The organism is Collimonas sp. GW821-FHT02H07, from assembly GCF_059421505.1.
In genome coordinates this window covers 1-57,055 of sequence record NZ_JBWKVC010000009.1, presented here as the reverse complement: position 1 = coordinate 57,055, position 57,055 = coordinate 1, and the positions used below count along the sequence as shown (strand labels likewise).

The 57,055-nt window shown below is 59.3% G+C and carries 52 protein-coding genes, 2 tRNA genes and 1 pseudogene (1 of these 55 cut by a window edge); 32 read left to right on the top strand and 23 right to left on the bottom strand.

The features are described from left to right. From AC07V8_RS15190 to AC07V8_RS15170, 5 genes are all read right to left on the bottom strand, one after another. Positions 1-256: the 5' end (the start) of a hybrid sensor histidine kinase/response regulator gene (locus AC07V8_RS15190; RefSeq protein WP_494679224.1), read on the bottom strand. Its footprint begins 2,009 nt before the window's first position; only the first 256 of its 2,265 coding nucleotides appear in the window; its start codon is at positions 254-256; its stop codon lies off the left edge, out of view. Continuing rightward, a complete protein-coding gene (locus tag AC07V8_RS15185; protein ID WP_494679225.1) occupies positions 253-945 on the bottom strand; it encodes a chemotaxis protein CheW in 693 nt (230 codons plus the stop codon). The genes AC07V8_RS15190 and AC07V8_RS15185 overlap by 4 nt, the downstream gene beginning before the upstream one ends. Positions 946-1,038: 93 nt before the next feature. Next, complete coding sequence (locus AC07V8_RS15180; protein WP_494679226.1) at positions 1,039-2,289, bottom strand: CheR family methyltransferase; 1,251 nt, start codon at positions 2,287-2,289, stop codon at positions 1,039-1,041. Continuing rightward, positions 2,289-2,747: a chemotaxis protein CheW gene (locus AC07V8_RS15175; protein ID WP_494679227.1), complete on the bottom strand. Its 459-nt coding sequence runs from the start codon at positions 2,745-2,747 to the stop codon at positions 2,289-2,291. Before AC07V8_RS15175 ends, AC07V8_RS15180 begins: the two co-directional genes overlap by 1 nt. Before the next feature lie 95 nt (positions 2,748-2,842). Next, positions 2,843-4,474, bottom strand: a complete 1,632-nt coding sequence (locus AC07V8_RS15170; protein WP_494679228.1) for a methyl-accepting chemotaxis protein — start codon at positions 4,472-4,474, stop codon at positions 2,843-2,845. 550 nt (positions 4,475-5,024) lie between these two features. Here AC07V8_RS15170 and AC07V8_RS15165 point away from each other — a divergent pair. The 5 genes from AC07V8_RS15165 (at position 5,025) to AC07V8_RS15145 (ending at position 8,596) form a co-directional block, all read left to right on the top strand. Continuing rightward, positions 5,025-6,161: a methyltransferase gene (locus AC07V8_RS15165; protein WP_494679229.1), complete on the top strand. Its 1,137-nt coding sequence runs from the start codon at positions 5,025-5,027 to the stop codon at positions 6,159-6,161. A gap of 163 nt (positions 6,162-6,324) precedes the next feature. Further along, positions 6,325-6,741 carry an OsmC family protein gene (locus AC07V8_RS15160; RefSeq protein WP_494679230.1) on the top strand — a complete coding sequence of 139 codons (417 nt, stop codon included), beginning with the start codon at positions 6,325-6,327 and terminating at the stop codon, positions 6,739-6,741. A gap of 35 nt (positions 6,742-6,776) precedes the next feature. Beyond that, entirely contained in the window at positions 6,777-7,328 is a 552-nt protein-coding gene (locus AC07V8_RS15155; RefSeq protein WP_494679231.1) for an NADPH-dependent FMN reductase, read from the top strand. A gap of 12 nt (positions 7,329-7,340) precedes the next feature. Then, entirely contained in the window at positions 7,341-8,261 is a 921-nt protein-coding gene (locus AC07V8_RS15150; RefSeq protein ID WP_494679232.1) for a DnaJ C-terminal domain-containing protein, read from the top strand. Positions 8,262-8,272: 11 nt separating this feature from the next. Then, entirely contained in the window at positions 8,273-8,596 is a 324-nt protein-coding gene (locus tag AC07V8_RS15145; RefSeq protein ID WP_494679233.1) for a chaperone modulator CbpM, read from the top strand. Positions 8,597-8,622: 26 nt separating this feature from the next. Here AC07V8_RS15145 and AC07V8_RS15140 read toward each other — a convergent pair whose 3' ends face one another. From AC07V8_RS15140 to AC07V8_RS15110, 7 genes are all read right to left on the bottom strand, one after another. After that, complete coding sequence (locus tag AC07V8_RS15140) at positions 8,623-9,588, bottom strand: 2-hydroxyacid dehydrogenase (protein ID WP_494679272.1); 966 nt, start codon at positions 9,586-9,588, stop codon at positions 8,623-8,625. Between the two features lie 20 nt (positions 9,589-9,608). Beyond that, positions 9,609-10,886, bottom strand: a complete 1,278-nt coding sequence (locus AC07V8_RS15135) for an MFS transporter (RefSeq protein WP_494679234.1) — start codon at positions 10,884-10,886, stop codon at positions 9,609-9,611. Between the two features lie 58 nt (positions 10,887-10,944). Then, a complete protein-coding gene (locus AC07V8_RS15130) occupies positions 10,945-11,910 on the bottom strand; it encodes a sugar kinase (RefSeq protein WP_494679235.1) in 966 nt (321 codons plus the stop codon). Continuing rightward, positions 11,901-12,722 (bottom strand): sugar phosphate isomerase/epimerase family protein, encoded by an 822-nt coding sequence (locus AC07V8_RS15125; protein WP_494679236.1) that lies wholly within the window; start codon positions 12,720-12,722, stop codon positions 11,901-11,903. The genes AC07V8_RS15130 and AC07V8_RS15125 overlap by 10 nt, the downstream gene beginning before the upstream one ends. Before the next feature lie 172 nt (positions 12,723-12,894). Beyond that, positions 12,895-13,944 (bottom strand): LacI family DNA-binding transcriptional regulator, encoded by a 1,050-nt coding sequence (locus tag AC07V8_RS15120; protein ID WP_494679237.1) that lies wholly within the window; start codon positions 13,942-13,944, stop codon positions 12,895-12,897. Between the two features lie 212 nt (positions 13,945-14,156). After that, complete coding sequence (locus tag AC07V8_RS15115; protein ID WP_494679238.1) at positions 14,157-15,044, bottom strand: GntR family transcriptional regulator; 888 nt, start codon at positions 15,042-15,044, stop codon at positions 14,157-14,159. Positions 15,045-15,295: 251 nt separating this feature from the next. Then, positions 15,296-15,946 (bottom strand): YceI family protein, encoded by a 651-nt coding sequence (locus AC07V8_RS15110; protein WP_494679239.1) that lies wholly within the window; start codon positions 15,944-15,946, stop codon positions 15,296-15,298. A gap of 162 nt (positions 15,947-16,108) precedes the next feature. On the opposite strand from AC07V8_RS15110, the gene AC07V8_RS15105 reads away from it, so the two are divergent. Next, complete coding sequence (locus tag AC07V8_RS15105) at positions 16,109-16,804, top strand: glutathione S-transferase family protein (RefSeq protein WP_494679240.1); 696 nt, start codon at positions 16,109-16,111, stop codon at positions 16,802-16,804. A gap of 22 nt (positions 16,805-16,826) precedes the next feature. Continuing rightward, entirely contained in the window at positions 16,827-17,264 is a 438-nt protein-coding gene (gene arfB / locus AC07V8_RS15100) for an alternative ribosome rescue aminoacyl-tRNA hydrolase ArfB (protein WP_199111012.1), read from the top strand. Between the two features lie 2 nt (positions 17,265-17,266). On the opposite strand, the gene AC07V8_RS15095 is transcribed toward arfB, so the two are convergent. Beyond that, the gene (locus AC07V8_RS15095) at positions 17,267-18,403 is read right to left on the bottom strand and encodes a metallophosphoesterase (protein WP_494679241.1); all 1,137 of its coding nucleotides are present in this window, start codon (positions 18,401-18,403) and stop codon (positions 17,267-17,269) included. 331 nt (positions 18,404-18,734) lie between these two features. Here AC07V8_RS15095 and AC07V8_RS15090 point away from each other — a divergent pair, with 331 nt between their 5' ends. Continuing rightward, positions 18,735-20,963: a patatin-like phospholipase family protein gene (locus tag AC07V8_RS15090; protein WP_494679273.1), complete on the top strand. Its 2,229-nt coding sequence runs from the start codon at positions 18,735-18,737 to the stop codon at positions 20,961-20,963. Positions 20,964-20,975: 12 nt separating this feature from the next. On the opposite strand, the gene AC07V8_RS15085 is transcribed toward AC07V8_RS15090, so the two are convergent. Both AC07V8_RS15085 and AC07V8_RS15080 read right to left on the bottom strand, forming a co-directional pair. Beyond that, positions 20,976-21,782: an alpha/beta hydrolase gene (locus AC07V8_RS15085; RefSeq protein WP_494679242.1), complete on the bottom strand. Its 807-nt coding sequence runs from the start codon at positions 21,780-21,782 to the stop codon at positions 20,976-20,978. Continuing rightward, on the bottom strand, positions 21,779-23,083 hold the full coding sequence (locus tag AC07V8_RS15080) for an MASE1 domain-containing protein (protein ID WP_494679243.1): 1,305 nt from the start codon (positions 23,081-23,083) through the stop codon (positions 21,779-21,781). The genes AC07V8_RS15085 and AC07V8_RS15080 overlap by 4 nt, the downstream gene beginning before the upstream one ends. Before the next feature lie 252 nt (positions 23,084-23,335). Between AC07V8_RS15080 and AC07V8_RS15075 the strand changes: the two genes are divergently transcribed. Further along, positions 23,336-23,962 (top strand): lytic polysaccharide monooxygenase, encoded by a 627-nt coding sequence (locus AC07V8_RS15075; RefSeq protein WP_494679244.1) that lies wholly within the window; start codon positions 23,336-23,338, stop codon positions 23,960-23,962. Positions 23,963-24,205: 243 nt separating this feature from the next. Here the strand turns inward: AC07V8_RS15075 and AC07V8_RS15070 are convergent. Continuing rightward, positions 24,206-24,290: transfer RNA gene (locus AC07V8_RS15070), tRNA-Leu, on the bottom strand. Positions 24,291-24,455: 165 nt separating this feature from the next. Here AC07V8_RS15070 and rnr point away from each other — a divergent pair. From rnr to AC07V8_RS15050, 4 genes are all read left to right on the top strand, one after another. Then, positions 24,456-26,912: a ribonuclease R gene (gene rnr / locus AC07V8_RS15065; RefSeq protein ID WP_494679245.1), complete on the top strand. Its 2,457-nt coding sequence runs from the start codon at positions 24,456-24,458 to the stop codon at positions 26,910-26,912. 66 nt (positions 26,913-26,978) lie between these two features. Next, positions 26,979-27,722: a 23S rRNA (guanosine(2251)-2'-O)-methyltransferase RlmB gene (gene rlmB / locus AC07V8_RS15060; RefSeq protein ID WP_494679246.1), complete on the top strand. Its 744-nt coding sequence runs from the start codon at positions 26,979-26,981 to the stop codon at positions 27,720-27,722. A gap of 200 nt (positions 27,723-27,922) precedes the next feature. Beyond that, entirely contained in the window at positions 27,923-28,672 is a 750-nt protein-coding gene (cysE, locus tag AC07V8_RS15055; protein ID WP_098496818.1) for a serine O-acetyltransferase, read from the top strand. A 24-nt stretch (positions 28,673-28,696) separates the two neighbouring features. Beyond that, on the top strand, positions 28,697-29,422 hold the full coding sequence (locus AC07V8_RS15050; protein WP_494679247.1) for a YceH family protein: 726 nt from the start codon (positions 28,697-28,699) through the stop codon (positions 29,420-29,422). A 41-nt stretch (positions 29,423-29,463) separates the two neighbouring features. Here the strand turns inward: AC07V8_RS15050 and AC07V8_RS15045 are convergent, their stop codons facing one another. The 3 genes from AC07V8_RS15045 to AC07V8_RS15035 are packed head-to-tail and all read right to left on the bottom strand — an operon-like array spanning position 29,464 to position 31,423. Further along, the gene (locus AC07V8_RS15045; RefSeq protein WP_494679248.1) at positions 29,464-30,264 is read right to left on the bottom strand and encodes a UDP-2,3-diacylglucosamine diphosphatase; all 801 of its coding nucleotides are present in this window, start codon (positions 30,262-30,264) and stop codon (positions 29,464-29,466) included. A gap of 29 nt (positions 30,265-30,293) precedes the next feature. After that, positions 30,294-30,785, bottom strand: a complete 492-nt coding sequence (locus tag AC07V8_RS15040; protein ID WP_494679249.1) for a peptidylprolyl isomerase — start codon at positions 30,783-30,785, stop codon at positions 30,294-30,296. Positions 30,786-30,832: 47 nt separating this feature from the next. Beyond that, on the bottom strand, positions 30,833-31,423 hold the full coding sequence (locus AC07V8_RS15035) for a peptidylprolyl isomerase (protein WP_098496822.1): 591 nt from the start codon (positions 31,421-31,423) through the stop codon (positions 30,833-30,835). A gap of 236 nt (positions 31,424-31,659) precedes the next feature. On the opposite strand from AC07V8_RS15035, the gene cysS reads away from it, so the two are divergent. The 12 genes from cysS (at position 31,660) to yjfF (ending at position 47,298) form a co-directional block, all read left to right on the top strand. Then, positions 31,660-33,081 (top strand): cysteine--tRNA ligase, encoded by a 1,422-nt coding sequence (cysS, locus tag AC07V8_RS15030; RefSeq protein WP_494679250.1) that lies wholly within the window; start codon positions 31,660-31,662, stop codon positions 33,079-33,081. Positions 33,082-33,085: 4 nt separating this feature from the next. After that, positions 33,086-33,751, top strand: a complete 666-nt coding sequence (locus AC07V8_RS15025) for a DNA-3-methyladenine glycosylase family protein (protein ID WP_494679251.1) — start codon at positions 33,086-33,088, stop codon at positions 33,749-33,751. 102 nt (positions 33,752-33,853) lie between these two features. Continuing rightward, entirely contained in the window at positions 33,854-34,828 is a 975-nt protein-coding gene (locus AC07V8_RS15020) for an acetyl-CoA carboxylase carboxyltransferase subunit alpha (protein WP_494679252.1), read from the top strand. A 2-nt stretch (positions 34,829-34,830) separates the two neighbouring features. After that, on the top strand, positions 34,831-36,258 hold the full coding sequence (gene tilS / locus AC07V8_RS15015; protein ID WP_494679253.1) for a tRNA lysidine(34) synthetase TilS: 1,428 nt from the start codon (positions 34,831-34,833) through the stop codon (positions 36,256-36,258). Positions 36,259-36,380: 122 nt separating this feature from the next. Further along, positions 36,381-37,631: an aspartate kinase gene (locus AC07V8_RS15010; protein ID WP_494679254.1), complete on the top strand. Its 1,251-nt coding sequence runs from the start codon at positions 36,381-36,383 to the stop codon at positions 37,629-37,631. 197 nt (positions 37,632-37,828) lie between these two features. Continuing rightward, positions 37,829-37,922: transfer RNA gene (locus AC07V8_RS15005), tRNA-Ser, on the top strand. 202 nt (positions 37,923-38,124) lie between these two features. Beyond that, entirely contained in the window at positions 38,125-40,734 is a 2,610-nt protein-coding gene (gene mprF, locus AC07V8_RS15000; protein WP_494679255.1) for a bifunctional lysylphosphatidylglycerol flippase/synthetase MprF, read from the top strand. Continuing rightward, on the top strand, positions 40,731-42,140 hold the full coding sequence (locus AC07V8_RS14995; RefSeq protein WP_494679256.1) for a virulence factor family protein: 1,410 nt from the start codon (positions 40,731-40,733) through the stop codon (positions 42,138-42,140). The genes mprF and AC07V8_RS14995 overlap by 4 nt, the downstream gene beginning before the upstream one ends. A 395-nt stretch (positions 42,141-42,535) precedes the next feature. Beyond that, entirely contained in the window at positions 42,536-43,504 is a 969-nt protein-coding gene (locus AC07V8_RS14990; protein ID WP_494679257.1) for an ABC transporter substrate-binding protein, read from the top strand. 100 nt (positions 43,505-43,604) lie between these two features. Then, positions 43,605-45,164, top strand: coding sequence for a sugar ABC transporter ATP-binding protein (locus AC07V8_RS14985; RefSeq protein WP_494679258.1), 1,560 nt, complete (start codon positions 43,605-43,607; stop codon positions 45,162-45,164). Further along, on the top strand, positions 45,161-46,291 hold the full coding sequence (locus AC07V8_RS14980; protein WP_494679259.1) for an ABC transporter permease: 1,131 nt from the start codon (positions 45,161-45,163) through the stop codon (positions 46,289-46,291). The genes AC07V8_RS14985 and AC07V8_RS14980 overlap by 4 nt, the downstream gene beginning before the upstream one ends. After that, positions 46,291-47,298, top strand: coding sequence for a galactofuranose ABC transporter, permease protein YjfF (yjfF, locus tag AC07V8_RS14975; protein WP_494679274.1), 1,008 nt, complete (start codon positions 46,291-46,293; stop codon positions 47,296-47,298). The genes AC07V8_RS14980 and yjfF overlap by 1 nt, the downstream gene beginning before the upstream one ends. Positions 47,299-47,427: 129 nt before the next feature. Here yjfF and AC07V8_RS14970 read toward each other — a convergent pair whose 3' ends face one another. Together AC07V8_RS14970 and AC07V8_RS14965 are read right to left on the bottom strand one after the other, a co-directional pair. Then, complete coding sequence (locus tag AC07V8_RS14970) at positions 47,428-47,856, bottom strand: hypothetical protein (protein WP_494679260.1); 429 nt, start codon at positions 47,854-47,856, stop codon at positions 47,428-47,430. Positions 47,857-47,976: 120 nt separating this feature from the next. Beyond that, on the bottom strand, positions 47,977-48,189 hold the full coding sequence (locus AC07V8_RS14965) for a DUF3460 family protein (RefSeq protein WP_494679261.1): 213 nt from the start codon (positions 48,187-48,189) through the stop codon (positions 47,977-47,979). Between the two features lie 845 nt (positions 48,190-49,034). Here AC07V8_RS14965 and AC07V8_RS14960 point away from each other — a divergent pair. The 5 genes from AC07V8_RS14960 to AC07V8_RS14940 all read left to right on the top strand — a co-directional run bounded on the left by AC07V8_RS14960 (position 49,035) and on the right by AC07V8_RS14940 (position 52,866). Then, on the top strand, positions 49,035-49,712 hold the full coding sequence (locus AC07V8_RS14960) for a CsgG/HfaB family protein (protein ID WP_494679262.1): 678 nt from the start codon (positions 49,035-49,037) through the stop codon (positions 49,710-49,712). Between the two features lie 28 nt (positions 49,713-49,740). Next, complete coding sequence (locus tag AC07V8_RS14955; RefSeq protein WP_494679263.1) at positions 49,741-50,109, top strand: DUF4810 domain-containing protein; 369 nt, start codon at positions 49,741-49,743, stop codon at positions 50,107-50,109. Between the two features lies 1 nt (position 50,110). Beyond that, positions 50,111-50,773, top strand: a complete 663-nt coding sequence (locus AC07V8_RS14950) for a DUF799 domain-containing protein (RefSeq protein WP_494679264.1) — start codon at positions 50,111-50,113, stop codon at positions 50,771-50,773. 602 nt (positions 50,774-51,375) lie between these two features. Further along, positions 51,376-51,936: a sugar O-acetyltransferase gene (locus AC07V8_RS14945; protein ID WP_494679265.1), complete on the top strand. Its 561-nt coding sequence runs from the start codon at positions 51,376-51,378 to the stop codon at positions 51,934-51,936. Positions 51,937-52,596: 660 nt separating this feature from the next. Then, positions 52,597-52,866, top strand: a complete 270-nt coding sequence (locus AC07V8_RS14940; RefSeq protein ID WP_494679266.1) for a glycoside hydrolase family 19 protein — start codon at positions 52,597-52,599, stop codon at positions 52,864-52,866. Here AC07V8_RS14940 and AC07V8_RS14935 read toward each other — a convergent pair. Then, complete coding sequence (locus tag AC07V8_RS14935) at positions 52,859-53,881, bottom strand: AraC family transcriptional regulator (protein ID WP_494679267.1); 1,023 nt, start codon at positions 53,879-53,881, stop codon at positions 52,859-52,861. The two genes, AC07V8_RS14940 and AC07V8_RS14935, sit on opposite strands and share 8 nt — an antisense overlap. A 304-nt stretch (positions 53,882-54,185) precedes the next feature. Between AC07V8_RS14935 and AC07V8_RS14930 the strand changes: the two genes are divergently transcribed. Continuing rightward, a complete protein-coding gene (locus AC07V8_RS14930; RefSeq protein ID WP_494679268.1) occupies positions 54,186-54,608 on the top strand; it encodes a transposase in 423 nt (140 codons plus the stop codon). A 117-nt stretch (positions 54,609-54,725) separates the two neighbouring features. Continuing rightward, positions 54,726-55,850, top strand: a pseudogene (locus AC07V8_RS14925) (ESPR-type extended signal peptide-containing protein); the annotation flags it as partial. Positions 55,851-55,873: 23 nt separating this feature from the next. On the opposite strand, the gene AC07V8_RS14920 reads toward AC07V8_RS14925, so the two are convergent. Continuing rightward, the coding region (locus AC07V8_RS14920; protein WP_494721473.1) for a hypothetical protein at positions 55,874-57,055 on the bottom strand (1,182 nt) is incomplete at its 5' end.

Here is a 57,055-nt window from a genome sequence, read left to right as displayed (position 1 = left end):
CGAGCTGGATCTTGCCTTGTTGCGCCGAAACGAAACAATCTTCCATCACGTGGGTGACGTCGACGCCGGCCTGGATGCCGACAATCCGCGCCGCGCCCTTGATCGAGTGGGCGGCGCGCATGCAAGCCTCCAGCTCCTGCGGCGAAGCGCTGCGTTCGATCGCCAGCAGGCCGCTGCTCATCACTTGCGCCTGGGTTTCTACCTCCAGCCGGAACAGGTCCAGCATCGAGGCATCGCGCATGTCGTCGGCGTTCATGCCAGGCTCCGATCCAGCGTGTGGAACAGCAGTTCCTGGTCCAGCAGGCCGACGCTATGGCCGTTCCATTGGATCACTGCGTAGGTGAAATGGCCGGCGGCACGGGTCAGCGTGGTCGGCACCGGTTGCTGCTCGGAGACGGCGACGCGCAAGGTGCCATGCACTTCGTCGGCAGTGAAGGCGGTGGTCTGGCCGTTGCGCCTGACGATCAGCATGCGCCGCAGCAGTTCCTGGCGCGCCGCTGTCGTGCCGTCGGCGGCGACGCCCAGCATGGCTGCCAGCGAGATGCAGGTCACCAGCGCGCCGCGGATATTGGTAATGCCGAGCACGACGGCATTTTTACGATGGGGCAGGCCATGTATGCCGCGCAATTCCGTGATTTCCTCCAGCAATGCGGTGGGTAGCGCAAGCCATTCTTCGCCGATGCGGAACAGCAGCCAGGAACTGAGATCGGCTCTTTGCTCCTGCGCCGGCTCGGCCTGTTCGCTCCAGCCGTCCGTCATCTGTTCCACCTGCAAGCGATCCAGCAGCTCGGCCGCGGCGCGCGCATGCACCGGACAATTGCGGCAATCGATATGCTGCGCCAGTTTTTCGCAGGAACCGTCGCCGCGCACGCCGATGCGGTTCCAGCAATCGTCGATCACTGGCATGGCGATATCGCCGGCAGGGCGCTTTGCGGCGTTGTTCATGACAGGCAGCGCCAATGGTAGCCGCTGCGGCTAGCGGCTGGCGTCATGGAATGGCAGCTGTGCGGCGAGTAGGGTTTCAGGGCTGGGTTCATGTCAGGACGGATTGTTTTCGGTCGAGCGCCGTGCGCGCTGCTGCAGCAGCTTGGCGCCGGCGTGGTCGCCCATGGTTTGCAGCAGGGCTGCCAGGTGCGTCATGGCATCGGCGTGGCTCGGTTCCAGGTACAAGGCCTTGCGATAGCAGTCGGCGGCTGCCTGTTTGCGGTCCGCGGCGTCATGGATGACGGCCATCAGATAGTAAGCGGCGGCCGAAGCGCCGTGCTGCCGGATGAATTGTTCGCACAGGGCGGCGGCTGCGCTCAGCTTGCCTTGGTCAGCCAGCAGCTGCGCTGCCGCCAGGCTCACTGACGATTGCGGCTGGGCGGCGCTGCCGGCGGCTGGCCTTGCCTTGGCCTGGTCGGTCCGCGTCAGCGCTGTCCTGGGCGCCCGCACCGGCGTTTGCGGAACATAGGCGGCAGCGGGCGGTGCTGCCGTCCTGGCGACTTCCAATTTCGGCGCTCCTTGCCGGAAAGCGAAGGCCATCGGCGCCTTGATCGGCGTCAGTTCATGCTGCATCATCAAGGCGCTTTCAGCCGGGCCGACGAATACCAGGCCTTCTGGCGCGAGCCGCCGGATCAGGATGGTCACCGCCTGATGCTGGGTGGCGCGATCGAAATAGATCAGCAGATTGCGGCAAAAGACGATGTCGTACGGCGCTTGCCCGGCCAGCAGGTCGGCTGCGAACAGATTGCTTTGCGCGAACCGGACCTGCTGCCGCACCGTCTCGGACAGTGCATAGCCTTGTTCATTGAGCGCAAAGTAGCGGTCGCGGAAACTCAGGTAGTCGCCGCGGAACGAATTCTTGCCGTACACCGCCTGGCGCGCCACATGCAGCGATTGCGGGCTGATGTCGATCGCATCGATCTGGAAATGCTGCGGCGGCACGCCTGCATCCAGCAGGGCCATGGCGATCGAATACGGTTCTTCGCCGGTGGAGCAGGGCAGGCTGAGGATGCGCAGCGGCTGGCTGGCGCTGATCAGGCGCGGCCAGCGCTGCTGCAGCTGGACCATTTCCTGGAACGCTTCGCGATTGCGGAAGAACCAGGTCTCCGGCACGATCACCGATTCGATCAGCTGCAGCTGCTCGGGTTCAGACATCTGCAGCAGCAGCCAGTAGGCGTCAAGATCCGCCACGCCGCAGCTGCCCTGTCGCTCCTGCAAGGCGCGTTCGAGCATGGGCCGGCCTATGGATTGGATATCCAGGCCCATGGTGCGTTTCAGCATGGTTTCGAATTTTGCCAGCGGCATTATTTCTCCACGCCCGGAAACAATTGCGCGCGCACTTCCGGCGGCAGCAGATCCTGCACCTGCACCGACTGGATCAGGCCGCGCGCATCGTCCGTGACCGGCCCCAGATAGGGGGCATCGCCATGATCCAGGCCGCTGTCGCGAAATTCCGACGGGGCGCGGCGCATGATCTCGCTGGCTTTTTCCAGCACCAGGCCTAGCAGGCGGCTATCCGGTCCCGGCGCCGGATAGTGCACCAGCACGATGCGGGTGCTGAGGCGCTGCTGCGACGGCTTGCCGATCGCCAGCCGGCTCAGGTCGATGACCGGCACCGACTGGCCGCGATAAGTGAACACGCCAGCCACCCACGGCGCCGTCGCCGGCATCTGTTTCAGCTTGACCAGCGACAGCACTACCGCGACCTGGCGGGTATCCAGTGCGTAGTGGTCCTGGCCGATTTGGAACAATAAAAAAAGCATGTGGCTGGATATCTTTTCTTGGGTACGCGTGCACAAAATGACCATGGTCGTTCGCAGCCCGGGCCCGCACGAGATGAGCCCGGCCGCGTTCTGCTTCAGGCCGGTTTCAGCTTGAAACGCGATACGCCGTTGCGCAAGCCGTTCGCAGTCAGCGTCAATTCGTCGATCGCCTGGCTGGACTGCCGCAGCGATTCGACGCTTTGCTGGGCGGCTTCGCTCAATTGGCTCAGCGCCTGGCTGATCTGTTCGGCGCCGACTGCCTGCGCCTGCACGCCTTCATGCACAGACTGGAAGCGCGGCGTCAGCGCCTGCACCTGGTGGATGATCTGCGACAGCTGGGCGCCGACGTTCTGCACGTCGGCGATGCCGCGCCGGACTTCTTCGGAAAACTTGTCCATGCCCATCACGCCGGCCGAGACCGCCGACTGGATTTCCTTGACCATCTGCTCGATGTCGTAGGTGGCGACGGCGGTCTGGTCGGCCAGGCGGCGGATTTCGATCGCCACCACGGAAAATCCGCGGCCGTATTCGCCGGCTTTTTCCGCCTCGATGGCAGCGTTCAGCGACAGCAGGTTGGTTTGACCCGCTACCTTGGTGATGGTGGTGACCACCTGGTTGATGTTGCTGGCTTTCTCGTTGAGGATGGCCAGCTTGGCGTTGACCGAGCCGGCTGCATCCATCACGTGGTGCATGGTGTCTTCCATCTGCGTCAGGCCGGCCTGGCCGGCCCCGCCCAGGCGCGCGGCTTCTTCCGCGCCGGATGAAACTTCATTCATGGTGCTCACCAGTTCGCGCGAGGTCGAATAGATTTCGCGCGAGGTGGCGCCGATCTCGGTGGTGGTGGCGGCGGTTTCGTTGGCGGTGGCCTGCTGCTGCTTGGCGGTAGCGGCGATCTCGACCACCGAGGTGGTGACCTGGATCGCTGATTTCTGCGCCTGGCCCACCAGGCCGGTCAGTTCGTCCGACATGCGGTTGAGGCCGACTTCCAGCGCCTGGAATTCGTCGTGGCGATTCAGGTTGAGGCGTTGCGACAAGTCGCCTGAACGGATCACCTCCAGTGCCGCGACCAGTTCTTCCATCGGCCGCGTGATGGCGCGCAACAGGAAGAAGCCGCAAATCAACGCCACTATCAGGGCGATCGCCAGCGCTGCCAGCAGCGTGCTCTTGGCCACAACCACGGCAGTTTCGATCTTGTCGACTGAACGCACCTCGGACTGCTGGTTGAAGTCGCGCAATACGGTGGCGGCAGTGCGGCCGCGCTGCCAGGCCGGCTCCAGCTGTTCGATCAGCAGGCTGCGCGCCTGGGCGTTCTTCTGGGTATCGTCCAGCCGCAGCACTTCCGCCATCAGGCGGACGTATCCAACGCGCGCTTGCTTGAAGGCGTCGAAATTGAGCCGGTCCTGCGCTTCGAAAATGGTTTTCTCATAGTCGGCGACCAGCTTGTCCATTTTCTCGTTATCGGCGAGCAGTGTCGCCAGATCCCGCTTGCGCTGCTCCGGCTGGATGTCGACCGTAATCGACTGCAGCACCAGCAGATAGCTTTGGAACCAGGTTGAACGGATCCCCGTGCTCAGTTCCAGGCCGGGCATGGAGTCAGTCTGGAAGCTGTTGGTTTCGTGTTCGATCGCCTGGAGTTTCACGTAACTGATGCCGGCCATGAAGCCCATCAGCAGCAGGATCACGCCAAAACTGACCAGCATCCGTTGTCGAATAGTCCATTGCTTCACGTGTCATTACTCCTGTCGTTGATTGATGTTCGCCGCATTCTCTTTTTGCGGCCGGGAGAATGTCTGGAGATTGCTCATGTAACAACTGCGCCGAAATGCTATCTTTCTAAGCGGATACAATAAACCAGGCGGATCGAATGCGGGGGAAAATTCGGCGCCGGCGAGCCTAGGCAGCGCGGGATTATTGCAGGTTTTCAGCTGCAGGTTTGTGGCAGATTGTTAAATGATTCGGGTAACAGTTACTGTGTGTGGCGTTGGCTGCGCAATCTGTCAAATCGCCATGGAGTTAACATTTGGTTCCGGCAGCGATGACTGGGAAACGTTTTAAAACCGAAGGCCGGGCCGGATGCTCTGACATTCCGGCCGAAAGAAAAGATCAGGCGCCGCGGCCAGGAGGTATACTTGCGGGAAATATCTCGCCTGCTTCGTCAGGCGAGCCTGCAGATGATGTTTTGCAAACATCGCTCCCTGCCTCCCTCCTATGCACAGATCGAGATCTCCTCATGCACCAGAATTCCACCTTGCCAGCGTTGCCGTCGCTGCCCGCCGTATGACCGCCGCCGAACAGCCGTTGATCCACTGGATCGAGAACGATCAGGAATGCTCGGCGCACTGGCGCTCGGAAAGCGGCAATCCGGCGCCGAAGCGGGTGGTGATTGCGGACGACCGCATGACTGCCGACAGCGCCTACCGCCTTGCTTGCGAAGGCACCGGCATGCTGTGGCGCGGCGATTTCCAGAACGCCAGGCAGTTGCTGCAGGCGCTGGCGCGGCGAGCCGAACCCAAGCCCAAGAGGCGTCCCAAGCTGCCGGCCTCGCCGACCGACGCCTTCAACCTGCATCGCCAGGCGCAATCGCAGCGCGCCCGTACGCTCGGCATGCTGCTGCTGCCGTTCGAGGCGGACTACAGCATCCCCTTGCGGCGCGCGCCTGACGTGCAGCAGGCCTGCAACGAAGCGTACGGCGCGGCGAAGGAACCTTTCGTCGCTTCGCTGCGTGAGTTGCTGGGCCTGATCGGCGCCCACGAGTGGCGCAAGAAAGGCGTCGAGATCCCGGCGCTGGGCGAGCGCATCCATCCGCACTACGGGGTCTACTCTCCGGTGCGCGGCGAATACATCGCACTGGTGGCTGATGCGCCGCTGCCGTCCACCAAACTGGCTTTCGACATCGGCACCGGCACCGGCGTGCTGGCGGCCTTGCTGGCCAAGCGCGGCGTGGCCAAGATCGTGGCGACCGACATGGACCCGCGCGCGCTGTCCTGCGCCAAGGAAAACCTGCTGCGCCTGAACCTGGACGGCCAGGTGAAACTGGTGCAGGCCGATCTGTTTCCCGAGGGGCGGGCGCCGCTGGTGGTCTGCAATCCGCCGTGGATTCCGGCACGCCCCAGCTCGCCGATCGAACACGCTGTATATGATCCTGAAAGCCGCATGCTGCGCGGTTTCCTGAGCGGCCTGACGCAGCATCTGGAGCCAGGCGGCGAAGGCTGGCTGATCCTGTCCGACCTGGCCGAACACCTGGCGCTGCGCAGCCGCGCCGAGCTGCTGGCGGCAATCGCTGCAGCCGGGCTGAAAGTCGTGGGGAAAATCGACGTGCGGCCGCAGCACCCGAAGGTCTCCGATGCGTCCGACCCCTTGCATGCCGCGCGCGCCGCCGAGCTGACTTCCCTGTGGCGGCTGGCGGCGGCTTGAGCATGCCGCTTCGATAACCTGGTCTCAGCGGCGCCCGATGGACGGCGCCGTCTGATTCCTGCATCGCACTTATCCTCGTCCGCCAAAACGGCTATAGTCTCTATATCAAATCCGGCCATGCAATATGGCCCGTCCGGAAATCTGAAACTGATATGGAGAATGTATGGCGTCTGTTCACCTGCAAAGCGTTACCGGCTTTGCCCAGCAAATCCAGGCCAGGACGCATCAGTTGCAAGCCGACGAGCCGCTGGACAACGGCGGCACCGATAGCGGTCCCGCCCCTTATGAATTGCTGCTGGCCGGACTGGCTGCCTGCACTTCGCTGACTTTACGCATGTACGCCGACCGCAAGCAATGGGATCTGGGCCTGATCGATGTCCGCCTGCGCTTCTCGCGCGATGAGCAGGGCCAGGAAAAGATCGATCGCACCATCGCTTTCGGCGCCCAGCTGAGCGAGGCGCAGATCGCCAGGCTGGCTGAAATCTGCGAGAAGACGCCGGTCACCAAGACCATCCGCCAGGGCACGCCGATTGCCACCGTCTTGCAGCAGACCAGGCTTGATGCACCCACACCCAGCTAACCGTTTACGCCCAGCCAACCGTTGAGGAGAAGCACATGACGAAAATCGTCGGAGTAGCAGGAAGTTTGCGCAGCGGCTCGCTGAATGCCGCCTTGTTGCGGGCGGCGGTGGAGCTGATGCCGGCCGGCGCGACGCTGGAAATCGGCACCATCAAGGGTATCCCTTTGTATGACGGCGATCTTGAACAGGCGGAAGGAATCCCGGCGGCGGTAACGCTGCTGAAAGAGCAGATCGCGGTGGCCGACGCGCTACTGTTGGTGACGCCGGAATATAATAATTCCATGCCGGGCGTGTTCAAGAATGCGCTCGACTGGCTGTCGCGGCCGCCGGCCGACAGCGCCCGTATCTTCAACGGGCGGCGGGTGGCGGTGATCGGCGCCTCGCCGGGAGGCTTCGGCACTATCCTGTCGCAGAATGCCTGGCTGCCGGTGTTGCGCACGCTAGGCATGCAGCCCTGGTTTGGCGGCCGCCTGATGGTGTCGCGCGCCGGCAAGGCGTTCAATGAGAACGGCGAACTGGTGGATGAGCAGGTGCGCGACCAGTTGCGGGAATTCAATCGGAATTTCGTTGAGTTTTTGAAAAATTGAACGAAGGATGAAATGAAATTCAAAGACTACTACAGCGCCCTGGGCGTCGAGCGGACTGCTAGCGCGGCTGAAATCAAGCAAGCGTATCGCAAGCTGGCGCACAAATACCATCCGGACGTTTCCAAGGATCCGACCGGGGAAGAAAAATTCAAGGAAATCGCTGAAGCCTATTCGACCCTGAAGGATGCTGAGAAGCGCTCCGCCTATGACCAGCTGGGCAGCCACCAGCCTGGCGAAAACGTTGAGCCGCCGCATGCCTGGCAGCAGGGTTTCAGCGATGGCGGCGCCTCCTTCGGCGATGTCGACATGGCCGACATCCTGGCGGCTTTTGCGGCATCGCGCCAGGGCGGCCGGCCGCGCCCGAGCAGGGGCGAGGACTACGAAGTCAACACGCCCATCACGCTGGAGCAGATTTACGAAGGCGGCGAAACCGATGTCCGGCTGAGCATGCCGGAGTACGACGAACACGGCAAATTGCACCGGGTGCCGCGCACCTTCCGGGTGCGCATTCCGAAAGGCGCGGAAGACGGCCAGCGCCTGCGTTTGTCAGGCAAGGGCGGGCAGGGCAGCGACGGCGGCAAGCACGGCGACCTGTATGTGATGATGAAGCTGATCCCGCACCCGCTGTACCGGGTCACCGGCAAGGACCTGTATTTCGATTTGCCGCTGGCGCCGTGGGAAGCGGTGCTGGGGGCGGTGGTCCAGGTGCCTACCCTGGGCGGCAAGGTGGAACTGAACATCCCCGCAGGCACCGCCGCCAACCGCCAGTTCCGGCTGGCCAAGCGCGGGCTGCCGTCCGCCAATGGCGAACAGGGCAATCTGTATGCGGTGGTCAGGATAGAAGTGCCGAAGGCCCCTACGGCGCGCGAGCGCGAACTGTTTGAGCAACTCGCCGCGGAATCGGCTTTCGACCCACGTCAGCATTTGCATTGAGGAGAGCGGGAATGACTAGTCTGTTGGTAGAAGCGGTCTGGCTGAACGACGCCGATGCCTGCTCGCTGGACGAGCTGGCCGAGTATTCCGGACTCAGCCATGCCGAGCTGGCGGAGCTGGTGGCGCTGGGCGCCATCGAGCCGGACCGCGACCCGGCGGCCGGATATGTATTCCGGTCGCAGACCATTGTGGTGGCCAGGACCGCGCGCCGCCTGCGCGACGATTTTGAGCTCGACACCCAGGGCCTGGCGATGGCGCTTAACCTGCTGCAACGGATCCAGGCGCTGGAAGCGCGGCTGGCAGCGGCGGACGCCCGTTTGCCGCATCCGGTCTGAGCGTTAGTGCCAGCCTATGGGCCTTCTCAGGCCCGATTCGCCACGTTCGGCGTCGGTTTTCCGCTTAATGCATCCAGCAGGTTCTGCGCCGCGCACAGCGCCATGCGCTGGCGCGTTTCATGCGTGGCGGAGCCGATATGCGGCAGCGCGACCACATTCGGCAAGCTCAGCAAGCGTGAATCCGCGGGCAGCGGTTCGCGCTCGAACACATCCAGTCCGGCGGCGCGCAGGCGGCCGCTTTCCAGCGCCTCGATCAGCGCTGTTTCATCGATGATGCTGCCGCGCGAGATATTCACGAGAATCGCGCTGGAACGCATTTGCGCCAGCTCAGCCTTGCCTATCATGCCGCGGGTCTGCGGCGTCAGCGGCGCCGTGATGCAGATGAAGTCGGCATTCTGCAACAACTGGCCGAGCGGACAGAAGCGCGCCGCATAGGCGGCTTCAGCGGCAGGATCGGGGCTGCGGTTGTTGTATAAAACCTGCATGCCGAAACCCAGCGACGCGCGCCGGGCAATGGCGCCGCCGATGCGGCCCATGCCGACGATGCCCAGGGTTTTGCCCTGGACATCGGTGCCGAAGCAATCTTCGCCTATGCTGTGGGTCCAGCGCCCTTGCTTCACGTAGTCGGCCATTTCCACTACCCGCCTGGCGGCGGCCAGTATCAGCGCAAAGCCGGTATCCGCCGTGGTCTCCGTCAAGACATCGGGCGTGTTCAGCAGCACGATGCCGCGCCGTCGCAGGTCGGCCGGGTCGAACTGGTCGACGCCGACGGAAATGGTCGAGATCGCCTTTAGCTGCGGCGCGTGGTCGAGGATTTCGGCATCGATCTTGAGGCTGGCGCCGATCAGGCCGACGGCATCCTTGACGGCCGCCATGAAGGCGGCACGGTTGCCGGCGTCGACGCCGTCGAATTGCACCACTTGGTAGTCCTGCCGCAGCATCGCCAATACATCGTCGGCGACCTTTTTGTAGAGTACGATTTTCGCTTGCATCATTGTTCCTGATCGATTGCTCATTGCGTGACCGGCTGCGCCAGCGGCAGGGCTTGCGCTTCCGGCTTGACTGAAATGGTCAGCACCACCGCAGCGAGCAAGCCGCCGGCCATGAACAGATAAGAGGCGAACGGGCTGCCGGTAGCGCCGTTCAGGTAGCCGACCACGTAGGAGCCGAGGAAAGAACCGAGCGCGCCCATGCTGTTGATCAGCGCCATGGCGCCGCCGGCGACATTCTTCGGCAGCAGCTCGGGAACGATGGCGAAGAACGGTCCGTAAGGGGCGTACATGGCGGCGCCGGCAATCACCAGCAAACTGTAGGACAGCCAGAAATTGCTGCTGCCCAGCAGGTAGGAACCGAGGAATGCCAGGGCGGCTATCAGCAGCGCCGGCCAGACAAACAACTTGCGGTTCTGCATCTTGTCGGAAGCCCAGGATGTCAGCAGCATGGCGATCACCGCCGCCAGGTAGGGCAGGGAAGAGAGCCAGCCGGTTTCCACCATGCTGATGTTGGCGGCGTTCTTCAGGATGGACGGCAGCCACAGCACGAAGCCGTAGACGCCGATGCTCCAGCAAAAATACTGCGCGCACAGCTTGATCACCGCCGGCGACTTGAAGGCTTCGGCATAGTTGCGCATCGGCTTCATGCCGGCCTGCTCCAGATCAAGCGCCGCCTTGAGGTCTGCCTTTTCCTGCGGCTTCAGCCAGGTCGATTCAGCCGGCTTGTCCTGCACCACGAACCACCAGATGCAGGCCCACACAATCGCCGGCGCCCCTTCGGCGATCATCATGTGACGCCAGCCGAAGCTGTTGACCAGGTAGCCGGACAGCACCGACATCCACAGCACCGTGACCGGATTGCCCAGGATCAGGAAGGTGTTGGCGCGCGAGCGTTCGGTCTTGGTAAACCAGTTGCTGATGTAGATCAGCATGGCCGGCATCACCGCCGCTTCCACCACGCCCAGCGAAAAGCGGATCACCATCAGCATCGGGATATTGCTGATCACGCCGGTCAGGGCGGCGCAGCTGCCCCACAGCACCAGGCTCCAGAAGATCATCTTCTTGACGCTGCGCCGCTCCGCATAGATGGCGCCGGGGATCTGGAAGAAGAAATAGCCGAGGAAGAACAGGGCGCCGATCAGCGACGAAGTGCTTTGCGTGATGCCGAGATCGTGGTTGATGCCGGCAGCGCTGGCGAAGCCGAAATTGGCGCGGTCCAGGTAAGCCAGGCTGTAAGTGATGAAGACGATGGGAATGATGAACCACCACCGCCGCATCGCCAGTTTTCTTGTTTCCATTGCTTGTCTCCTCGTTTTGATGATCCGCTCTTCAGGTCTGCTGCCAGCCTGTTGTTTTTTAGCGGTGTTGTTTTAGTGGACCGTTACAGTCCACTAGCTGTTTTCGTGTCGGCAATCCCTCGCTGTCGCCGCTGACCTGGATCGCCATCGCGCCGATCAGGTTGCCGCGGGTTGCCGCAAAATGCGCGTCGCGTCCCTCCAGCAAGGCACTGATGACGCCGACGGCAAAGCCGTCGCCGGCGCCCACGGTGTCGACCACCTTGGCGACCGGCGCGGCAGGGATGGTGGCTTCCAGGCGCGCCGTGCGCAGGTAGGCGCCGGCGCTGCCGAGCTTGACGATGACGCCGCTGGCGCCGCGTGCAAGGTAGAAGCCAGCGATGTCATGCGGGCTGGCCAGGCCGGTCAGGATGCGGCCTTCTTCCAGGCCCGGCAGCACCCAGTCGGCATAGGAGGCCAGTGCATTGAGCCGGTCCGCCATGATTTCCCGCGAACGCCACAGGGTGGGGCGCAGATTGGGATCGAAGCTGATGCTTTTGCCGGCGGCGCGCATCTCGCCGGCGATGTGGAAGGCCAGTTCCAGCGACGAGGCGGAAATGGCCGGCGCTACGCCGGACAAATGCAGATGGCGCGCCGCCTGGAAGTATTCCGAGCGGTAGTCGGCGATCGACAGCTGGCTGGCGGCGGATCCTTGGCGGAAGTATTCGATTTCCGGGTCGCTGCCGTCGTCGTTGCGCGATTTGAGCTGAAATGCAGTGGGATAGCGTTCATCGATGGTGACGGCTGCGCTGTCGATGCCCTCGCTGGCTAGGGTCTCCAGCACGAAGCGGCCGAAGGAATCGCGCCCGACCCGGCTCACCCAGCCGACCCGGAATCCCAGCCGCGCCAGGCCGGTGGCGACATTCAGCTCCGCTCCCGCGGCACGCTTGACAAAGCTTTTTGCCTTGGCCAGATCGCCGCTTTCGCTGGCGACAAACATCGCCATGGCTTCGCCGTAGGTGACGACGTCAAGGGATTTTACTGGCATGTGCTTGCTCCGCAAGAAAGGGATGCCGCCGCCGCACGCAGTTGCCGGACATGGTGCGCCTGGACTGCCGGATCGGCGGGCAGGGGATATTCGATTGCGCGCGGCAGGGCGCCGGGAAGCCGGCTCAGGCAAGCGCGCCAGTCGATGCTGCCTTCGTCAAGCGCTACCGCAAAGCGCCGCATGCCGCTGCCTTGCACGTCCTTGCAATGAATATAGCGCACGTGCGGCGCCAGCGCCTGGACTGCAGCGACAGGATCCTCGCCGGCCCAGCGCCAGTTGCCGATATCGAAAGTCATTGCCACCGCGATGGCCGGGGAGTTGGCGCTGCAGGCAGCAAAAAAACTGGCGAATTCGTTTATGCGGCAACCGCTTTTCTGCTGGCCGTTTTCCAGCAACAGCGTTACCGGCGATTGATTGAGCGTGCACTGCAGGGCAGCCGCGTCGACGCGGCCGGCATAATCGTGCATTTGCAGCTTGAGCGTGGCAGCGCCGAGGATTTCCGCTTCATGTAGACGCGACGCCAATAGCGTCAGATCGAGCTCGCCGCCTGGGCGGAACAGGGATTCCGGCGCGGAATACAGCGCTTGCAAGCCATGCGCGCCAAAGAGGTTTTTTAAACCGGCAAGCTGCAGCGCGATTTCCGCCTCCGAGCCGAGGAACAGTTCGCGGCGGACTTCGAGTCCGTCGGCGCCGGCATTTGCCGCCAGCGGCAGGATCGCCGCATGGCCTTGTTTCTGCACAAAATCGACACCATAGGCGGACGCCACGATGAAGATGCCTGACGGTGGTTGGGTTGATTGCGTTGCTTGCAAATCTGTCTCCTGGATAACGTTCTGCTTCGCATTTCTGGGATGCGATTATGTTATGGAACCGGTTCCATAAAAGATTTAAAAATTTGCCCGATGCGCAATGTCAGGCAGTTGGGCGGTATTTGTGAAGCTATTTATGGAACCGGTTCCAAAGTAATCCATAAAAAATCGGCCGTCAAGCCTCCGTTACACTTTTCAGCAGGGTGGAGCCGCGTATCTTCAATTCGCCCGGAAAGGCTTGCATGCGCGCCGGGCTGGCGATGCCGTCGATGCGCTGCACCAGAAAGTCCAGCGCGGCATGGCCGATGTCGAAAGTCGGCTGGCGAATGCCGGTGATGCCGCTGCCGGCCAGCGCCGCCCAGCTGGGGTCGTCAAAACCCAGCAAGCCGATATCCTCGGGCCAGCGCGCGCCAAGCTGCTGCAGGCCGAGCGCCACGTTCAGCAGCATGCGGCCGTTGCCGGCAAAAATCGCGGTGCGCTTCTTGCTTTTCAAGGCTTTCTGCAGGGCACGGGCAAGGCCGGCGGTGTCCGCCATGTCGAGTTCCGAGGTGGTGGCCGAATAGCCCTTGCCGGCTGCCGCCACCACCTGGCGCAGCGCCTGCTCGCGCTCGCTGCGGCTGCTGATCTGGCCGATCGGTTCGGTAAAAAAATGAATCGATTGAAATCCCTGCTGCAGCAAGTGCTGTGTCGCCAGGGTGGCGGCTTGCAGGTTGTCCAGGCCGACCATGTCGCACTGCAGGCGGACGGCGCGGCGGTCAATGATGACCAGCGGCAGGCCGGTGTTGCTGATGGATGCCAGGTCTTCCTCCGGCAAGCCGATCGGATTGATCACCAGGCCTTCGACACGGTAGTTGGTCAGCAAATCCAGGTAGCGCTTTTCCAGCTCCAGCTGGTTGTCCGAATTGCACACCATCAGCATGAATCCCCGTTTTTGACAGGCCGCTTCGACGCCGCGCATGACCTCGACCGAGTAGGGGTTGCTGATGTCGGCGACCACCATGCCGACCATGCGCGTGCGGCCGCGCTTGAGTCCGCGCGCCATCTGGTTGGGGCGGAAGCCGAGCGTGCTGATGGCCTGCTGGATGCGTAGCCGCAATGCGTCGGAAAGGCTGTCGAATTCGCCGTTGAGGTAGCGCGAAACGCTGGTTTTACCTACTTTGGCTTCGCGCGCAACATCGGTGATGGTTGGCGTGCGCAGCGTATCGGGGTTGGGCGTAGGGGGCATGGGCGAGCCAGTCAAAATGGTGGGTCAGGAAATGCGTTCCTGCGCATTATTCCATGCCTGTCTTCTGGCGGAGCAGAATCTTTGCGGGCCGCTCAGTCAATGGCAGGTCCGCCACGGGCTGCGTTGCGTTGCAATGGAATGCCTTTCAGGTAGCCGGTCTGGTCCGCAAGGCAATCGCCCTCGTCGGTTCTTTTACGTCTATAAATGCACCGTTATTTCATGTCCCGAGCGACGGTTAAATGACGCCGCATCAAGGCGGATGCCCATTCCCTGTTGTCGTTTTCCAGCGCTTCGATGATTTGCAAATGCTCTTTGCAGGAATCGATCTGGCGCGGCGCCCGGTAATGCGCGATACGGTCATCGAGCCGCCTTAACTGGTTTTGCTGCTGTATTGCCTGAAGCAGGAAGCGATTGTTGGAGAAGCGGGCCAGCATTTCGTGAAACGCTGCATTGACGGCAAAAAAGGCGGTGGCGGAATCATCGGCTTCCGCCTGGTGCAGCAGCTTCTCATGCGCCAGGCGGCTGTTCCGCAACTGCTCGGCATCGGCCTTGAAACTGTTTTCCAGCAGGCCGGCGCATTCCACGGCGATACGGAACTGATAGCTCTCGCTCATCAGTTCTTGCGTGCTGACGATGGGCGGGAAGCTCCAGCCCTGGCCGCGCCTTTTCTCGATCAGGCCATCTGCCGCCATGCGCACCAGCGTCCCTCTGAGCAGGCTGCGCGACACCGCGTATTGCTCCAGGAAGTCGGTTTCCGTCATGGTGTCGGCCAGCAGATTGTGCCGGCGGTCGCGGATCATCTGCTGGTACAGGGCGTCGCCGCTGACGCCGGCGACAAGCCGGTCCGGGACCGGTTTCGGACTGATGCCGGTGCTGACGAAATAACCGCTGTTGACGTGGTAATCCAGCAATTCCTGCTGCGCCACCAGACGCAGTGCGGCTTTGATCGGCGTGCGGGAGACGTCGAAATGGCTGGCCAGGCTCTCTTCGGTCAGGTGGGTTCCGGCCGGGAATTCACCAGCAGCGATTTGCTGGATCAAGCGATTGGCCAGATCGAGTTGCAATGGACTGGGGCGGCTGGGGTATGTGGGTTTGCGCATTCTCTCGCCGCAGAGTAGTTGATAAAAATATATTTCAATGAATGTTAATTGATTAATATCATATGAGTAAACCTCTCGGCAAGTGACAAAGGCGGGTGGTTGGAATAAGGGGTTTCTTAAAAATATCCTTTTATTGAATTTATAAAAATATCAATACAACATGAAGAACTTGTCTGTTGGTTAATTTTTTTGAGCGAGATGCGCGTGAGCATTCGTCAAGCAGATATCGACTGCGCCGGCCAGGGGGCGTTTCAATATTCCTTGATCGCTTCTACGCTGATGTGCAGCGTGACGGCATCGCTGACAAACGGCACATAGCGTCCCAGTTTGTAGTCGCTGCGCAGGATATTGGCGGAGCCGTTGGCGCCGCAGGCTTGCTTGCCATAGATAAGCATGAAGCGGCAGTTGAAATTGCTGATCTGCAGCGTGACGGGATGGCTGATGCCCTTGATGGTCAGGTCGCCGTCTACCTGCGTCAGCTGCGGTCCTTCAAAGTGCAGGGCGGAAGATTTGAAGCTGATCTTCGGATAATTGGCGCTGTCGAAGAATTCGCCGGAACGCATGATCTGGTTGAAGCCGTCGCTGCCGGTGCTGACCGATGCAGCGTCGATGTCGATTTCGATGCTGCCGCTCTGGCTGTCGCGGTCAAGCTCGATCGTGCCGGTAGTGATATCGAAGCGGCTGCGCTGCATCGACAAGCCCCAGTGGCTGTACTCGAAGTAGGTATAAGTGTGTTCGCTATCGATCTGATAGCGTTCGGCGGCGCTGCTGGCGTTGCCGCCAAGCGCCAGCAGCAATAGCGCAGCGCGCAGCAGCAAGCTGGCTGTCCTTGTCGCTGCATGGGGACTGGTGCTGAATGGTTTCATCTTCTTGGGTAAATGGGCGGCTGCAATAGCCATCATGCCTTAGCCGGCATGGTTATGCCATAGCCGCACGGGTATTCTTTCCTGGAAACATATAAAATCCCATTCCGCACTGTCATGCAAGCTCGCCTGCATGCCAGTCGGATCCCGTGCACCTATTTACGTTTAACCATAACAATTCAAAACGGAGTGTTTGCCACCATGTATGAGCTGTATATCGCCAATAAAAATTATTCGTCGTGGTCATTGCGTCCATGGGTGCTGATGCGTGCTCTGGGGCTGGGATTCAAGGAACACCTGGTGCCGTTTTCCGACGATGGCATTGGCGCCAACTGGGACGCCTTCCGCAGTTTTTCACCGACCGGCAAAGTGCCGGCCCTGAAAGACGGCGCAACCGCGGTCTGGGATTCGCTGGCCATAGTCGAATACCTGGCCGAGCGCCATGCCGGCGTCTGGCCAGCCGATGCGCAAGCCAGGACCTGGGCCCGTTGCGCCGCCGCCGAGATGCATTCCGGCTTTGGCGCCTTGCGCGAATACTGCACCATGAACTGCGGCATCCGGGTCAGGCTGGCGCAGGTGCCTGCGGCGTTGGCGCGCGATATTGCCCGGCTGGATGAATTGTGGAGCGAGGGTCTGCAGCGCTTCGGCGGTCCCTTCCTGGCCGGCGCCGGCTTCAGCGCCGTCGATGCGTTCTTTGCACCGGTCGCCTTCCGGGTGCAGACTTACGGCTTGCAACTGAGCCCGGCGGCGCAAGCCTACGCCGCGCAATTGCTGAACCTGCCGGCCATGCAGCAATGGCAGGCGGAGGCCCTGACCGAAACCTGGCGCGAGCCGGGCCATGAAGCGGAAGCCGCGGCGGCTGGCAGCTTGCTGGAGGATCTGCGCAGCCAGGGGTGACATTGCCCCTATAATGATGCGCATGTTTCCTCCTAACGACGACAAGCTGCTGCGCATTACCGACTCGCTCGCCATCCCGCTGAGCGAGATCGAGATCAGCGCCGTCCGCGCCCAGGGGCCGGGCGGCCAGAATGTCAACAAGGTGTCTTCCGCCATCCATCTGCGTTTCGATATCCCGGCATCGTCGCTCTCCGAGTTCTACAAGGAAAAGCTGCTGGCCCTGAACGACCAGCGCATCACCAAGGACGGCGTGCTGATCCTCAAGGCGCAGCAATCGCGCAGCCAGGAAAAGAACAAGAGCGAGGCCATGCTCAGGCTGCAGGAACTGTTGCTGAGCGTGACCGTGATCCAGAAAAAAAGGCGGCCCACCGCGCCCAGCCGCAGTTCTCAGCTGAAGCGCGTCGACAGCAAGACGCGGCGCGGCAAGGATAAAGCCATGCGTGGCAAGGTTGTGCTTTAGTTTTACGCCAGGACCAGCCGCAGGCGGGTAATTTCAGATGGTGCGAAAAGACGCTTGGGCGGCCCCCAGTAGCCGGTGCCGCGGCTGGTGTACACCCACAGATTGCGCAAGCGGTTCAAGCCTGCCGTGTACGGTTGCTGCAAAGGCACGAACAGGTTCCAGGGAAAGAACTGGCCGCCATGGGTATGGCCGGACAGCTGCAGATCGAAGCCGGCGTCGGCCGCCGCCGTGGCGGAGCGTGGCTGGTGCGCCAGCAGCAGCTTGACGGCGACATGCTGCGGACTTCCTGCCAGCGCCGCGCGCGGATCGCTGCGCTCGGCTTCATCGAAATGGTGGGCGCTATAGTCGGTAACCCCGGCCACCAGCAACGAAGCCCCCTGATGCTTGAGGACCACGTGCTCGTTCATCAAGACCGTCAATCCCAACCGGCGCACCTCGGCCACCCATTCCGGCGCGTTCGAGTAATACTCATGATTGCCGGTGACAAAATAAGTTCCGTGGCGCGATTGCAAGTTGGCCAGCGGCGCTGTGTGCGGCGCCAGTTCCTGCACGCTGCCATCCACCAGGTCGCCGGTAATGGCGATCAGGTCCGCTTTCAGGCTGTTGACCTTGTTGACGATGGCATCCAGGTAGCCGCGCTTGATGGTCGGGCCGACATGGATATCGCTGATCTGCGCGATGGTGAAGCCTTGCAAGGCGGGCGGCAGGCCGCTAATGGGGATATCGATGTCCACCACGGCGGCCAGCCGGCGCGCATTGACATAGCCGACCAGGCTGGAAACCGTGGCAAGCAGCAATACCGCCAGCGCAGTCCAGGCCGGCAGGCGCGCATCGTGCAGGCCGAACCAGGGCAATGCCAGCAAGCACAGTTCGCGCAGCAGGGTGCTGACCAGCAGCGATGAAAATACGCCCATGGCCAGCATGCCGGCCCATGCCAGCCGGTCGGACAGCGGTTGCCGTTTGATGACGCGGCCCAGCATGCCGGCCGGAATCAGCAAGAACGATAACAGCAGCCACAGACCGAGCAGGGTTTGCAGCAGAGGCATTGCGGCCAGCGAGGGCATCAGCAGCCAGCCGATCAGGGCGTGCAAGCCGCCCAGCAAAAACAGGACGATCAAGATAGCGGAGCGGGATGGCATGTGGAAACCCGTGAAAAGAGAGTCGGAGTGTGATTGGCGGCAAAGCGGGCGCCGCGCTTCTTACCCATATCAGGGCGCACGCCACGGCTTCAAGAGCGCGCGCCCTGGATAAAACATCGGATGTAGTGGCAGTGCCAAGGGCTTATTCAAATATAATCGTGCGGATCATTGTTTAACAATACCGATATCAGGTGTTTTCCTGCCAGTCATGCCCCTTTTGAAGCGAAATATTGTGAATTTCCGTCCGTTACGCAGCATCTGCGTCTATTTCGGCTGCCTGCTGCTGGGCCTTGCCCATGCCGGCGCTGCAAGCGCGGCGCCCGAGCTGGGAATGGATGCTATTAAAAAAGCAAGCGACAATCCTCAAGCCCGGCCGCGCATCGGCCTGGTGCTGTCCGGCGGCGGCGCCCGCGGCTATGCCCATCTGGGCGTGTTGCAGGCGCTGGAGAAAATGCATATCCCCATCGATTATGTCGCCGCCACCAGCATGGGCGCGGTAGTCGGCGGGCTGTATGCGAGCGGGCTGTCGGTTGATGAGCTGGGCCATATCCTCTCTGGCACCAACCTTAGCGATATCGCCTTTGACCGCAATGAGCGGGCCGACCTGCCGCAGTCGCAGCGCGAAGATGACTATCAATATCCGATCGGCCTGTCTGCCGGCTATGGCGACGGCAAGCTGAAACTGCCTAGGGGCCTGGTGCAAGGAAATAATCTGCTGGCGTTGCTGCAGAACTGGACCCCGCAGCTGCCGGCCAATATTTCCTTTGACAAGCTGCCGACGCCTTTCCGCGCGGTGGCGACCGATCTCGGCAGCGGCGAGGAAGTGATCCTCAGCCAAGGCTCCTTGCCGCGCGCAATCCGCGCCAGCATGGCGGTGCCGGGCTTGTTCGCGCCGCTCAAGCTGGACGGACGGACGCTGGTGGACGGCGGCCTGGTGCGCAACCTGCCGGTCGATCAGGCGCGCGAAATGGGGGCCGACATCATCATCGCCGTCAATATCGCCGCCGACCTGCAAGATCCGACCACGCTGGAATCGCCCACCGCGGTGGCGCAGCAGATGGTGACCATCCTGATCCGCCAGAACGTCAAGCGGCAGATCGATTCGCTCAAGAAGGACGACATCTTGATTGAGCCGGACATGGGCGACCTGGGCTTTGCCGATTTTTCACGCGGCAACGACGGCGTCAAGGCCGGCTACGACGCCGCCGAGCGGCAGCGCGCCAAGCTGGCGCCGCTGGCCTTGCCGCCGCAGCAATGGAAGGCCTATCTGGCCGCTCGCAACGGCGGGCCGGTACTGGCACAGAACACGCGCATCGACGCCATAGAAATCAACAGCAACGGGCGGGTGCCGGCAGCGGTGGTGCGGCGTTCGCTGAATGTCAAGGAAGGCGACTTCTACAACCCGATCGCGCTCAACAAGGATATGGCGAGCTTGTCGACCAACGGCGATTTCAAGAGCGTCACGCAGGAACTCGTGACCGAAAATGGCCGCAATGTGCTGAAGGTGGACGCCGACGATAAATCCTGGGGACCGCACTTCCTGTTGTTCGGCCTGGGCGTCTCCAATAGTTTCAATGGCCGCGGCGACTTCAATCTGCAGGTGGGGCATCGCCTGCCATGGATGACCGAAAGCGGCCTGGAGTGGCGCAACGACCTTGTACTGGGCAGCAAACAAGCCAGCCTGCATACCGAATTGCGGCAGCCGATCTGGAACACGGTCGGACTGTATGTGGCGCCTTATGCCGAGTACGCGCGCCGGCACATCGACCTGTATTCGGACGAGGGCACGGTCACTTCCAGCACCGTACCGGTGACAGCCTACCGGATAGACACCACCAAGGTAGGGGTCGATCTTGGCATGCCGATCGGCCGGCTCGGGGAGTTGCGCACGGGTGTCTATTATCAGTGGCTGGAGGGGAGGCCTACCTACAATTGGCCAATGGAATTCATCGATATCGCGCCGGAGCTGATATTCGACAGCTTTCGCGTAAAGCAGCCGGTGGTGCGTACGCAACTCACTGTCGACCAGCTCGACGACCCGCTGTTCCCGCGCAAGGGCTACTATCTTTCCGCGGTCAGCAATGTGGCTTTCGGCGGCGCCGCCAACAGTTACAGCGATGCCCAGGGCAAGGCGCTGTGGGCGGTCAGCCGCGGCGGCAACACGCTCAACCTGGCGCTGGAAGCGGCTGGCACTTACGGCAACGAGCAGAACGGCGCCGGCGCCAATGGCGGACTGGGATTCACGCTGGGCGGATTCCAGCATTTGTCTGCTTACGCACCCGATCAATTTTCCGGCAACTATCTGTTATATGGGCGCCTGACCTATTTGCGCGACATGCCTGGGCTGGATTTGCCTGGCTTGCGCAGTACGGTGCTGGGCACCAGCCTGGAGGTGGGCGATGTCTGGCAGAGCAAGGATGCTTTTGCCACAGGGCCGTTCAAGAAGAGCGCCAGCATGTTCTTGGGCGGCAACAGCTTCCTCGGACCTCTGTATTTTGGTGCGGCGATTGCTCCGCGCGGCGTCTGGAACCTGTATCTGCAGCTGGGACGGGTTTTCTAGGGATATGACGCGCTAAGCGTCAAGCTTGTCGGCGCCGCGCATTCGCCGCGCCGGCGCCGGCGGATAGCCGAAGAATTCCAGCACGCTGTTGGTGACCAGGTCGCGGTCGTTGTCGACGCAAATCATGTGGTAGCTGTTCTCCAGCACCACCACCCGCACATCCGGCAACGCCGCCCGCAGGAATTCGGCCGATTTCAGGCTGGTCAGTTCATCTTCGCGCGCATGCACCACCAGCGTCGGGCAGGAAATATCGCGGGCGCCGGCCAGCACCAGGCGGCGCAGGCGGTCGACCTGGCGGATGCAGGCCAGCGGCACCCAGCGATAGTGGAAATTGTCGCCGCGCGCGAACTTGGCCTTGACGATCGCCCGCACCGTGGCGTTCTTGATGCCGAAGGGCTCGTCTTCTTCCACTTTCATTTTGCCGGGCATGCCGGGGATGCAGTACACCAGGTGCCGCAGCTGGCGATACCATGGGGTCGACCAGCCATCGATGAAGACCGGCGGCGCCAGCGTCACCAGCTTGCCCTTGGCATGCCGCACGCGCTCGCACAAAGCCAGCGCCAGCAGCGAACCCAGGCACATGCCGAGCACATGGAAAGTGTCGTACTGCGGCGCCAGTTCCTGATACGCGGCGGTGACCGTGTCGAGCCAGTCTTCCATGCGCACGTCCACCAGATCCTCCGGCTGGCCGCCATGGCCGGGCAAGGTGACGGCATGGGTTTCCACTCCCGCACGCTGCAACACCTTGTGCATGGAGCCCAGATCGAATTGGGTGCCGCCCAGGCCGTGAATCAGCAGGGCGCCGGTACGAACGCTCATAGGGCGGAATGCCCCTGGCGCGGTTGCGGTTCGTCTTCCCGGATATGCAGGCGCCAGGCGCCTGCCACCATGGCGACCGATTCGTCGGCATCCAGCAGCACCGCGCTCATGTCGGTCATCTCGGTGGTGTGTCCGGCCGGCAGCAGCAGGCGAAAACGCAAATCGGGACGGACATCGTCGTCCATGTCGTCCAGCCAGCGGCTGCGCAGCTGCTGGCGATCGTCGGGGTGGACATGCGCCAGCACCTGGTCGAGCTCGCTGAAGGCATTTGCCGGCAGGCCCAGCAATCCTTGCAGATCGCCGTTCCAGCACAGCTTCCTGCTATGCGGATCCATGCTGTAGACCAGCTGGCGGCTGACGGTCAGCGCCAGTTCGACGTCGCTTTTCCATTGCGCGGCGTCTTCGTGCAATTGCTCGCGGGTGGTCTTGAGGGCGCTGATCAGCAGGCAGAGCAGGGCGGCCACGGCCAGGTAGAGCTGGGCTTCCAGCAGCGAATGCTTGGAATAGGTATCGGCGAAGGCGGCAAACGGCCCCTCGCCCTGCACCGTATTCAAGAGCGCAAAGAAGGCCAGCATGGCGACTGCCAGCGAGCCGCCGCGGCCGCCCCACAGCAGGGTTACCACGGCGGCGAAAAACAGCGGCACATAGGTCAGCGCAAAATTGACGCCGGCCGAAAAATTGCTCAGGCTGTGGCCATCGAAAATCAGGTAGGCAGTCACGCCGAGTGCAATGAAAGCCGCCAGCCCCAGCAGGAAATCGCTGCGGTCCATGCCGCCCGAACGCATGGCGTGGAAACGCGACCAGCCTGCCAGCACCGGCGTGACGATCAGGATCCCGACCAGGTCGGACGCCGCCCAGATGCACGCGGTCGGCCAGAACGGCACGTCTTTCACGATCAGGAACCAGGCCGCGCCGATCGCTGCGCTGACGGTGCTGCAGGCGACGCCGGCAATCAGCAGGCCGCGCACGAAATACAGGCCTTCCATCGGCAATTGCGTCATCCGCACCAGCGCCACGGCAATCGCGGCGACGCCGATTTCATCGAGGGCGAACAGCGTTACGCGCAACAGGTCGCGATTTTCAATCCAGCCCAGCAGCAGTTGCGCCAGCACGAAACCGATGATCACCGGCAGCCAGCGCGCCGTCCTGGTCAGCATGAACGCGGCCACCGTGACGCCGGCCGGCAGCCAGATATAGCCGGTAGCGGCGATCGGCCCGTTGAGCTGATGCGAGGTGTAGCCCATGACCAGATACAGCAAGCCCCATAGCAGGGCGATGACAGATTGGTTGGTCAGTTTCACTATAGATGTCCTTGTCGGTTTGCGGCTTCGTCCCTCTGCGCGCTTGCCAGGCGGTGCTTGAGGTGCTGCACATTATAGGATAAGTCTGATAATTATTAGACTGGCATTGAGCATCCTGGAGCGTCCGGGTCAATTGACAGGCAACTGTAAATGTTGCCAGTTACGCAGCTCCGTCCTTGGCCGCAGAATCGACCTGCCCGCCGCAGCGATGCGGCTATGCATTCGTTCACTGCAGACTCGTTAGGAGAAATAATGAAACGCATATCGTCCCGTCTGACTTTAATGCTGGCACTGGCGGCGCCGCTGGCGGCCCAGGCGCACGGCTACATCGATGCCCCTAAATCGCGCGCTTTCATGTGCAAGACGCAAGAGAATTCGGCTTGCGGCGCGATTCAGTATGAACCGCAAAGCGTGGAAGGTCCGAAGGGTTTTCCCGCAGCCGGTCCGGCCGACGGTACGATCGCGGCTGGCGGCCTGGCGCAGTTTTCCGAACTGAATGTGCAAACGCCGACGCGCTGGAAGAAAGTGGCGTTGAAGACCGGCGCTCTCGATTTCAACTGGTACTTCACCGCCGGCCACATGACGCAGGATTGGCGCTACTACATGACCAAGCAGGGCTGGGATCCGAGCCAGAAGCTGAGCCGGGACGCTTTTGATTTGCAGCCGTTTTGCGTCGTCAAGGGCGGTTTCGCGCCACCCAGCAACAGCCATGCCGCGCATCGTTGCACCATTCCGGCCAACCGCAGCGGTTATCACGTGATCCTGAGCACCTGGAATATCGCCGATACCGGCAATGCTTTCTATCAGGTCATCGATGCCCAGATCCAAGCGGGAACGACGGTGAATCCGCAGAAAGTGATGATCAATCCCTTCAAGTGAAATGATCCGGGGCGGGACTGACATCCCGCCCGGCAAAATGCCTATTCGATAGGCGTAGCGACCCGGCCGTTGTCACAGGCTGGGTTTTGTTGCGTCTGGAATTATTGAAGCTGGTAATATGCAGCGTGATGCAGCGTGTCACGTCCTCGCCGGATCGTCGTAATGCGCGTACTGCAGGGAAAAGTGCTGTTGCTGGAATCTTGCGGAGAGCCAGACCCCGAAAAGGGTCTGGTCTATGGTATATGGTGCCCACGGAGGGACTCGAACCCCCACACCTTGCGGCACATGGACCTGAACCATGCGCGTCTACCAATTCCGCCACGTGGGCTTGAGAGAGCGAGATTATAAGCTAATGCGAGAATATGTCAACTACCATTTGAAAGAAGATAGAGCAGGGCCGCAAAAGCGGAAGATATAAGCTGCTTGGTTAGGAGAATGCCGCAATCCTCCGTTACACTAAGCGTTGATGAATAACAACCAGTTGAAGAGCCTTTTGAGCCAATATTCCTACACAATTCCCAGCCGGGAGGAAATTCTCGGCCTTCTGCGGACCTCCTCCGAACCGCAAAACGCCGCCGCTCTGGCTGCCGCACTAAGTGTCAAACCCGATGAAATGGAAGGTTTGACGCGCCGCCTGAATGCCATGGAACGCGACGGACAGATCAAGCCTGACCGCGCCGGCATCTACAAACTGACCAATTCCCCCGGTTTTATCGAAGGCCGCGTCAGCAGTCATCGCGACGGTTTCGGTTTCCTGATTCCCGACGAGGGCGGCGACGACGTCTTCCTGCCCGAAAAGGAAATGCAGAAAGTGCTGCATGGCGACCGCGTTCAGGCGCGCATCGTCGGCACCGATCGCCGCGGCCGTCCTGAAGGGACGATTGTCGAAGTGGTGGAGCGCGCCAATACCCACGTCATCGGCCGTCTGCTGAATGAAAACGGGGTGTGGGTGATTGCGCCCGAAGACAAGCGCATCGGCCAGGACATCATCCTGGCAGGCTCGCCGGGCAAGGCCAAGGCCGGGCAGGTGGTGAGCGTGCAACTGACCGAACAGCCTTCGCGGTTTACCCAGCCGGTCGGCAAGATTGTCGAAATCCTCGGCGATATCGACGATCCGGGCATGGAAATCGAAATCGCAGTACGCAAGTACGGCGTGCCGCACGAATTTTCCGAAGCCGCAAAAAAACTGGCCGCCAAGCTGCCGGGCGAAGTGCGTGCCGCCGACCTGGCCGACCGCGTCGATTTGCGCGATGTGCCGCTGGTCACCATCGATGGCGAAGATGCGCGCGATTTCGACGATGCCGTCTATTGCGAACCGGTCAAGATCGGCCGCGCCAACGGTTATCGCCTGATCGTGGCGATTGCCGACGTCAGCCATTACGTCAAGCCGAACGATGCGCTGGACGTGGACGCGCTGGAGCGCAGCACCTCGGTGTATTTCCCGCGCCGCGTGATTCCGATGCTGCCGGAAAAACTGTCCAACGGCCTGTGCTCGCTCAATCCTGATGTCGACCGCCTGACCCTGGTGTGCGATGCCGTGATCAGCGCCAAGGGCGAGATCAAGGCTTACCAGTTTTATCCGGCGGTGATTCATTCCGCCGCCCGCCTGACCTATACCGAAGTGGCGGCGATCCTGGGCAACACCAAGGGTCCCGAAGCGGCCAAGCGTCCCGGCCTGGTGCCGCACCTGCTGCATCTGTACGAAGTGTTCCATGCGCTGCTGCAGGCGCGGCAGGCGCGCGGCGCCATCGATTTCGAGACCACCGAAACCTACATCGTCTGCAATGCCGCCGGCAAGATCGAAAAGATCCTGCCGCGCACCCGCAACGATGCGCACAAGGTGATCGAAGAATGCATGCTGGCGGCCAACGTTTGCGCTGCCGACCTGATGGAGCGTCACAAGCATCCGGGTCTGTTCCGCATTCATGCCCATCCGACCAAGGAAAAGCTGACGATCCTGCGCACCTTCCTGAAACAGGTCGGCCTCAATCTGGCTGGCGGCGATACGCCTTCGGCTTCGGATTACGCCGAGCTGATGCCGAAGATCAAGGCGCGGCCGGATGCGATCCTGCTGCAGACCATGATGCTGCGCTCCATGCAGCAAGCGGTCTACAGCCCGGAAAACATCGGCCACTTCGGCTTGTCGTATGAATCGTATGCGCATTTCACCAGCCCGATCCGGCGCTATCCCGACCTGCTCACGCACCGGACCATCAAGGCCATCCTGCAAGGCAAGCGCTACGATCCGAAAGGGCTCGACACCAGCGCGCTGAACACCATGCTGTCGCCGGCCGGCCGCAAGAAGCAGGCGGAAGACAAGGCGGCAGGCAAGAAGAAAAACGAAGGCAGCCTGGCGATCTGGGAAGCGCTCGGCGTGCACTGTTCGGCTAATGAGCGGCGCGCCGATGAGGCTTCACGCGATGTCGAAGCCTGGCTCAAGTGCTATTTCATCCGCGACAAGCTGGGCGAGGAATTCACAGGCGTGATTTCCGGCGTCGCCACCTTCGGCATCTTTGTCCAGCTGGATGCCTTGTATATCGAAGGCTTGGTGCACGTTACCGAACTCGGCGCCGATTATTTCCAGTACGACGAAGCGCGTCACGAATTGCGCGGCGAGCGCACCGGCATCCGTTACCAGCTGACCGACCGCGTCACGGTGCAGGTCAGCCGGGTCGACCTGGACGCCCGCAAGATCGACCTGCGCCTGGTCAACGAGCCGGGCATCAAGACAGTGCTCAAGAACGAAGCGCGGCGCGCCGACAATGAGCAAGGCCGCGGCGCCAAGCCCAAGGCTGGCGGCAAGGCTGCGCCGCAGAAAACCGCGAGGGTAACGACGGCCGCCAAGACCACACCAGCCGGCAAGGCAGGCAAAGCCAAGAAGGCCAACGGTCCTGCAGAGAAGGCGCGGGCGCCGAAGGGTTTCACGAAATCCAGCAAGCGCAAGCGCTAGATTGCTTTAAACAGTTAGCAGTCAGATTGAACCAGATAGATCCAGATAGATTCAGATAGATAGAATATGAAAAGTAAAATGATTTTCGGCTTTCACGCCGTCACCGCGCGTTTGCGCCATGAAGCGTCGTCGGTGGAAGAGATTTACGTGGATGCCAGCCGCGTCGACCGCCGCATGCAGGATTTGCTGCAGACAGCGAAAGCCGTGGGCGTGCGCGTCATCCCGGTGGATGACCAGCGCTTGTCGAATATTGTCGGCACCCGCCGTCACCAGGGCGTGGTGGCCAAGGCCGGCGAACTGTCGCTGGCGCGTAACCTGGATGAATTGCTGGATGCGATCGTCGGTCCGCCGCTGCTGCTGATCCTCGACGGCATCACCGATCCGCACAATCTCGGCGCCTGCCTGCGGGTTGCCGACGGCGCCGGCGCCCACGCCGTGATCGCTCCGAAAGACCGTGCTGTGGGCCTCAATGCCACGGCCGCCAAGGTCGCCAGCGGCGCCGCTGAAACAGTCCCTTATATTACCGTCACCAACCTGGCGCGCACTTTGCGAGAGTTGAAAGAACGTGAAATCTGGCTGATCGGCACCGATGAGGATGGCGAAAAGGGCTTGTATGAAGCCGATTTCTCGACCCCGGCTGCGATCGTGATGGGCTCCGAAGGCGAGGGCATGCGCCGCCTGACGCGTGAAACCTGCGATGTGCTGGTCAATGTGCCGATGTTCGGTTCGGTCGAAAGCCTGAACGTCTCGGTCGCGTCCGGCGTCTGCCTGTACGAAGCGCGCCGCCAGCGCATGGTCAAGGGTTGTTGATTCTGCTTCCGCACTACCTGTGCTGAGCCGGTCCGCCATGCGCTGGCGGACCGGCGCCTGGCACCTTTCCGGCCGCAGCTCGATTGCTGCTCAGTTGCTATTCAGTTGCTATTTTTGCGGCCGTTCCCGAAGTTCCGCGATAAAAGACGGCCGGCGTAATTTGGAATAACATTACGCCTCCGCATTCATTCGATATCCCTATGTTCAGCAACATTCGTGAAGACATTGCCAACATCATGGCACGCGATCCCGCCGCCCGCACCCAGTGGGAAGTGCTGACCTGCTATCCGGGGCTGCACGCCATCATCCTGCACCGCTGGGCGCACCATTGCTGGCACAACGGCTTCAAATGGCCGGGGCGCTTCATTTCGCATATCGCGCGCATTTTCACCGGGATTGAAATTCATCCTGGCGCCACTATCGGCCGCCGGGTCTTCATCGACCATGGCTTCGGCGTGGTGATCGGCGAAACCGCCGAAGTCGGCGACGACTGCACCATCTACCAGGGCGTCACCCTGGGCGGCACCTCGCTCAACAAGGGCGCCAAGCGCCATCCAACCCTGGCGCGCGGCGCCATCATCGGCGCCGGCGCGAAGGTGCTGGGCGGCTTCACCGTCGGCGAGGGCGCCAAGGTCGGCTCCAATGCCGTGGTGGTCAAGGAAGTGCCGCCGGGCGCAACGGCTGTCGGCAACCCGGCCCGCATCGTGCAGAAGGAAAGCGGCAGCGGCAAGGACGAAGCGGCGGCGCGCATGTTCGCGGCCTACGGCGTTACGCCGAACGGCGACGATCCCTTGTCGAAGGCGCTGCATGGCCTGATCGACAACGCCGCTGCGCAGGAGCACCAGATCGACCGCATCATCGCGCTGCTGAAGAAATCGGGCATCGCTTGCGAGAGCTTGCCCGAGCTGGAAAAATTTGATCCGGACCAGCTCAACAAGCTGGTTGAATAGGTCCGTGCACCAGGAGAACTGTCAATGAATCAAGACGACAACGGCATTGCCGGCGGCGAGCAGCCGCAAGCGGATGCTGTCCGCGCAGACGATTTTCTCGATCCCTTTGAAATCCGCGTACTCGCGGTGCTGGCCGAGAAAGAGGCGCTGACGCCGGATAACTATCCCTTGTCGCTGAACACGCTGACCAACGGCTGCAACCAGCTGTCCAGCCGCGATCCGGTGATGTCGATCAGCGAGTCCAGCGTGCTGGATATTCTGCAGCGCCTGATGCAGCGCAAGCTGGTGGTCGAGGTCAGGCAGGCCGGCGCCAGGGTCTCCAAGTACGAGCACCGGATGCGCATCAAATGGGTGCTGGAGCAAGACAAGCTGGCGGTATTGACGACCCTGATGCTGCGTGGCATCCAGACTGCCGGCGAGTTGCGCAGCCGCTGCGGCCGGCTGCATGAGTTCGCCAGCGTGGGCGAGGTGGAAACCGCCTTGCAGTTCCTGGTCGATAAATATCCGCCGCTGGTGGCGCGCCTGGCGAAAGCGCCGGGCACCAAGGAGCCGCGTTATGCGCACCTGCTGGCCGGCGAGGAAGCGCTTGAACAGCAGGCCATCGCGGATGCGATGTCGGGCAGCGCTTCCGTGGTCACGGGCGGCAGCCAGGACAGGATCGCCCAGCTTGAGGAAGAAGTGTCGGGCTTGCGGCGGCAAATGGATGATTTGAGCGCGCAGTTTGCGGAGTTCAAGCGGCAATTCGATTGATTGGCGGGGTCGCCTAGACGGGGTCGCTTAGAGCGGGCGGTCTAGGCCGGATCGTCTGGAATTTCCTGACCGTCATGGCCAAAGCGCCGGATCGTGCCGGCTGCATCGATGGCAATCCAGCCGCCGCGCTGCGCCTTGACGTCATATTCCCAGTCCGGCAGCACATAGCGTGTGCGGATGGCGTTATCCTGCTGCATCTGATGGCGAGCCGGCCTGTGCGTATGGCCGTGAATCAGCGTGCTGGCGGCGGTGGCGTCAAACAAGGCATTCACTGCCTCGGCGTTGACGTCCATGATTTCCATTGTTTTATGGCGCTGCTCTTCCTGGCTTTCCTTGCGCACGCCGGCGATGATCGCCTTGCGTTGCGCCAGCGGCAAGGCCAGGAATTGCGCTTGCCATTGTGGTTGCCGCACCTGCGCCCGGAACGCCATGTAGGCGAGGTCGTCGGTGCATTGGGCGTCGCCGTGGGCAATCGCCAGGCGCCGGCCCGCCACCTCAATCACTGAGGGGTCCGGCAGCATGGTCAGGCCGGCGGCCTGTGCGAAGCCTTCGCCCACCAGGAAATCGCGGTTGCCTGCGATCCAGAAAACCTCGACGCCGCTGGCGCTGACTTGCCGGATCGCGGCGGCGATTTCGCTGTTGTAGGGCGTTTCCAGGTCGTCGTCGCCAGCCCAATACTCGAACAGGTCGCCCAGCAGATACAGTTGCTGCACTTGCATCGCCCTGGCTTGCAGGAAATCCAGGAAGGCTTGCGTGGTGCGTGGATGCGCCGCCTGCAAATGCAGGTCGGAGATAAACAGTGCAACGGTAGCGGCTGGCTGGTTCGAGTCTGTGGCTGTCATGAAAGGGCCTGGGCTTGGAATAAGCGCTATTAAGCGACTACTTCAGCTTTTTCGATAATGACATCGGTTTCCGGCACATCGGCAAACATGCCGCTGCGCGTGGTCTTGACTTTTTCGATGGCATCGACAATGTCCTTGCCTTCAACGACTTTGCCGAAAACGCAATAGCCCCAGCCGTCCTGGCCAGGGTAGTCGAGGAAGCTGTTGTTCTTGACGTTGATGAAGAACTGCGCCGAAGCGGAATGGGGCGCCGAAGTACGCGCCATGGCCAGGGTATAAGGCTCGTTCTTGAGGCCGTTCTTGGCTTCGTTTTCGACTGGGTCGTTAGTCGGCTTTTGTTTCATGCCTGGCTCGAAGCCGCCGCCTTGCACCATGAAACCGGGAATCACGCGGTGGAAAATCGTGCCGTTGTAATGGCCGGCGTTGACATAGGCCAGGAAGTTTTCGACGCTCTTCGGTGCTTTTTCAGCGTCCAGTTCGATCTTGATCTTGCCGTGGTTGGTGGTGAGGATGACAGCCATGGTATTTCCTATTAATGGTTGGTGTGTGGGTTGATGGAGAATGAATATTATTTGGTGACGGTGGCGGATTCGATGATCACCGGCGTGGTCGGCACGTCCTGGTAGGCGGTCTTCACTTTCTTGATCTTGTCGACCACGTTCATGCCCTTGATGACCTGGCCGAATACCGCATAGCCCCAGCCGTCGCGGCCAGGATAGTTGAGGAATTCATTGTTGTTGACATTGATGAAGAACTGCGCGCCGGCCGACTGCGGGTCGGCGGTGCGCGCCATGGCGACGCTGTAAGGAACGTTCTTGAGGCCGTTCTTGGCTTCGTTCTCGACCTTGTTGGGAGCCGGTTTCTCGACCATGTCCTTGCTCATGCCGCCGCCCTGGATCATGAAGCTGTCGATCACGCGGTGGAAAATCGTGCCGTTATAATGGCCGCTGTTGACGTAACCCAGAAAGTTCTTGACTGTCTTCGGCGCTTTTTCCGGATTCAGTTCGATGACGATGTCGCCCATGTTGGTTTTCAACAGAACATGCGGCTTGTCGGCAGCGCTGGCAAGCGACGGGCTAGCTGCAAAAGTGACGGCTGTTAAGGCCGACGCCAATGCCAAGGTGAACTTGCGACGGGACAAACCAAGAGGTGCGGTCATAAAAATCCTTCATGTAAGGGTGCCGTTTTCGTATTCCATGTGCTGCATTTTCGCTTTTCAGTAATGATATACTGCGGCGAAAAGCAACATTTTATCAAACTAAACACTGCAAAAGAGTTTTGACGGCCTTGTTGTATTGGCGTCGCGCATGGAAAGTGCGTGGATGCGTGGAACGGCGTGCAATATTTCTGTGCTTATTTCCTTGCCTTATTTCTGTACCTGAGCCGTAACTTCCCATGAGCGACCTGAAAATATATAACACGCTGGCGCGTGAGAAGCAGCCGTTTTCTCCGATCGAAGAGGGCAAAGTCCGCATGTACGTATGCGGCATGACGGTCTACGACTATTGCCATCTTGGCCACGGCCGCGTGATGGTGGTGTTCGACATGGTGCAGCGCTGGTTGCGGCAGTCGGGCTTTGACGTCACTTATGTACGCAATATCACCGATATCGACGACAAGATCATCAAGCGCGCAGTGGAAAACGGCGAGACCATCTCGCAGCTGACCGGCCGTTTCATCCAGGCCATGGATGAAGACGCGGCGGCGCTGGGCGTGCAGAAGCCGGATCACGAGCCGCGCGCCACAGCATTCGTGCCGCAGATGCTGGCATTGATCGAAAAACTGGAACACAAAGGCCTGGCCTATCAGGGCAGCGACGGCGACGTCAATTATTCGGTGCGCGACTTCAGCGGCTACGGCAAGCTGTCGGGCAAGTCGCTGGATGACTTGCGCGCCGGCGAGCGGGTCGACGTCAACGTCGGCAAGCGCGATCCGCTCGATTTCGTGCTGTGGAAGGCCGCCAAGGCCAGCGAGCCTGAAGAAGTCAAGTGGACCTCGCGCTGGGGCCAGGGGCGGCCGGGCTGGCACATAGAATGCTCTGCAATGGCCGAGCAATTGCTGGGCGAGCAGTTCGATATTCATGGCGGCGGCCAGGACCTGCAGTTCCCGCATCATGAAAATGAAATCGCGCAATCGGAAGGCGCGCACGGCCACCAGTTCGTCAATTACTGGATGCACAACGGCTTTGTCCGCATCGACAATGAAAAGATGTCCAAGTCGCTAGGAAATTTTTTCACGATCCGCGACGTCCTGAAAAAATACGATGCCGAAGTGGTGCGCTTTTTCATCCTGCGCGCACACTACCGCAGCCCGCTGAATTATGCCGATACCAACCTGGACGACGCCAAGCAAAGCCTGACCCGTCTCTACACCGCCTTGAAAGAAGTGGCGGCGGACGACCTGCCGCTGGACTGGAGCGAGGCGCATGCGCAGCGCCTGGCTGCCGCCATGAATGACGACTTCAACACGCCGATGGCGATTTCCGGCTTGTTCGACCTGGCCAATGAAGTCAACAAGAGTAAATCCGCCGCCGCCGCCCGTCAGCTGAAAAAGCTGGCCGGCGCACTCGGCCTGTTGCAGCGCGCACCGGAAGATTTTTTGAAGGGCCGTGCACTCTTGGGCAGCGAAGTTGACGGAAATGGCATTGCGCAAGCGGCGTTGTCGGAGCAAGATATCCTACTCAAAATTCAAGCTCGTCAAGCAGCAAAAATAGCCAGGGATTTTTCCGCGGCAGACCAGATCCGCAAGGATTTGCTGGCCGAAGGCATTTTGCTGGAAGATAAGCCCGGCGGTCTAACCGAATGGCGAAGGGCGTAAACGTATGCAAAAAACGATAGCTGTCGACTCCTCTTTTTTTGTGCCTTCGTACTGGGAAGATGCGAAAAGCGAGTTGATGAAGCGTGACCGTATCATGCGTAAGCTGATTCCGCAGTTTGGCGATCTGCACCTGGTCGGCCGCGGCGAAGCGTTTACCACGCTGGCGCGCTCGGTAGTCGGCCAGCAGATCACGGTCAAGGCAGCGGAGCAGGTTTGGCAAAAACTTCTGCAGGTCTGCCCCAAGACTACCCCGGCCCAGGTTTTGAAAGCCGGCCCCGAACAATTGGCAGCTTGCGGTTTATCGAAACGTAAAGCAGACTATATTCTTGACCTGGCCGATCATTTCAAGGCAAAACGGGTCGATGCCGAGCAATGGCAGGAAATGGAAGACGAGGCCGTGATTGCTGATCTGACGCAAATCCGCGGCATCGGACGCTGGACAGCGGAGATGTTTTTGATATTTAATTTGCTCCGGCCCAATATCTTGCCCCTGGATGATCCGGGCTTGCTCAAAGGCATCAGTGTCAATTATTTTTCAGGCGAGCCGGTTTCGCGCAGCGATGCGCGCGAAGTGTCGGCCAATTGGGAGCCCTGGCGTACTGTGGCAACATGGTACTTGTGGCGTAGTCTGGATCCTGTATCGACAGAATATCAAGTCACTACTGAGTAAATAGGCAACTAATCGGACCAAGTCATGGCCGGGCTATAACTTATTCTGATTCTGATTTGACCGACAACAAATCGGCAATGACGAATTAATAAAGGGAACAATATGAGCAAAACAACATTTCTAGGTTTCGAGCAACCGATCGCCGAGCTGGACGCCAAGATCGAAGAGCTGCGTTTCGTCCAGGACGATTCGGCTGTGGATATTTCGGAAGAAATCGACCGCCTGTCCAAGAAAAGCCAGCAGCTGACCAAGGATATCTACGCCAAGCTGACGCCATGGCAGGTATCGCAGATTTCGCGCCACCCGCAACGCCCTTACACCATGGATTACGTGAATGAAATTTTCACGGACTTCCATGAGCTGCACGGCGACCGCACTTATGCCGATGACCTGTCTATCGTTGGCGGCCTGGCCCGCTTCAACGGCCAGTCTTGCATGGTGATCGGCCATCAGAAGGGACGCGACACCAAGGAGCGCGCCTTGCGCAACTTCGGCATGCCGAAACCGGAAGGCTATCGCAAGGCCCTGCGCCTGATGAAGGTCGCGGAAAAATTCGGTTTGCCGATTTTTACTTTTGTCGATACTCCCGGCGCTTTCCCCGGCATCGATGCCGAAGAACGCGGCCAGTCGGAGGCGATCGGCCACAATCTGTACGCCATGGCGGAACTGAAAGTGCCGCTGATCGCCACTATCATCGGTGAAGGCGGTTCCGGCGGCGCGCTGGCGATTGCCGTCGGCGATGCGGTGCTGATGCTGCAGTACTCAACCTATTCGGTGATTTCGCCGGAAGGCTGCGCCTCCATCCTGTGGAAGACCGCCGAGCGCGCAGCCGATGCCGCCGACGCGCTGGGCCTGACGGCGCACCGCCTGAAAGCGGTCGGCCTGATCGACAAGATCGTCAGCGAACCGCTGGGCGGCGCCCATCGCGATCCGAAGCAGATGGCTTCGCTGCTGAAGCGCGCGCTGGCCGACACCTTGCGCCAGTTCCAGGGCGTCAAGACCAAGGATTTGCTGAATGCGCGCCATGAAAAGCTGATGAGCTACGGTAAATTCAAGGAAGTACTGGCTACAGAATAGGCGTGTCAAATCCTCACTCACCAAGTATCGATGCGTACTTAGAAAATACACTGGCGGCGCTGGCCGCCGCCGCTGTTTCGCAGGCGTCGGCGCCGGCCCGGTTGGCGATCGCTTATAGCGGTGGCCTCGATTCCACAGTCTTGCTGCATGCGGCGGCGCGCTATGCCGCCAGCCATGGCGTCAAGCTGCTGGCGTTTCATATCCATCACGGCATCAGTCCCAATGCGGATCACTGGCAAGTCCATTGCGCCGAGACCTGCGCGCGGCTGGACGTTGAGTTCCATGCGCAGCGTATCGAATTGCGCGACACTGAAAAAAGCGGCGTGGAAGAAGCTGCACGCAACAGCCGCTATGCAGCGCTGGGCGACTTGTGCCGCCTGCATCAGGTGCCGCTGCTGCTGACCGCGCATCATCTGGACGACCAGGCCGAGACTGTACTGCTGCAATTGCTGCGCGGCTCCGGCGCGGCCGGCCTGTCGGGCATGGACAGCTGGAATGCGGCGCCCAGCCTGCTCGGCGACGCCAGCTTGCTGATGGTGCGCCCGCTGCTGAAAGTATCGCGCGCGGCGATGGAGCAGTATGCCGCGGCCCAACAGCTGACTTACGTCGAAGACGAATCCAATCACGATCCGCGCTACGCCCGCAATGCCTTGCGCCAGCAGGTGATGCCGGTGCTGGCGCAATATTTCCCTGGCTTCCAGGAGCGCTTCTCGCGCAGCGCCGGCCATATGCAGACCACGCAAAAACTGCTGGTTGCGCTGGCGGCGCAAGATATGGCGCTGTGTGCCGACGGCGCCTGTCTCAACATGGATCAGCTGCGCCTGCTCAATCCGGAGCGGATCGATAACCTGCTGCGCTACTGGTTCGGCCGGCATCATCTGCGCATGCCCTCCAGCGCCTGGCTGAGCGAAATGCGGCAGCAGCTGCTGGAAGCGAAAGCCGATGCCCAGCTGTGCGTGACCCATCCGGATTGCCATATCCGGCGCCATCGCAACCGCGTGTTCCTGACGCCGCGCGACGATGTCGACCGTTCCGACATCGCGCCGCAGGATTTCCGCTGGAACGGGGAAGCCGAAATCGCCTTTCCGCTGTTCGGCGGCGTCATGCATTTCGCGCCGGCGGAGCAGGGCGTCGGCGCTGACTGGCTACGCCAGCAAGCTTTGCAGATCCAGTTCCGCAGCGGCGGCGAAAAGCTCAAGCTGGCGTTCAACCGGCCCACCAAAAGCGTGAAATATCACTACCAGGCCTTTGATGTGCCGCCTTGGGAGCGCGAGCGGCTGCCGCTGGTGCGCAGCGGCAAGCAGCTGGTGTTTGCGGCCGGCATCGGCTTCGATTGCCACGTGCTGGCGACTGAAGCCGGTCCGCGCATCGCACTGCGCTGGCAATCGGATATGTTGCCGCTGAGTCAAGATATTCAATTTGACGCATAAGCGTTATCTGTATTTTCTAGCCAGTAATCCACTTGTCATAATCAGCTGTTGCGGGTACATTAAAGGGTTGATTTTTTATTTTTCTTGCACTAAGTCCGCTTCCCGCACCCAAAACACACCCTATGGCTTTAATCGTCCACAAATACGGCGGCACTTCGATGGGCTCGACCGAGCGCATCAAGAATGTCGCCAAGCGCGTCGCCAAATGGCATGACGCCGGCCACCAAATCGTCGTGGTGCCTTCCGCGATGTCCGGTGAAACCAACCGCCTCCTGGGCCTGGCAAAGGAAATCAGCGCCCAGCCCGATCCGCGCGAACTCGACATGCTGGCCTCCACCGGCGAGCAGGCTTCGGTAGCCCTGCTGGCGATGGCCTTGCAAGCGATCGGCAAGCAAGCCGTGTCCTACGCCGGCTGGCAAGTCGCGATCAAGACCGATTCGGCTCATACAAAGGCGCGCATCCGTTCGATTGACGACACCAAGGTGCGGCAAGACCTGGATGCCGGCAAAGTCGTGATCATCACCGGTTTCCAGGGCGTCGACGAGCACGGCAACATCACCACCCTGGGCCGTGGCGGTTCCGACACTTCCGCGGTAGCGGTGGCGGCTGCGCTGCAGGCGGCGGAATGCCTGATTTACACCGACGTCGACGGCGTCTACACCACCGATCCGCGCGTGGTCTCCGATGCGCGCCGCCTGAAGACGGTGACCTTTGAAGAAATGCTGGAGATGGCATCGCTGGGTTCTAAAGTGCTGCAGATTCGCTCGGTCGAATTCGCCGGCAACTACAAGATGCCGACCCGTGTGCTGTCGTCGCTGACCGACCCATTAATGCCGCTGGAAGAAGAAGCAGTTTCCGGCACCCTGATTTCGTTTGAGGAAGATACTAAGATGGAACAAGCCACCATTACCGGCATCGCGTTTAATCGCGACGAGACCAAGATTACCGTGCTCGGCGTCCCTGACCGTCCTGGCATCGCCTACCAGATCCTGGGCGCTGTCGCAGATGCCAATATCGAAGTCGACATGATCATCCAGAACCAGTCGGTCGATGGCAAGACTGACTTCACCTTTACCGTGCCGCGCGGCGAATACACCAAGGCCATGGATGTGCTCAACGAGAAGGTCAAGACCCATGTCGGCGCAGCCAGCATCACCGGCGACGCCAAGGTGTCCAAGGTGTCGGTGGTTGGCGTCGGCATGCGCAGCCATGTCGGCATCGCTTCGCAAATGTTCCGTACCTTGTCGGAAGAGGGCATCAATATCCAGATGATCTCGACTTCCGAAATCAAGATCTCGGTGCTGATCGACGAGAAGTACATGGAGCTGGCGGTACGCGCCCTGCACAAGGCTTTTGGCCTGGAAAGCGCCTGATTCGGCGCAAATCTCTCAAAACCGCGGTCCCGCTGCGCTGATTCGGCCCGGGACCGGGCGGCGCAGAAGGTTTTCAGAGGGTTTTCAAAAAATTTTCAAAAAAAACTGTTAATTTGGCATAGCGTTATTGACCGATGCCCTATGAAAAGTTATTATTCGTGTCCTTAACGCGGCGTTGCAAAAAGCCGTTTAAGCTTGGAGGCGTGGCCGAGTGGTCGAAGGCACTTCCCTGCTAAGGAAGCATACGGGCTTAAACCTGTATCGTGGGTTCGACTCCCACCGCCTCCTCCAAGAACATGTTGCGGTTCATTCCGGAACGTACAAAAAGCCGCTCCCAGCCTTGTGCTGGAGCGGTTTTTTTGTTTCCGCCCGCATGTTCTTTGCCAGTTTATTACTTGCCGTGACGAACCTTGCTTTGTAAACTGGCTCTTACCAGGTGGTTAAGCAACTTCCGCTTTCCGTGCCCGAGGCGCGGCGGGTACATTAAGGTTACATGGCAAGTCATTCTTCCCCGTCAAAAACAGACAAGACAATTGCCGGCGTGAATCCCGCCGCCGCGCAAAAGACCGGCATCAGCTGGCGCGCATGGGCCACGGTGCTGCTGGTGCTGATTCTCGGCGCGCTGGTGTTCAAGTCGCTGTATGCCTTGCTGGCGGATGTGCATTACCGCAGCATTGTCCACGCGGTCAGGCATACCCCTGTGAGCAATCTGCTGCTGGCGGTGCTGGCGACCGCCGTCAGTTACCTGTCGCTGGCCGGCTACGATGTCTCCAGCTTGCGCTATGTCGGCGCCAAGGTGAAAGGGACCACCATCGGCCTTACTTCATTCATTGCTTACGCGCTTGGCAACACGGTCGGCCTTGGCGTGCTGACCGGCGGCACGGTGCGCATGCGCCTGTACACGGCGAGCGGCGTCGAAGCATCCCAGGTGGCGCAGGCGGTCGCCTTCAATGCCAGCGCCTTCGGCCTGGGCATGAGCACCTTCGGCGCTCTCGGTCTTTTGTGGGGCGCGCCGCAGATCGAGGCGCTGGCGCATATTCCGAGCTGGCTGCTGCGTGCGCTGGCGAGCCTGCTGCTGCTTGGCGTGGCTGGGTTCATGGTCTTGTGCAAAGTGCGCCGCGAGCTGCTGTTGTTCGGGCGCTGGAACCTGCGCTTGCCGGAAGTCGGGTTGGCGCTGCGCCAGCTGCTGATTTCGGCCGTCGATCTGAGCGCGGCCGCGGCCACCTTATGGTTCCTGCTGCCGAGCGGCGTCATTGATCTGCCGACCTTCGTCGCTTTTTACGCTATCGCCATGGCGCTTGGCGTGATCAGCCATGTGCCGGGCGGTGTCGGCGTGTTCGAGGCGGTGATCCTGCTGGCTTGCGCCAATCACGCGCCGACCAGCGCCATCGCCGCGGCCTTGCTGCTCTACCGCAGCATCTATTTTCTCTTGCCCTTGCTGCTGGCGACGATCCTGCTCGCCGCGATTGAAATACGCGCCGGCAGCGGCGCACCGGTGGCGCGCGCGGCGGTGCGTCTGTCGCCCTGGCTGCTGACCGCGCTGACCCTGGTCACCGGCACCATGCTGCTGATATCCGGCGTGACGCCGGCCACCCGCCATGCCGAGGAATTGCTGCGGCTGCACGTGCCGCTGTTCGTGGTGGAAGCCTCGCACCTGATCGGCAGCGTGGCCGGGCTGGCGATGCTGTTCCTGGCGCGCGGCCTGCTGCACAGGCTCGATGCGGCGTGGTGGGCGTCGCTGGTGCTGACCATCATTGCCGGCATCCTGGCGCTGCCCAAAGGGATCGCGGTGAACGAATTCATTGTGCTGTTCCTGCTGGCATCGCTGCTGGTGATTTCGCGCAAGCAGTTTGACCGCCGTTCCTCGCTGTTTTCCCAGACCTTCGAACCCGGCTGGCTGATTGCGGTTGCCTGCGTGCTGGCCGCATGTGGCTGGATACTGCTGTTCGCCTATCGCGACATCGATTTTGCCGACCGCATGTGGTGGCAATTTGCTTTTGACGACTACGCGCCGCGCTCGCTGCGCACCCTGATGGTGGTGGCGATCATGGCGCTCGGCCTCGGTTTGTGGCAGCTGTTCCGCCGTTCCACCGGCGTCGCCGAGCGCCCTGGCGAGGAGGAGCTGCAGCGCGCCGCCGCGATCCTGCGCAAGCAGCCGGCGGCGGACGCCTGCCTGGCGCTGATGGGCGATAAAAGCCTGCTGTTTTCAGCCTCTGGCAACAGCTTCATCATGTACGCCAAGCACAACCGCTCCTGGGTGGCGCTGTCCGATCCGGTCGGCGAGCAGCAGGAATGGTCGGAGCTGATCTGGCGCTTTATCGAACTGGCCGACGGCTACGGCGGCCGCGCCGCCTTCTACAAAGTGCGGCCGCAATCCTTGCCGCTGTATCTCGATGCCGGCCTGCGGGTCTATAAGCTGGGCGAAGAAGCCTATGTGCCGCTGGACCAGTTCAGCCTGCAAGGACCGCGCCGCGCCAATCTGCGGCATGGCGTCAACCGCGCCGAGCGCGAAGGCTTGCGCTTCGAAATCGTCGCGCCGGCGCAGCTGCCGTCCGTGATGGCTGAACTGAAGACGGTCTCGGATGCCTGGCTGGCCGATCAGGACACGCGCGAAAAGGGGTTTTCGCTGGGCGGCTTTGACCAGGCTTATATCCTGCGCCAGCCGGTCGCGGTGATTCGCCGCGCACAAAAGATCATCGCCTTCGCCAGCCTCATGTGTCCGGATGTGTCGCGGGTCGAGGCCGCCATCGACCTCATGCGGCAACTGCCGGATGCGCCGCCCGGCACCATGGATTTTCTGTTCTCCAGCCTGATGCTGCATTTCAAGGAGCAGGGTTTCCAGCGTTTCGGGCTGGGCATGGCGCCGATGTCGGGCATGAAAGACCATCAGCTGGCTTCGCGCTGGCAACGCTTCGGCCGCATCCTGTTCATGCATGGCGGGCGCTTTTACAATTTCCGCGGCCTGCGCAATTTCAAGGACAAGTTCGATCCGGTGTGGGAAGCGCGCTACCTGGTGAGCAAGGGCGGCCTGGCGCCGATTTTCACATTTACCGATACTGCCGCACTGATCAGCGGCGGTCTCAAGGGGGCGGTCAGCAAATGAAAAAAGTATCAGCGGTGTGGGCGGTCTGCCTGGCGGGCGCTGTGTTGGCCGGCAGCGCCGTCGCGGCCGAGGAATCGCACCAGCGCCTGAGCCACGGTCGTTTCAAGAGTATCGACATCTATAAGCCGAGCGGTGCCGTGAACGGTGTCGTGCTGTTGCTGTCCGGTGATGCGGGCTGGGACAAGAGCGCGGCCGAAAAGGCGAAGGCGCTGGCGGCACAAGGCGCTTTGGTGGCGGGGATCAGCACGCCGCAGCTGTTTGCCAGCCTCAACGCCGATGGCGGCGACTGCGCCTTTCCCGACGGCGATCTGGAAAACCTGAGCCGCTTCGTGCAAGCCTATGAAAAGGTGCCGGGATATTTTCCGCCGCTGCTGGTGGGCCAGGGCGCCGGCGCCGCCTTGTCGTACGCCATGCTGGCGCAGGCGCCCGCGAACACTTTCAGCGGCGCCCTGACGCTGGGATTCTGTCCGGCCCTGGCCTTGCGCAAGCCGCTATGCAAAGGCGAGGGCGTCCATTTCAAGGCGCGCGCCAAAGGCGAAGGTGTCGAGTTGCTGCCGGTCTCGAAATTACCTGCTGCATGGCGTGTCCTGCAAAATACGCAGGCGCCGAATGACGGACTATGCAGCGCCGGCGTTACCCAGGCGTTTGTCGCCGGCGTTGCAGGCGCCACGCTGATCAATGCCGACGGCGCCGGACAAAACCAGGCGGCGCTGGCTGCCGCCTACGCCAGCATGGCGGCCAGGCAGCCGCTGGCGCTGCCAGCGCCGCCGGCCGCAGTGTCGGACCTGCCGGTGATCGAGGTCGCCGCCGCCGTTCAATCACAGCCGTTGCGAGATGCCGACACCATGGCGATCCTGATCAGCGGCGACGGCGGCTGGGCCGGCATCGATCGCGATGTCGCGGCTGCGCTTGCCAAGCGCGGCGTGCCGGTAGTCGGCGTCGATTCCCTGCGCTATTTCTGGAGCGCCCGCACGCCGGCCTCGACCGCCAGAGATGTCGAGCGCCTGGCGCAGTTCTATATGGCGCGCTGGAAGAAAACCAAGGTACTGCTGATCGGCTATTCGCAAGGAGCCGACGTTTTGCCTTTTGTGGTCAACCGGCTGTCGCCGGCAATGCGCTCATCGGTTCCGCTGGTCGCCATGATGGGCCTGGGGAAAAAAGCCGATTTCCAGTTTCATATGACCAACTGGGTCAGCTCCAGCAACGACGGCCTGCCGATAGCGCCGGAAGTCGCCAGGTTGCCGGCAGGTTTGGGGATGTGCATCTACGGCAGCGAAGAGACGGACACTTCCTGCCCCGGCCTGGATGCCGGCCATGTCAAGTTGTTGAAGCTCACCGGCGGCCATCATTTCGACGGCAACTACGAACGCCTGGCCGGCTTGATTCTTGATGCGGTGCGCAAATAGCCGAACCCTAGTATTTGTATCGTGAATATCAGGTATCACAACAATCAAGCAGACGGATATGTTGCGCCGCGATATGATGCACCTGTCTCCTCCAACACCTCATAAGGTTTGGATTCAGCCCGCAACGAAAGTTAGCGGGCTTTTTTTTGTCCGAACCAGGGCGCCGGACTGCCGGTAGTCCTCGGCACATGCCGTGGAACAGATACCGAAATGCGTATCTGAGCGGCGAAAAATTTCATTGGATAGTCTCCCGCTTCCCTCCTAGTATGGTGCGCGCACATCCCCCAAAATCTTTTATATGATAAAAAAATAATACCGGAGGGATGGCTTTGTCGCGCCGGTCAGGCCAGCGATCTGCGTTGCGAAAAATGCCGATAAATTAACGGAGACAAGCAATGAAAATGACACGCAGAACGGTACTGAACGCGGCTCTTTGCCTGGGATTGGGCTTTGGAATTGCCGCCAGCGCTGATGCCGAAAAGGCCTTGGTGCTGGGATTTTCGCAGGTAGGCGCAGAGAGCGAATGGCGTACCGCGAATACCGTATCGATCAAGGATGCGGCGAAACAGGCCGGTGTCACCCTGAAGTTCGCCGACGCCCAGCAAAAGCAGGAAAACCAGGTGAAGGCGATCCGTTCCTTCATTGCGCAAAAAGTCGACGTGATCGCCTTTTCCCCGGTGGTCGAGTCCGGCTGGGATACCGTGCTGGGCGAAGCGAAAGCCGCCAAGATCCCGGTAATCCTGACCGACCGCGCGGTCGACGCCAAGGACAAGTCGCTGTATGTGACGTTCATCGGTTCCGATTTCGTTGAAGAAGGCCGCCGCGCCGGCCGCTGGCTGCTGGAGCGCGCCAAGAGCATGCCTGCCGGCGATATCAATATCGTCGAGCTGCAGGGCACGGTCGGCTCGGCGCCGGCGATCGACCGCAAGACCGGTTTCGCCGAGACCATCGCCGCCAATCCGCATCTGAAGGTCATCCGCTCGCAATCCGGCGACTTCACCCGCGCCAAGGGCAAGGAAGTGATGGAAGCCTTCCTCAAGACCGACGGCAAGAAAATCAATGTGCTGTACGCCCACAACGACGACATGGCGATAGGCGCGATCCAGGCCATCGAAGAAGCCGGCCTGAAACCCGGCAAGGATATCCTGGTGATCTCGGTGGATGGCGTCAAAGGTGCATTTGAAGCGATGATGGCCGGCAAACTCAACGTCACGGTAGAGTGCAGTCCCTTGCTCGGACCGCAGCTGATGAAGGTGGCGAAGCAGGTGGTCGCCGGCGAGACGGTGCCCAAGCGCATTACGACCGAGGAGAGCGTGTTCCCCGCAGAAGTCGCCGCCAAGGAATTCCCGAACCGCAAATACTGAAGACCGATCCGGATGGCGATGCGATTTCCGCATCGCCACGTTTATCGTGATGGTGCGCCGGACGCGCCATCTTGCATGAGAACCTGGGGATCGCAGGCGGATGACTAAAACGGCAACAAACACTACCGGCGAGGCGCTGGCCAGCGACGCCCCAACCCTGGCCCTGAGCGGCATATGCAAGGCATTCGGCGGCGTGACGGCGCTCAACGATGTGGCCTTGCGGTTGTACCCGGGTGAAGTCCACACCTTGATGGGGCAGAACGGCGCAGGCAAATCGACGCTCATCAAGGTATTGACCGGCGTCTACGCGCCTGACAGCGGCCGCATGCTCTTGCATGGCCAGCCGGTGCAGCCGCGCTCGACGCTGGAGGCGCAGGGCCTGGGTATCAGCACCGTGTACCAGGAAGTCAATCTCTGCCCGAACCTGTCGGTGGCTGAAAACATTTTTATCGGCCGCTATCCGAAAAAATACGGTGCGATCGACTGGAAATCCATGCAGCTGCAGGCGCAGCGCCTGCTGAGCGAACTCCACGTCAGGATCGATGTGGCGGCGCCGCTTTCCAGGTTTCCCCTGGCGATTCAGCAAATGGTGGCGATTTCGCGCGCCTTGAGCATCTCAGCCAAAGTGCTGATCCTGGATGAGCCTACCTCCAGCCTCGACGACGCCGAGGTCAAGCTGCTGTTCGAGGTTTTGCGCAAGCTGCGCGGACAGGGCATGGCCATCCTGTTCGTGACCCATTTCCTGGAACAGACCTACGAAATCTCTGACCGCATCACAGTGTTGCGCAACGGCGTGCGCGAGGGCGAATACCTCGCCAGCCAGCTCAGCCGGCTGGATCTGGTGAACAAGATGGTCGGCATGCAAGCCTCATCGCTGCCCAATGCGGACGCCAGCAGCGAGCGCGCTGAAGCAGCGGCTGGGGACGGTCGGCACGCAGTGCTACAGGCCAGGGGAGTGGGGCGGAACGGCATACTGGCGCCGCTGGATCTCGATTTGCGCGGCGGCGAGGTGCTCGGCCTGTGCGGCTTGCTCGGTTCCGGGAGAACCGAAACGGCGCGCCTGCTGTTCGGCGCCGACAAGCCCGACAGCGGGACGATACAGGTACAAGGGAAAACCGAAAAATTCCATTCGCCGCGCGATGCGATCGCTGCCGGCATCGGCTTTTGCTCGGAAGACCGAAAAAAGGAAGGCGCGATACTGGAACTGTCGGTCCGGGAAAACATCATCCTGGCCTTGCAGGCAAGGGCCGGCTTGCTGCGCGTGATTCCGTACAAGCGGCAGCAGTCGCTGGCCAGCGACTACATCAAATGGCTGGGCATCAAAACCCCGGATATGGAAACCCCGATCAGCGCACTGTCCGGCGGCAACCAGCAGAAAGCCTTGCTGGCGCGCTGGCTGGCTACCGATCCCGCCATGCTGATTCTCGACGAACCTACCCGTGGCATTGATGTGCGCGCCAAGCAGGAAATCATGGACCATGTAATTGCTCTGTGCCACAAGGGCATGGCGATTCTGTTCATCTCATCCGAAATTTCCGAAGTGCTGCGGGTCAGCGACCGCATGCTGGTGCTGCGCGACCGCAAGGCTTGCGGCGAGTACCGGCGCGGCGAGCTGGACGACGATTCGGTGCTGCAGGTGATTGCGGGGGAATGCGGATGAGCATTCCATTGAACCCGGATGCCGGCAAAGAAGCCGGGCAGGCGGCGTCCCCATCTTACACTCCCATGGAACAGTTATCTGGTTTTGTGCGGCATCCTCTGTTCCGGCCGATGGCGGCCCTGGCCCTGCTGCTGGCCGTGGATTTCTTTGTGATCCCGGGGTTTTTCCGGCTGGAGTGGAAAGACGGCCATCTCTACGGCAGCCTGATCGATATCGTCAACCGCGCCGCGCCCTTGATACTGACCGCGCTCGGCATGACCCTGGTGATTGCGACGCGCGGCATCGATATCTCGGTCGGCGCGGTCGTTGCGATCTCCGGCACTGTCGCCGCCTTGCTGATCGGCGGTACGCTGCAGATGCATGGCGGCGTGCCGGAATACGCCAGCCGCATACCGATGGCATGGGCGATCGCGGCGGCCTTGGGCGCGGCGCTGCTGTGCGGCGTCTGGAACGGCTTCCTGGTTTCTTCCCTGGGCCTGCAGCCGATCATCGCCACCTTGATACTGATGGTTGGCGGGCGCGGCCTGGCCCAGCTGCTGACCGACGGCCAGATCATCACCGTCTACTACAAACCGTTTTTCTATATCGGCAGCGGCTATCTGCTCGGCTTGCCGTTTTCCTTGTTCATCGCCCTTGGTGTTTTTCTGGTGGTGGCTTTTCTCATGCGAAAAACGGCGCTGGGCCTGTTCATCCAGGCTGTCGGCATCAATCCGGTGGCGTCGCGGCTGGCCGGCATCCGCACCGCGGCGCTGATCTTATTCGTCTACATGTTTTGCAGCGCCTGTGCCGGTGTCGCCGGGTTGATGATCAGTTCCAATATCAAGAGCGCGGACGCCAACAACGCCGGCCTGCTGATGGAACTGGACGCCATCCTGGCGGTGACCCTCGGCGGTACTTCTTTGAGCGGCGGCAAGTTCAGCCTGGCCGGCAGCGTCGTCGGCGCATTGATCATCCAGGCGCTGACCTATACGATCTATTCGATGGGCGTGCCGCCGGAAGTCAATATGGTGGTCAAGGCGGTCGTGGTGTTTGCGGTATGCCTGTCGCAGTCGAAGGAATTCCGCCATCTGATGCCGCGCTTGCCTGGCGGCGCTTCCCGGATGCGCCGTTCAGCCGGGGACAAATGATGAAAATATTCCGCACGCTGCTGGCGTCTCCCTATTTCACATCCATGGTGACGGTGGTTTTACTGCTGCTGACGTTCGGCCTCGGTTCTGTCGCCTATACCGGCTTCTTTTCCTTGCAGGTGGTGCTCAACCTGCTGATCGACAACGCCTTCCTGCTGGTGATCGCGATAGGCATGACTTTTGTGATCTTGTCGGGCGGGATCGACCTCTCGGTCGGCTCGGTGCTGGCGCTGACCACCATGATCTCGGCTTACCTGCTGCAATACTGGCACTGGCCGCCGCTGCTGGTGATTGCCTGCGTGCTCCTGATCGGCGGCGGCTTCGGCGCCTTCATGGGAGCGCTGATCCATTTTTTCAAGCTGCAGGCATTCATCGTCACGCTGGCGGGAATGTTTCTGGCGCGCGGCCTGTGCTACCTGATCAGCATCAATTCCATCACCATCGACCAACCCTTGTATGTGACGCTGTCGCAGGCCAGGATCGGCGTGTTTGGCGCCTTCGTCTCGCCTAGCGTGCTGATCGCCATGACGATGCTGGCGCTGGCCATCTATCTCGCGCACTACACCCGTTTCGGGCGCGCCGTCTATGCCATCGGCGGCAATGAACAATCGGCCTTGCTGATGGGCTTGGCGGTAGGGCGCACCAAGGTGCTGGTTTACGCCTTCAGCGGCTTCTGCGCGGCGCTGGCCGGCGTTCTGTTTTCATTCTATATGCTGTCCGGCTACGGCCTGCATGCGCAAGGCACCGAGCTGGATGCGATCGCCGCGGTGGTGATCGGCGGCACCTTGCTGACCGGCGGCTACGGCTACGTCGCCGGCACCCTGAGCGGCGTGCTGATCCTGGGCCTGATCCAGACCTTGATCGCCTTCGACGGCACACTCAGCTCCTGGTGGACCAAAATCGTGATCGGCGCGCTGCTGTTTGTTTTTTGCATGGCGCAACGCCTGATGTCTCTGGGCGCGACGCACAGCGTTGCCCAGCCTCCATCAGCTATGCCCGTACGCTAATCAGCTTATCTGCAATTCCGGTGCTTATCGGGGTAGCTGTGAGCAATCAGCCATTGTCCGCCGCCTCATGTTCTGACTCTGGCGGCAACAATAATGACAACTGCGGCAAGCGGTAACGAACATCTCAGCCTATTGGTAGTCTGGGACAAATCGCTGGAGGGTGGTGCGGAAGGAACTGTCTTCCGTTTGAATGCGGTAGAAATAGGTTTTATCGGCCTTGAGGTCTTGAGTTAACGCGTTCAGCGAGCGGGTATTGAGTCCGTCGGTCGGCGTGGCGCCGAAAACATGCTCGCCTGGCGCGAGCATGAATTCTATTTTTTCACCCGGGTTTAGCGAGGCGGCCTTTTTACCGTCGATGTACAGGTGCTGATACGCGCCTGCGCCAGAGACGCCGGCATCTCTCACAAATATCGCGCGAGCGTTATTCGCAAGCGGCAATGCGTCGGCACGGAATACGCGCTCCATCGGCACAGAACGTGCATTGTTGATCGGAGCTGGCGACATGGCGCAACCGCCAGCTGAAACGATCATGGCGAATGCGAACAGTACATTTTTCATTTTTGTCCCAGGCATTTGATTGTCAAAAGGAAATCAGTAGCATAGCGGATACGGCAAGATAGCACTGGCAAGGCGTAGCAAATCGATGCCTGTCTTTGAAAATTGTCCTTATATGCCGAGTCAGCTGTAGTAGTAAGGCTTGGTCGGCACAGCATCCTCGCTGGCCCTTTTTTGTTCGTCCAGGTTAACCTCGCGATCCCAGAGTATGTGCCAGCCCCGGCTTTGTTCGTCGACCACCTCTGGGTGCTCCGCCAGAAAATTGTTCAGGAATTGCGTGATCTCCGAGACATAGCCGTCATGACCCACTGTGTAATCTTTTCGTTTGATAAACATATGGCCTCCGGTCCTGATAATTTTTGGACTGCCCGGCGCGCCTTGAGTTTCCAGGCATTTCAATAACTAAAGCGATATGCCTTCTGCGCGCCTTAATCGAGCATTCTGAATGTCGTCGACATCGATAGTGGTAGTTCCGCTGAATTACCGCGGTTGGAGGACGCTCTGGGAAATCCCTTCTCAGACGTGCTCCCGTTATTGCGGCTTGGATTCGGTGCGTAGGGCTGCGGAGGATGCCTTTGCCACGGCCTAAGGTGTATTTTTCTCGGGGCAACTAAGCTATCGATGAAGGTCGCGAGAACTTCGCTCGCTCCCTCGGCTTGTACAACATGCGCTTTTAAAGTTGCAAACAGACTGAGCGTTGTTATAGCACCACCTCAATCAGTGAATTGTTTAGCTGAAAAGAAAACAATTGCAAAATCCGTCCCTTTTTTTTGATATGACAATCATTAACATATCGTTTTTGGCTAGAGTCGGGCTGCGATAGAGCGCATAAAAATGGAACAAGAAGGTTTCTCGGATTTCTGGCATTTCCGTCTGATGAATATGTGTAATCCATGCGGTAGTTTTCAGGTAGCTACCCCCCAATTAAGAAAATTGTCCTTCTTGAAAAAATAATTTACTTACCAGATTATGAAAACAAAATTTGCTTTGACAATGACATTGTTAACGCTAGCAGCACGCTGACTGGCAATAATGGCTTCTTACGTTCGATTCCGTTCTTGCTTAAATCAGATGGCAATACACAGACTTTAGTAGGGCAGCTAAATAAGCAATAGTGTTTCTTGATTTTGCAAAATTGCTGAAATTTTTTTGATGGAAATTTTTGTTTTTGGGATTAACTCATGAAAAAAACTAGAACAATTCCGATGTTGAGTATGGTTGCTTTGTTTTGTGCTTTGGGAGGTTGTGCGACCGAAACGTCAAACTCTCTGCCAGTACAGAAAGTCGAAAGTGCTGGCAAACCATACGCAGGTGCACGCACACTAATTGCGGTCGGTAAATTCGACAATCGCTCCAGCTATATGCGCGGTATTTTTTCCGATGGCGTGGATCGCCTTGGTGGGCAAGCCAAGACTATTCTGATCAGCCATCTTCAACAAACTAACCGCTTCAATGTCTTGGATCGAGACAATATGGAGGAGATGAAACAGGAAGCTGCAATTCAAAAACAAGCTCAGACCCTAAAGGGTGCTGATTATGTTGTGACGGGCGATGTCACTGAATTCGGTCGCAAAGAAGTTGGTGACCAGCAGCTGTTTGGCATCCTGGGACGCGGAAAGGTTCAGACAGCCTACGCAAAGGTGAGTTTGAATATTGTGAATATCAAGACTTCCGAAGTCGTGTTTTCTACTCAAGGGGCCGGCGAATATAACCTATCCAACCGCGAAATAATTGGTTTTGGCGGCACTGCCAATTACGATTCCACATTGAACGGAAAGGTGCTTGATTTGGCGATGCGGGAAGCAATCAACAATCTGGTATCTGCTATCGATTCAGGCGCTTGGCAACCTGGAAAATAAGAACGACTAAGAGAGGCTGTTCGAGAAGATGAAGACACTAGGAATAGGGAATGTTGGAGCATTGACGCTATTGAGTTGCATTGCGCTGACCGGTTGTCATACAGCACCAAAGCAACTCTATCAATGGGAAGGCTATCAGCCGCAAGTATACGAATACTTCAAAGGCCAAAAAGGTGTGGAGGAACAAATCAGTACGCTTGAACAGGATTTGCAGAAAATCCGCGCGACGGGAAACATGCCTCCTCCTGGGTATCATGCTCACCTTGGTATGCTATATGCGAGCATTGGAAAAAGCGATCAAGTAATACAGGAATTCGAGACTGAGAAAACGTTATTCCCGGAATCATCTGCTTACATGGATTTTTTGATGAAAAAATCAAAAAAACAAGAGAAATAATATGCTAAAGAAAATTTCCAGATCGCTCCTTTGTTTATCTTTGATCTTCCTTGCTGCAGGTTGTGCGACGCGTGCTAAACATGTTGTTGACTATACGGCGTTTAAACAAAGTCGTCCTAAATCAATTTTGATTTTGCCACCCATGAATACGTCTCCCGACGTTAATGCGACCTATGGCATGTTGTCGCAAATGACGTATCCGTTGGGTGAAGCTGGTTATTACGTATTGCCGGTAGCGTTAGTCGACGAAACGCTCAAACAAAATGGCATGACTAACGCTGCAGATATACAAACTATAGCCCCAGCCAAGTTAAATGAGATCTTCGGAGCCGATGCGGCGTTGTATGTGACCGTTAGCAAGTACGGTTCAATTTATGCAGTTCTCAGCAGCGCCGTGGTCGTGACTGCCGATGCCAAGCTTGTCGACTTGAAGACAGGTGGAACGTTATGGTCTGGGACGGCTAGCGCGTCGAGCAGTGAAGGAGGAAACAGTGGTGGTGGATTGATAGCGATGCTGGTTACTGCGGCAGTAAATCAAATCGCAAATAATCTTTCTGATAAAAGTCATGTTATTGCAGGAATAACTAGTCAACGCTTGCTGTCTGCCCATCAGCCAAATGGCATACTGTATGGTCCGCATTCACCGAGATACGGTACCGACTGATCTAACCTCACTGGCAGTGTGGAAATTTAATGAGATAGTCAATGCCCGCGCCGAAAGGTTAGCGGGCTTTTTGTCGATGGGGTGGAAAATCCCCTTATTTCACCCTCGGTAATGGCTCTGTCATCATCGCTTTTCTACGTGGACGGGCTGCCGGATCGCCGTGAGCTAATTGTCGACGTGGCTGGGTGCCAGGAGCGCGTGAGCCGACATGGCCTATTCCAAAGAAGACTTTGACCCGGTGATCGTCAATTTGGTCTCGCATTTTTCCGAGCTGGCAGTGTTGTACCAGGTGGGGGATCCGCCGGGTGTTGACCGACTAGTGTGCACAAAAACATTGAACAGGACATTGTGCAGTTCGTGCGCAGCGATTTTTAGCGTAATAAATTTCTCGGGTAAAGATAAAAATATCAAATTGAGCAATTGAGCGGAACCGGCCAAAAACGGTCTCTGGTCTTTAACATAAATTGGATATTATTTCGGTAAAATGAATGCGGCGGTATTGATTCCAGCCCCTTTCGCTTTGCAGCGATACTCAATAAATCTCAGCGCAGTGCATCGTATGCGGAAACGCTCGCTCAACAGTAAACTAAGGAAATTAAGGAATGCCGAATGACGATCGCACTACGATAATTTACCGCAGGACGCCGGAATCAGCGGCCATGTTGGCAAACATCAAACGAGCGATGACGATCACCGCTACACTTAACCGTTTGACGTTCAACGATGCGGACGAAATTAGGACCTTGTTCAGCGAACTTATCGGTAAAAAGGTAGACGAGAGTTTTTTACTGATCCCTCCTTTTTATACTACCGGCGGGGACGAAATCCGCGTCGGGAAAAATGTCTTCGTAAATCAGAACTGCACTTTCTATGACCTTGGCGGCCTCGATATCGCAGATGACGTGATGATCGGGCCGAACGTAAGTATCATCACGACGGGGCATCCCCTTGAACCCTCGCAGCGACGCGCCACCACAATCGGAAAGCCCATCGTGATTGAGAAAAACGTGTGGATCGCAGCCGGCGCGACCATCATTGGCGGCGTAACAGTCGGCGAGAATTCAGTCGTCGCGGCAGGTTCGGTAGTTACCAAGGACGTTCCCCCGAATACTCTTGTCGGAGGAAATCCGGCGCGAGTCATTCGTTCGATTGGCGACGACTGACTGAACGTCTGCAAGGGCGCGAGACCCGACTTCCACGAATGACGCAACTCGGCTGTGGACTCAACCGGGGGATGCAACAGATTGATGAAATCCTTTGGCCGGCCGCTGCTCAGCTCTAATATGACGATCATACTCCCGACGATGAGCGTCATTATGCAATCTGGTCGCAAAAGTTCACGATCATTTGCGCAACCTCATCCGGAGCTTCCCTGTGCGGAAATGTCGACGTGTTCGATCACAGATCTTCGATAAGCTCCGGAGAAAAACGACTCTTTTCCTTTGGAACTGTCTGGGTGATTGCAAGTATCCGATGGCCTTGAGTAGCGCCAGCAGCATTGGCAGCGCAGATCCGAGCGCCACGCATTACTTGACCAGCCGGATCCGGGTATCGATCGATGATGAGGGGGAATTGGGGATGAACATTCCAATGGTATCGCACGTGCGACGGACTGGACGGCCCCGATCAATGCTGCGATGGCCGAGTTCGGCATCAGCACGCCGGCAAGGTGTGCGGCTTTCAACGTACAGATCGGCCACGAAAGTGCCGGGTTGTCTCGCTTGTCCGAATCGTTTGATTATTCGGTGTAAGGACTGATTGCCAACTTTGGCAAGCGGATTGCGGCGCAAGCGCTTGCTCTCGGTCGTCAGCCAGGAGAAAAGATGGTGCCGCTAGAACGCCAGATCCGGATCGCCAACATCGTCTACGCCAATCGCTACGGTAATGGCGATGTCGCTTCCGGCGACGGCTGGCGCTTTCGTGGCGGCGGCCTGAAGCAAATCACGTTTCGTGCAAACTACGCCGCGTGCGCGGCGGCGCTGGGTGTTGATTGCGTGGCTGCCCCGCAACGGCTTACCACGGACAGGACACTGGCGGCCCGCTCGGCGGGATGGTTCTGGCATTCGATTGGTTATTTTCTATGCCTTATGTAATGTCAGGCATTTGACGATAGGCAAATGGCGTGCGCCCAGTCCACCGATGAAATGCGCGAGTGAATGCACTTTGTTCGGAATAGCCCAGTAGCAGTGCAATTTCAGCCATTTGTAAGCGAGGGTCGAGCAAATAGTGCTTGGCTAGATGGCGACGGGTTTCCTCGCGCAGTGTACGGAAATTTACTCCGTTTTCATCCAGACGACGTTGCATGGTGCGTGATGAAATGTGTAATTCATTGGCTACGCGCTCTAATTCCGGTTCGCCTTCGCGAATCAGGCGTGCAATGCATAGGCGCACAGCTTGTTCGAAGTCGTCTGATTGGGGAAGTTCAGCCAACATTGATGCGGCTTGTTTTTCCAATACTCGCAGAAGGGCTGCATCTGGCTGACGTAGTGGGAGAATCAATCGTGCTAGAGGGAAGCGTACGGTTGTCGTCGGTTGTTCGAAAAGTACCGGACAGGCAAACCAATCTCGATAAGGCTTGATATCTGATGGCGCACGATTGACGAAGCCAATCTCGATCAGAGTTCCACGCAGACCAGTGATATCACGAGCAAATTGTATTAGCCCAGTGATCGCACACTCGTCCACAAGCGGCCCGGGACGTCCAAGATTCACTCCCCATTCAAGCAGAACCTCGCCATTTTGCATGGTTACGGTAAGCGGATTCGTGTCGTAGAGCAGGCGTTGATAGTGCTGCATGCGCGTCAGCGCCGCAGCTAGGTGCGGACAGGCCAGCAATATATAGCCCATGACGCCCATATGTGCCGGAGTAATGGTTTGACCCAAGTGTAAGCCGAGCAGGGGGTCGTCCAAATGATCAGCGGCGCGGTCCAGCAGCGCCCCCCATCGGGCTATTGGATATCGCAGCAAACCGCGGTCGGCAGGTTCAGGCGACTCTTCTCCGAGCAAGACTTCCGCATCTACACCTTGTTTTTCAAGATATTCATAAAGCAGACGTACGTAGGTGCTAGGGACAACACCTCGGGCAGGTGGGGACTTGGATTTTGACATGGCATTAATTGTTAAATATTTACAGAGCCGAGTCATCTGTTCACCGACTTGCTAATTCAAAAATACTTGTCAATAAGAAGGTAGTTTCCGGGTGGAAATTTACCGGAAAATATTTCTTTTTGACGTAATTAGTGTAGCTCCGACAGATCTCAAAGCTAGGGCTTTTTATCGTGGCACAAATTGTTAAATTTTTGGCGCCGCGCGTCAAGGCAAAACCGCGTTTGTCGACTTAAGATTTTGCCATCACATAGTCTTTCAATCGGAACGTGATTTTTGTCGGATAAATGAAATATTGGAATTAATTATGAACATCCGAGACGATCAATGGGAAAAATTAGAGCCTCTGCTGCTATGTAAAAAAGGCGACGGAGGAAGTTGTGCTCGCAACAATCGCCTTTTTATCGAAGCCGTGCTTTGGCACATTTCCAGTCGATGTAATTGGGTTGAGCTGCCGTCCAAATTTGGCAAATGGAATACCAGCTATATGCGTTTCAAACGTTGGAATGAAGCCGGTGTTTGGCATCAATTGGCAATGGATTTATGTGACGTCCCGGAACTTTATGAAATGATAAAAAAGATCGCTGCGTATGGAGATCAACAGTTCCTTCGGAGACGGTTGAGGGTTAGCAGGAAAGATGCGCGAGAATTTTATAGCGAATCCATTAGAAAAATAGAAGTCGGGCGCAATACAGGGCTGAACGAAGAGCAATCAATTTTTGTTGGTTGATAGTTCTGAGGGGGCATCAAGTAGCGTAAGGCAATCAGTTGGCATTTGGATGATCACTGTATTCGCTAGGGTGTGAAATAGAAATTTAGGCGTCTAAGATAACAATCGGGGTGGGGCATGAATAAAATATATCGCGTGATCTGGCAAAAAACTACTGGCCAACTGTGCGTCGTTAGCGAGTCCGCAAAAAGCAAGGGAAAGGATAAGAGCAAAACCAGCGCTACGAAAGTTGCCGGAAAGGTAGCAACGTCACTATTGACGATTGCAGGATTGCTCGCGGCGCAGCCGGTAAACGCATCGCTTACCGGATCTGACAATGGGATCAGCACCAATGCCTCCGGTGGCACTAACAGCAGCGGCTCCGCTGGAGGCTTGGGAGCAAACGCATCAGCAAATTCCATTGCGTTTGTGGGGGACGGCGATTGCAATCGTTTGACCAATATAACTACAGCTGGAATATACGGCGGTGGTACCGGCGCCACCGGTGGTATTTATGATTTCGGAGTGCAAACTTCGCAGACTAGTTACGACGGTCCTTACAACGTCGGTACCAACCAGCCTTCTGGATATACCGGGTTTTCTTCGATAAATCGCGGTAACGTGACGCAAAGCGCCAACGGCGTGACCCAGACCCAAGCTTGGGGCTTGAATTCCACGGCGATTGGCTGCGACTCGAAGGCTAACGGTTTCGGCTCGACGGCGATGGGCTGGGGGGCGACGGCAAATGGCGCGGGAGCGGTCGCGTTCGGGATTTATAGCAAAGCGACCGGGCAGGGTTCATTCGCAGTAGGAACGGGGGCCAGTGCATCGGCTACGGATACCGCAGCAATTGGCACTTTGTCCAATGCGTCCGCGATCGGGGCGCTAGCAATCGGTGCCAATACGGTGGCCTCAGGTACTGCAGCAGTCGCGTTGGGCAATGCCGCCAGTGCGACCCAGGCAAATGCGCTGGCGATCGGCAACGGTGCAAAAGTTACGTCGGCGGTGGGCGCGGGTTCTACTGCGCTTGGCAATGGTGCTACGGTAGGAGCAACCGAATCAACGAATCAGGCAGTAAGCGCAGCAGTCGGATCAGCAGCCTATGCTTACGGATCGGGAGCTGGATCTTGGGCCGGTGACGGTACTTCGGCCGCCGGGGTTGTCTCCATTGGCTCTGCTGGGGGCGAGATGCGACTTGTAAATGTAGCGCCTGGACGGATAAATGCCACCAGCACCGATGCTGTAAACGGTAGCCAATTGTTCACCATGGGATCGTCGGTGAATAGTCAGATTGTTTCACTGTCGACCTCGACTTCGACCGGCCTGAGCACGACTAACAGCAACGTGACATCGCTGTCGACTTCGGCTTCGACGGGTATCAGCACGGCGCAAAGCGGTGTAAATTCGCTGTCCACTGGTCTGAGTACAACGAATAGCAATGTGAGTTCGTTGTCGACCGGCTTGAGCTCCACCAACAGCAACGTGACATCGCTGTCGACTTCGGCTTCGACCGGTATCAGCACGGCACAAAGCGGTGTGAATTCGCTATCCACAGGTCTGAGTACAACGAACAGCAATGTGGGTTCGCTATCGACTGGCTTAAGTTCAACCAACAGCAACGTGACCTCGCTGTCTACCTCGACTTCGACCGGTATCAGCACGGCACAAAGCGGTGTGAATTCGCTATCCACTGGCCTGAGTACAACGAATAGCAATGTGGGTTCGCTGTCGACCGGCTTGAGCTCCACCAACAGCAACGTGACTTCGCTGTCAACCTCAACCTCGACCGGCATCAGCACGAACGCCAGCAACATTGGCTCGTTGTCGACTGGCCTGAGTACGACGAATAGTAATGTAGGGTCGCTGTCGACTTCGACCTCGACCGGTATCAGCACAGCACAAAGCGGCGTGAATTCGCTGTCCACCGGTCTGAGCACCACGAACAGCAATGTTGGCTCCCTGTCGACAGGGCTGAGCACAACCAACAGCAGCGTGTCATCGCTGTCAACCTCAACTTCAACCGGCATCAGCACGAACGCCAGCAACATTGGTTCGTTGTCGACTGGCCTGAACACAACCAACAGCAGCATGTCATCGCTGTCAACCTCGACTTCGACTGGCATCAGCACGAACGCCAGCAACATTGGTTCGCTGTCAACAGGTCTGAGCACGACCAACAGCAACGTGACGTCGTTGTCGACTTCGACCTCGACGGGCATCAGCACGGCGCAAAGTGGTGTGAACTCACTGTCCACTGGCCTGAGTACAACGAATAGCAATGTGGGTTCGCTGTCGACATCGACCTCGACCGGCATCAGCACCAACGCCAGCAACATCGGTTCGTTGTCGACTGGGCTGAGCACGACCAATAGCAACGTGACTTCGCTGTCGACTTCGACCTCGACCGGCATCAGCACGGCGCAAAGTGGTGTGAACTCACTGTCCACTGGCCTGAGTACAACGAATAG

Coding starts and splice junctions, on each gene's coding strand:
- AC07V8_RS14980 (WP_494679259.1), top strand. CDS start 45,161: ATGAGCATTCCATTGAACCCGGATGCCGGCAAAGAAGCCGGGCAGGCG.
- AC07V8_RS14985 (WP_494679258.1), top strand. CDS start 43,605: ATGACTAAAACGGCAACAAACACTACCGGCGAGGCGCTGGCCAGCGAC.
- AC07V8_RS15085 (WP_494679242.1), bottom strand. CDS start 21,782: ATGAGCGTTCGTACCGGCGCCCTGCTGATTCACGGCCTGGGCGGCACC.
- AC07V8_RS15180 (WP_494679226.1), bottom strand. CDS start 2,289: ATGCCGCTGGCAAAATTCGAAACCATGCTGAAACGCACCATGGGCCTG.
- AC07V8_RS15025 (WP_494679251.1), top strand. CDS start 33,086: ATGCAAAAAACGATAGCTGTCGACTCCTCTTTTTTTGTGCCTTCGTAC.
- mprF (WP_494679255.1), top strand. CDS start 38,125: ATGGCAAGTCATTCTTCCCCGTCAAAAACAGACAAGACAATTGCCGGC.
- AC07V8_RS15075 (WP_494679244.1), top strand. CDS start 23,336: ATGAAACGCATATCGTCCCGTCTGACTTTAATGCTGGCACTGGCGGCG.
- cysE (WP_098496818.1), top strand. CDS start 27,923: ATGTTCAGCAACATTCGTGAAGACATTGCCAACATCATGGCACGCGAT.
- AC07V8_RS14940 (WP_494679266.1), top strand. CDS start 52,597: ATGGTGCCGCTAGAACGCCAGATCCGGATCGCCAACATCGTCTACGCC.
- AC07V8_RS15140 (WP_494679272.1), bottom strand. CDS start 9,588: ATGCAAGCGAAAATCGTACTCTACAAAAAGGTCGCCGACGATGTATTG.
- AC07V8_RS14995 (WP_494679256.1), top strand. CDS start 40,731: ATGAAAAAAGTATCAGCGGTGTGGGCGGTCTGCCTGGCGGGCGCTGTG.
- AC07V8_RS14950 (WP_494679264.1), top strand. CDS start 50,111: ATGCTAAAGAAAATTTCCAGATCGCTCCTTTGTTTATCTTTGATCTTC.
- AC07V8_RS14960 (WP_494679262.1), top strand. CDS start 49,035: ATGAAAAAAACTAGAACAATTCCGATGTTGAGTATGGTTGCTTTGTTT.
- AC07V8_RS15130 (WP_494679235.1), bottom strand. CDS start 11,910: ATGCCAGTAAAATCCCTTGACGTCGTCACCTACGGCGAAGCCATGGCG.
- AC07V8_RS15120 (WP_494679237.1), bottom strand. CDS start 13,944: ATGCCCCCTACGCCCAACCCCGATACGCTGCGCACGCCAACCATCACC.
- AC07V8_RS14965 (WP_494679261.1), bottom strand. CDS start 48,189: ATGTTTATCAAACGAAAAGATTACACAGTGGGTCATGACGGCTATGTC.
- cysS (WP_494679250.1), top strand. CDS start 31,660: ATGAGCGACCTGAAAATATATAACACGCTGGCGCGTGAGAAGCAGCCG.
- AC07V8_RS15160 (WP_494679230.1), top strand. CDS start 6,325: ATGGCGTCTGTTCACCTGCAAAGCGTTACCGGCTTTGCCCAGCAAATC.
- AC07V8_RS15110 (WP_494679239.1), bottom strand. CDS start 15,946: ATGATGGCTATTGCAGCCGCCCATTTACCCAAGAAGATGAAACCATTC.
- AC07V8_RS15155 (WP_494679231.1), top strand. CDS start 6,777: ATGACGAAAATCGTCGGAGTAGCAGGAAGTTTGCGCAGCGGCTCGCTG.
- AC07V8_RS15145 (WP_494679233.1), top strand. CDS start 8,273: ATGACTAGTCTGTTGGTAGAAGCGGTCTGGCTGAACGACGCCGATGCC.
- yjfF (WP_494679274.1), top strand. CDS start 46,291: ATGAAAATATTCCGCACGCTGCTGGCGTCTCCCTATTTCACATCCATG.
- AC07V8_RS15135 (WP_494679234.1), bottom strand. CDS start 10,886: ATGGAAACAAGAAAACTGGCGATGCGGCGGTGGTGGTTCATCATTCCC.
- AC07V8_RS15115 (WP_494679238.1), bottom strand. CDS start 15,044: ATGCGCAAACCCACATACCCCAGCCGCCCCAGTCCATTGCAACTCGAT.
- AC07V8_RS15010 (WP_494679254.1), top strand. CDS start 36,381: ATGGCTTTAATCGTCCACAAATACGGCGGCACTTCGATGGGCTCGACC.
- AC07V8_RS15050 (WP_494679247.1), top strand. CDS start 28,697: ATGAATCAAGACGACAACGGCATTGCCGGCGGCGAGCAGCCGCAAGCG.
- AC07V8_RS15040 (WP_494679249.1), bottom strand. CDS start 30,785: ATGGCTGTCATCCTCACCACCAACCACGGCAAGATCAAGATCGAACTG.
- AC07V8_RS15035 (WP_098496822.1), bottom strand. CDS start 31,423: ATGACCGCACCTCTTGGTTTGTCCCGTCGCAAGTTCACCTTGGCATTG.
- AC07V8_RS14930 (WP_494679268.1), top strand. CDS start 54,186: ATGAACATCCGAGACGATCAATGGGAAAAATTAGAGCCTCTGCTGCTA.
- AC07V8_RS15150 (WP_494679232.1), top strand. CDS start 7,341: ATGAAATTCAAAGACTACTACAGCGCCCTGGGCGTCGAGCGGACTGCT.
- arfB (WP_199111012.1), top strand. CDS start 16,827: ATGTTTCCTCCTAACGACGACAAGCTGCTGCGCATTACCGACTCGCTC.
- AC07V8_RS14970 (WP_494679260.1), bottom strand. CDS start 47,856: ATGAAAAATGTACTGTTCGCATTCGCCATGATCGTTTCAGCTGGCGGT.
- AC07V8_RS15175 (WP_494679227.1), bottom strand. CDS start 2,747: ATGCTTTTTTTATTGTTCCAAATCGGCCAGGACCACTACGCACTGGAT.
- AC07V8_RS15165 (WP_494679229.1), top strand. CDS start 5,025: ATGACCGCCGCCGAACAGCCGTTGATCCACTGGATCGAGAACGATCAG.
- AC07V8_RS15095 (WP_494679241.1), bottom strand. CDS start 18,403: ATGCCATCCCGCTCCGCTATCTTGATCGTCCTGTTTTTGCTGGGCGGC.
- AC07V8_RS14955 (WP_494679263.1), top strand. CDS start 49,741: ATGAAGACACTAGGAATAGGGAATGTTGGAGCATTGACGCTATTGAGT.
- rlmB (WP_494679246.1), top strand. CDS start 26,979: ATGAAAAGTAAAATGATTTTCGGCTTTCACGCCGTCACCGCGCGTTTG.
- AC07V8_RS15020 (WP_494679252.1), top strand. CDS start 33,854: ATGAGCAAAACAACATTTCTAGGTTTCGAGCAACCGATCGCCGAGCTG.
- AC07V8_RS15105 (WP_494679240.1), top strand. CDS start 16,109: ATGTATGAGCTGTATATCGCCAATAAAAATTATTCGTCGTGGTCATTG.
- AC07V8_RS15185 (WP_494679225.1), bottom strand. CDS start 945: ATGAACAACGCCGCAAAGCGCCCTGCCGGCGATATCGCCATGCCAGTG.
- AC07V8_RS15045 (WP_494679248.1), bottom strand. CDS start 30,264: ATGACAGCCACAGACTCGAACCAGCCAGCCGCTACCGTTGCACTGTTT.
- AC07V8_RS14945 (WP_494679265.1), top strand. CDS start 51,376: ATGCCGAATGACGATCGCACTACGATAATTTACCGCAGGACGCCGGAA.
- AC07V8_RS15090 (WP_494679273.1), top strand. CDS start 18,735: ATGGATGCTATTAAAAAAGCAAGCGACAATCCTCAAGCCCGGCCGCGC.
- AC07V8_RS14935 (WP_494679267.1), bottom strand. CDS start 53,881: ATGTCAAAATCCAAGTCCCCACCTGCCCGAGGTGTTGTCCCTAGCACC.
- AC07V8_RS14990 (WP_494679257.1), top strand. CDS start 42,536: ATGAAAATGACACGCAGAACGGTACTGAACGCGGCTCTTTGCCTGGGA.